The sequence below is a fragment of the Klebsiella sp. BIGb0138 genome, from assembly GCF_004342285.1.
Taxonomy (GTDB): Bacteria; Pseudomonadota; Gammaproteobacteria; order Enterobacterales; family Enterobacteriaceae; genus Klebsiella.
The window spans coordinates 171,630-228,833 of the sequence record NZ_SMCV01000001.1 but is presented as its reverse complement, the minus strand read 5'-3'; the positions used below and the strand labels follow the sequence as shown (position 1 = coordinate 228,833).

Here is a 57,204-nt window from a genome sequence, read left to right as displayed (position 1 = left end):
AAGTCCTCAACATTATTCTCCAATACACTAATGTTATATGTATAGCACATTCAACCGGAGAAAAAATGAAATTAGCGTAAGAAGTACCTGGATCACATTTTTTTTCTCTTTTTTTGACTTAATGTCATAACATAAATACATTTGATTTGAGCTATCGCATTCTTATCGATACGAGAGGAAAAAAATGGACTGGTTAGACACGGCTATCAACGCTTGTACACGTAAGGCACTGTGTAATGCAGAAAAATTTACTGACTTTCCGCATGTGACAGAGCACGGGAAATATGGTTTTACGCCGGATGGCGTATGGACAGGTGGCTTCTGGACGGGCGTGCTGTGGCTGAGTTGGCAACAGACGAAGAATCCGCTGTTGTTAGAACGAGCAACGCATTTCACCCAACGTTTATTACCGCGTGCGCAGGATACCTGTAACCATGACTTAGGATTTATGTTCTATCCCAGTGCTATCACAGGTTGGCGGTTGACGGGGGATGAAGAGTGGAAGCAGGCGGCTATTCAGGCTGCGCACAGCCTTGCAGGTCAGTTTAACTCCCAGGGCGGATTTATTCCTGGTTGGGGGTTCTTCGGTGGTCAAGAGTGGTCTAATAGCGTCCTCATTGACACTCTGATGAACTTGCCGCTATTGGTCTGGGCAGTAAAGCAGGGAGCTGATCCTGAATTGCTGAACGTGGTACGCATTCATACGCAAAAAGCGCTTTCCCACCACCTGCGTGCAAACGGCTCCGTGTATCATGTTTTCCATTTTGATGAGAATGGAAATGGGGTGCGCGGCGATACTTATCAAGGGTTACGCGCAGATACCAGTTGGGCCAGAGGGCAGGGGTGGGCAGTCGCTGGCCTCGCTATGCTCGCGGCTGAACTGGATGATGCTACTTATCTGGCAGCGTCGGAAAAAGTGGCGCATTTCATTATCGGAAACCTGCCTTCCGACCATATTCCACAGTGGGATTATGATGCCGATGCCAATTCACCCAAGGATGCGTCAGCAGGTGCGATTAGTGCATATGGGTTGCTCAGACTGTATAAGCTGACAGGCAAAGAGTTGTATAAGTCGGCGGCGGTTCTGATGTTGCAGGCGCTTAGCGAGCATTGTTTGCTGGAAGAACATGAAGGATTGCTGGCGCATTCGACTGCCGATCTGCCACATGGTCTGGGTATTGATCAGGCTACTGGATATGGGGATTATTATTTCATCAAAGCGTTGTTGGAATTGAAGCGTTTGTAATATTTAAGTCGCGAATATTTAACAGGAAGGCCTGCGAATCAGGCCTTTTTTTGCGGCTGATCCGTCCTGAATAGCATATAGAATATTTTACTCCTCCCTCTTTTGTCTTAACATGCCCAGCCTACCACTTTCTCCTCGACTTACTAATTAGATGCTCGGAAACCGATTCACCGAATCATAAGTCAAAGCCCAGAATTTTAAAGCGGTCGGGAGGTGATGGATGCTAGCTTCGGCGATACGATGACAAAAACGCAGCTGGCAGGCTGGTCATATTAGGTCGTCAGGAGCAGTAGAAATCTAAAACGCCCGACGGAATTCATCGGGCGTTTTAAGGCTGAAAAGCGTCAACGCTTATCAGAACCAGTTAGTCTTACTTTTATACAGAAAGTTGTTTTGCTGAAGCAGTTTTTCCCGTTGCAGGCATACGAATAGACTTACCTAAGATTGCACAGCCAAGCAGACACACCGCCATCAGGATGTAAGAGGTAGTTGTTGAATCAGTTAATGCGTTCAGGTATCCCACCAGATAAGCGCCGAGGAATGCCCCGAGTGAACCGCAGCAGTTAATCAAACCTGTTGCGCCGCCAACCATTGAACCTGGCAGGACATCGGCAATCGAGGCGAAAAACGAGCCAAACGGAATATACATGCAGATGCCAGCAACTGTCAGCAGCGAATAGGAGAGCCAAAAATGTTCGGTACCGGTCACGGACAAAATAGCAAAGCAGGCCGCGGCGACGGCAATCGGCCAGACAATAAACGGTACGCGCTGCTGGTATTTATCGCTCAGCCAGGCTGCAATCAGCATAAAGACAACGGCCAGACCGTATGGTAAGGAGGCCAGCCAACCGGTATGAGACATTGACGTCGACGAGGCGCGGATAATCGACGGTAGCCACATCAGGAAGCCGTAATAGCCAATACTTTGCAGGAATAACCAGCCAGCCAGTTTGATGACGTTTGCCGAGCGGAAAACCATCCCGTAGCCCGTCATCGCTGGTTTTTGCTGCTGCTCAGCCTTTAACGTTTGTTCAATAGCCTGTTTCTCATCCTTATTTAACCATGAGACATCAGCCGGGCGATCGCGAATTAACAGGTACCAGGCTACCGCCCAGGCGATGGCGGGAGCACCCTGTACGATAAACATATGCCGCCAGCCCCAGTTATCAATCAGGTAGCCTGAAAGAATAGACATCCACAGAATAGTTATCGGGTTGCCAAGCAGAAAGATAGTGTTCGCTTTCGAACGCTCTTTTTTGCTAAACCAACGGGCGGTCAGTACCAGCAAAGAAGGCATCACAACAGCTTCCACCACGCCAAGTGCAAAACGAATGGCAATCAGCGCCGGAATACTATGCACCATCCCGGTAGCCGTTGCGCAGATACCCCAGACGATAAGACTAAAGGCTAATAGTTTTCGCACGCTGGTGCGTTCGGCCAGAATTCCGCCTGGAATCTGAAATAAAAAATAACCTAAGAAAAATAAAGCACCAATTAAAGATGACAGACCCTTACTGATACCCAGATCGTCATTAATTCCCGCCGCAGCGGCGAAGCTATAATTTGCTTTATCAAGGAAGGCTAAACTGTATGTAATAAATACCACCGGCATAATAAACCACCAGCGGCGAGGGGACAGCACGGAGCTTTCCATATCAGTACCTCTGAAATAGATGGGTAGATTTTAGTTTTTTAGCCTTCACCCGGCAATGGGTGAAGGTTTAAAGCAATCAGGATTTATTAAAGAAAGCGTTCTGTGCCTCTTTTTGCGCCGCGGCTCCCCACAGGCGGCTAACGCCGCTGGCTTCGATCTGCTGGCCTTGTTCCAGATCGCTGCTATCCGCCGCCTGAAGAACCTCTTTCAGGGTACGCAGCGCGGGCGAATAGTGCTGACACACCGCAGCGACATATTGATTGACGCCATCATCCAGATGTTCGGGAGAAAATAGCTGGTTGATGAGACCTATCTGTAAGGCCCGCTCGGCAGTCACCGGCAGCCCGCTAAACATAATTTCTCTCGCCAGGGATTGCCCTACGAGACGCGGGAGGCGCTGAGTGCCACCCCAGCCAGGATGGTTGCCAAGCTTAATTTCCGGGTTGCCGAAGCTGGCGCGCGTTGAGGCGAAGCGCATATCGCAGGCTAATGCCAGTTCAAGCCCGCCGCCGAGGGCAAAGCCATCAACTACTGCGATCGTTGGCATCGGGAAATATTCGATTTCATCGAAGATCTGTTGTCCCCAGCGCATATGATCGTAGGCCTGCGCAGGAGTGAATCCGGTCTGTTCTTTAATATCGGCACCCGCGCTGAATGCCTTGTCACCAGCACCTCGGATAAGCAATATTTTTAGCTCGGTTTCATCGCGCAGTGTACGTAACGCATCGCGTAATTCCTGAAGTAGGGCTTTACTTAACGCGTTGCGTTTTTCTGGGCGATAGAGCGTCAGCGTAAAGCAGTGGCCTGCTTGTTCAATGTTTAATACGCTCATTTCAGGCCTCCACTGCCGATTTTTCGCGAGTCAGCGATTCAAATAATTGAGGGGGCATTTTGCGCAGCTCAGCGGAGATAAGCGGGCGGAAATCCATCTGCGCCAGAATATCTTTTTCCAGGTCAACACCTGCGGCGATTTCCGTCAGCACAATACCTTTATCGCTAAGCTCGAAAACGCAACGTTCTGTGACGTAGCTCACCGGTTGGTTACGTTTACGCGCGTAAACAGCGCTAAATGAGATTTGCTCAAGAGTATCCACAAACTTGCGTGCGTGGCCTTCCACTTCAATGGTGACGCCATGGGCTCCGAACTGCTGCTGCTGTTTACCTGCTTTAAAGGTACCTACGAACACCACCCGTTTTGCACCCTGGGAAATATTCACAAATCCGCCAATACCCGCGACGCGCCCGCCGAATTTACTGACGTTCACGTTGCCGTCCTGATCCACTTCAGCAAAAGAGAGGATCGCGATATCCAGACCGCCGCCGTCGTACCAGTCGAACTGATAACCTGCATCCAGCATTGCCTGTTGGTTACGCACCATACCGAAGTCAGATCCGGTTGCCGGGATGCCACCAATGTGACCCTGTTCCAGGGTAAAGGTGACTGATTCACCAAGCCCTTGCTCCGCAAGAACCGACGCGACGCCATCCGGCATCCCGTAGCCAAGGTTGACGACGTCGCCAGGACGAAGTTCCTGTGCCGCTCTGCGAGCAATAACCTTCCTGGCGTTCATCGGCAACACCGGCAGGCTACCGCCGGGGATTTTTAACGTGCCGGTCAGGCTGGGGTCGGCCTCGGTGGCGAAAGAGAGGCGTTGGGCATCGTGGACGACGACCGCGTCGATCAGTACCCCAGGCACTTTGACAGTCCGTGGGTCCAGACTTCCGCGTCCGGCCAGGTATTTCACCTGAGCGATAACTATACCGCCGGAGTTTTTCGCCGCCTGCGCGACAGAAAGCGTTTCCGCATACAGTCCTTCATCTTCCATGGTTAGGTTGCCATCTTCATCGGCAACGCTGCCGCGGATAATGGCGACATCAATAGGGAAGGCTTTAAAAAACAAGAAATCCTCGTCTTCGAGTGACATCAGGCGAACATGTTCACCAGTGGCTCGCTGGTTGATCTTACCGCCATCAATTCGCGGATCGACAAATGTACCGAGGCCGACACGGCTAATCAGCCCCGGCCCATTACCAGCAATAACACGCAGCAGGTGGGACATGACGCCTTGTGGGAGGCACCAGGCCTCAATCTCATTGTTGACCGCAAGATCCTGCATCTGACGACACCAGCTCCAGTGCCCGCCGATCACTTTGCGCACCATCTGCGGATTGGCCAGGTAATCGATACCACCACCATGGCCGTCACCCATACCGCTTGGGTGGACGATGGTAAGCTCGCGGGGGGTGTGATTAGTGGCAAAGTGCTGCTTCAATGCCGCAAGAACGTATCCCGGTTCATTGACTCCACCGCCGGAACCATCAACCAGAATGGTGGCTCCGCTAGGGATCCTCGATACAGCCTCTTCGGCCGTGCAAATCTTGGTTTTTGACATAGTCGTCTCCTTTAATGTATCCATGTTATACATATATAACATGGATACATGAAGAGCGTTTTCATGTCAGTTGATGCATCTGTGAAGTACCTCACAATCGTCGGCCAGGGCAAAACGATAAGAAAACACACTAAAGAGGTAAGCGTATGAAGCCTGTCACTCTCATCGTGTGGGATATGGATGGAACCTTACTGACCAGTTAACACGTGATTTCCCATAGGACCTGGAAAAGCATTCAAGCCGCAGTAGAGCGGGGAATTTGTTTTGTCATCGCGTCCGGAAGACCCTGGCCTGGAATCGCTCCTTATTCGGCAAGTCACATACCCGGCAGCTCTTTCTGGCCTTCAATGTTGATACCCAGAGCCAGGAGCACAGATTCGTTGATGACGCGACTGTCCTGCCGGACTTTAACCACGTACAGTTCAGGTAAACAATGGGAGAGACTGCATCCAGTGGGCTATTCTGCCATTTGACAACCTGCGTCATGAAGGCATCGGTGACCTTTGAGACCAGTGCCGGTGAGACATCGGCGTTAAACGCCTCCGCTATTTCGGGTTGTCATGGCTATGGCGTACAACGACAGGATTTGGTTACCCATCCCGGTGATCCTGATCCGAGTCTGGTTTTTCTTCAGAAGTTGCGGTTCGAAGGAGCCGTCACGATCGCGTGGGGTATGCAGTTTCAGCGAGCCTAACAGTCTTTGTGGAATAGCCGTTGCGGGAGTTGTGGATTTAGGATGATTTTTATCGTAACCCTGGTGATGTGTCATTCGGCATCAGTGCTATCTCAACGCTGATTTTTTCAGCTGGCGATCGAACTGGCTGAGATCTTCAGGGGTTTTGAGACTTTTGGCCAGTTCATTAGCCAGCGCCTGCAACTGTTTTTCGTCCATATGCCGTGCGTCAGACAGGGATACATCGGGATAAGCGCCTAAACCAGGGCGGGATTCTTTACCGTTGATACGGTACTTGAGATACCAGAGACGTGAACCGCCTGGATTGACTAAAAGGTACAAGCCGTGTGAATCGGAGATTTTGAAGGATTTATCTGAAGGCTTGAGACTGCGGATTTTTGTGTCGTTGAGAGACATATGGGGGTCACTCCATAATCGAACCAACATGACCCCAAATCTGACCACCAAATTCTCCCGATGCAGAGGGTAAAATCAAAACGCATCGGGAAGACTTTTCACGCTAACTTATTGAATCTGAATCACATAAGGATTCGCAAAGCGGCATGAAAACATGAATTTGGCTCCTCTGACTGGACTCGAACCAGTGACATACGGATTAACAGTCCGCCGTTCTACCGACTGAACTACAGAGGAATCGTGTGAACGAGGCGCATACTACTGGCCTCGCATTTTTGTGTCAACACTAAAATTAAGCCACTGATTCAAATGGCTAAATTTAAGCCAACCCGTTGTTTTAGTGCACAACGTGCGTATCGTCGGCATCCTGCAGGCCATTTTCACGTAATCTCTGTAGCGGGTCCTGGCGGTAGAAGTGGCAAAAACGTTGCCACAGAGCCGGGAAACGCGGGGCAAATAGCTCCGGGGCGCTAAAGAAATATTCCGACAGCACGGCGAAACACTCGGCCGGGTCGGTCGCCGCGTAGGCATCAATACTGGCTGCGCTTTCACCGACCAGATCGATCTCGTCCTGAATATTATTCATCGCGGCATGCAGATCGTGTTCCCAGCCGGCAACTTCGCGCAGCGGAATCAACGGTACGCCGCTGGCGCGATCGCCATTGCGCGTATCCAGTTTGTGCGCGACTTCGTGGACCACGAGATTAAAACCGGAGGCGTCGAACGAGTCCTGAATATCCAGCCAGTTCAGGATGATTGGCCCCTGTTGCCAGCTTTGCCCGGACTGTACAACCCGTTGGTTATGGACCAGACCAATATCATCTTCCCATTCATCATCAACCACAAACGGGCCGGGGTAGATCAGCACCTCGTGGAAACCATCCAGCCACTCGATGCCGAGCTCAAGCACCGGTAAACAGAACAACAGCGCGATACGGGCGCTTTGCAGCGGGGCCAGCTCAAGCCCTTGCAGGGCAACCAGACGTTTTTGTTGCAGAAAGCGTGCCGCCATCGCCACCAGTTCCCGCTGTTCTTGCGCAGAAAGATTGGCTAAAACAGGAATGGCAAGCGCCTGTTCCCAGGGCATTTCTGCGTTGCCGGACTCTTCATCTACTTTCCAGGGCCATTTAAACATCATATTGCTCGCAAAGTCGTCACTTGAACATAATTAAAGAGACAGGAACTATTAAAATGCCAAAGAACCTGGCATTATAGCAACCTCACAGCGGAGAGATGCCGGAGCGGCTGAACGGACCGGTCTCGAAAACCGGAGTAGGGGCAACTCTACCGGGGGTTCAAATCCCCCTCTCTCCGCCACTATTCAAACACTTACGTCAATTCCTTTCAACGACCCCCGTCACACTTGGTATAGCAGTCGCCGTGTACGCCTGCAATCATCATCTTCCTGATTTTTCCCATGCGCAATACTTTACCGGGTACCGTCCTCCGGTTTGTCAGAGATAAAGCGTCGCGTGCAGAGAAGATGAGGATACATGAGCAGAATGACCGCTTCTGCCAGCAGAGATGATGGCTGACCCGCGCTCACGATATTGGTGGCTACCTCCGATCAGTGAAACCGCCGGTTTTGCGCCCCGTCAGGAAGATGATTTGTTGCGGGGGACCCTTAGCGCCCGTCAATATCATCGAAGAGATCTCTCTACGCGATGTCCCGCATTTTATCTATTGCCCGGGCAAAACCTTCCCTTTCAGGGGAGGGGACAAAGAGAGAAAAGCAGGACCGAAGTCCTGCTTTTCAGGCATATCACGAAGGAGGGACTGCTGGTTAGAACTGGTAAACGATACCCACGGCGACGGTATCGTCAGAGTTCACGCCCAACTTGTTGTCGCTATCAATCTGGTTGATTTGATAGTCAACATAGGTGGACATGTTTTTGTTGAAGTAGTAGGTCGCGCCGATATCAATGTAGTTGATGTAATCTTCGTTGCCGACGATTTCAACATTTTTCGCTTTAGATTTGTAGTAAGCGAGGGATGGACGCAGGCCGAAATCGAACTGATACTGCGCAACGACGGAGAAATCCTGAGTTTTGTTGGCAAAGCCACCCGTAATGCGGGTCGCATTGCGGGTTTCGCCGTACAGGGCTGCGAGGTAGATATTGTTCGCATCGTATTTCAGGCCGGTTGCCCACTGCTCGGCTTTATCGCCGTTGCCGCGGGCCAGAGCCTGCTGTCCATCGGTACGGTCCGCCGCGCCGTAAGCGCCGACCACGCCGAAACCATCAACTTCGTAGCTCAGAGAAGCTGCCCAGCCATCGCCGTTAGAACGCGAGTCATCATGTTCATTTTTACCGAGATATTGTACGCCGAAGCTCAGACCGTCAACCAGACCGAAGAAGTTGCTGTTACGGTAGGTCGCCAGTCCGCCGGTACGGCCGGTGAAGAAGTTATCGGCGTTACTGGTGTCACCGCCAAACTCCGGCAGCATATCGGTAATGCCGATGGCGTCATAGACCAGACCATAGTTACGGCCGTAGTCTAAGGACCCCAGATCGCCGAATTTCAGACCGGCGTAGGCCAGGCGGGTCTTGTTACCACTCTGAGCGTCGCTTCCTTCCGTGTTATTACCCTGGAAGTTATATTCCCACTGGCCGTAACCGGTCAGCTGGTCGTTGATCTGGGTTTCCCCTTTAAAACCCAGACGAGCATAGGTTTGGTCGCCGTCATTATCTTTGTTATCAGAGAAATAATGCAGACCTACGGTTTTGCCGTACAGATCGAGCTTGTTGCCGTCTTTGTTGTAAACTTCTGCCGCGTGAGAGGCGCCAGCCATCAGGAATGCCGGAACCAGAATTGCCAGTGTTTTTCTTTTCATTATATATTCCCTCTGAATCATCATTAATATGAATGGTGAAATCTCTTTCTGAAAGCGATTTAATATTATCGATAAGGTTTATTTTTATTTAAATTATAAATGTAAGTAAATCATATCTAATATTACTAAATATTTCCAAATGAATCTTTATATTTTAATTTTATTGTTTCTCAATGATGTATTGGTGATGGTTATTGATTTATATAACAGTGGGTTATTTGATTTTGACAATGATTTTTCCCTGGTGATGAAATTCACTGCCTCAATTGTTTTTTCTTAAGTTATTTGCTGCCGGAATATCATAAATTGACGGCAGGAGATTGCGGTGGATATTTTCAGTGACGTAGCGTTTTTGCCCGTCACGCTGCTCTGCTGTTAGCGCGGATATATTATCCAGGGACGGGGGCATGACGGCAGAGAATATCTCCTCGTCATGAAAAAACATCCTGCGGCGACAGAGGACCAACACCGTCCGGCAAGGGGGGACTGTTTCATCACCTTTTTCACAGCGTAATGTGATATGCGTCACTTTTTTGCGATCAACGCTGGCGTTTCGCCCGACGGTATAAAGAGAGAGGTTAATGGAGGAGAACGCGAAACGAAGCCTGAGGGGGGGGAACTTGCACTCTGGGCCTTTTACACCTTTTGCGGTTACTTTCTGTGGGCAATGATGCGCTACTGGTGGGGCGTAGGCAGAATTCAACGTGTGCCGGGGCGACGGTTGACGGCGATCTGGGCTCAACGACCGGCAAATGGCCTGGCGCGGTCGGAGCCGTGCTGGGGCGATAGCCTGCTACACCCGGCCCGGTAGCCGAATGTATGAACATCATGATTAAAGTTGCTATGCTCAGCGCTTACCTTCTTTCAGAGGAACGCGCATGGAACGGGTTGACTGGCAGCAACGATTTGAAACCTGGCTAACGGAACATCATTCACAGGGCGACTCCGCCCACGATACTGCCCATTTTCGACGCGTGTGGGGTACCGCGCAGCGGTTGGCCGCGGAGAGTGATGTCGATCGCCTCGTTATTCTGACGGCCTGCTATTTTCATGACATTGTCAGTCTGGCGAAAAATCATCCTGAACGTAGCCGTTCTTCGGTGATGGCGGCGGAAAAAACGCTGGAGATTCTTCAGTCGTCTTTTCCTGATTTCCCTGCCGATCGTTATCCTGCCGTTTTCCATGCCATTGAGGCGCACAGCTTTAGCGCCGGTATTCCCGCCCGTACCGAAGAGGCAAAAATTGTTCAGGATGCTGACCGGATGGAAGCCCTCGGCGCGATTGGGCTGGCCCGGGTGTTTGCCGTTTCCGGGGCGCTAAATACTATCCTGTTTGATGCCGATGACCCTTTCGCCGACCGGCGTGAGCTGGATGACAAAAAGTATGCGCTGGACCATTTCCAGTGCAAGCTGCTGCGTTTAGCGGGCACGATGCAGACCGAGAAAGGCAAAGCGCTGGCGGTGCATAATGCGCGTTTTCTCGTCCAGTTTATGGCCAAGCTCAGCGCGGAGCTGCGCGGCGACCCGCTGGCGCTGGATGAAGCGGTTTTACGGCGTTTTGATCCACAGGCCTGAAACTGGCCGCGCTATTTATGGTAATCTCTGCAAAATTGTCCGTGCTGGTTGAGGTTATGCCGCAAAATTTATCGAAGGAAAAGAGTCCGTCTCTGCCCCCGCAACACGCCGGGAAAGAGGCGCAGGCGCTGCTGCGCCAGCTGATGACCATCTACGATGTCAAAACGCTGGTGGCGCAGCTGGTGGCCGTGGGCGACCAGCACTGGAGTCCGGCCATATTAAAACGCGCGGCGACGGTTGTCCGGGCAGCCAACCGTTTAAGCGCGAAAGAGTATGCGCATCTGATGACGCTACTGCCGCCGCCGCCGGCTCATCATCCGCACTATGCGTTTCGCTTCGTCGATCTCTTTGCCGGCATTGGCGGCATCCGCAATGGCTTTGAGGCGATCCGCGGGCAATGTGTTTTCACCAGCGAGTGGAATAAACATGCGCTGCGCACCTATAAAGCGAACTGGTACTGCGACCCGCAACAGCACCGTTTTAATGAGGATATCCGCGATATTACCCTCAGCCATCGCCCGGACGTCAGCGATGACGAGGCCGCGCAGCATATCCGCGATACCATTCCGCAGCATGATGTTCTGCTGGCGGGCTTTCCCTGTCAGCCTTTTTCGCTGGCTGGCGTGTCGAAGAAGAATGCGCTGGGCCGCGCGCACGGTTTTGCCTGCGAGACTCAGGGCACGCTGTTCTTTGATGTGGTCAGAATCATTGCCGCCCGCAGGCCCCCCATCTTTGTGCTGGAGAATGTCAAAAACCTGAAGAGTCATGATAAAGGGCGGACGTTCCGCATTATCATGCAGACGCTTGATGAACTCGGCTATGAAGTCGCCGATGCCGATCACAGCGGGGCGGACGATCCGAAAGTGATCGACGGGCGTCATTTTTTACCCCAGCACCGGGAACGCATTGTGCTGGTGGGGTTCCGCCGCGATCTGCAGCTGCATGATGGTTTTAGCCTGCGTGCTATTTCAACCCTTTACCCGGCCGCCCGTCCGACGTTTGGCGATCTGCTGGAACCGACCGTCGATGCTAAATTTATCCTCACGCCGGTGCTGTGGAAGTATCTCTATCACTACGCGCGCAAGCATCAGGCGCTGGGCAACGGTTTTGGTTACGGGTTAGTTGACCCGCTTAATCCGCACAGCGTGGCGCGGACGCTATCCGCGCGCTACTACAAGGATGGCGCCGAGATCCTTATCGATCGCGGCTGGGACCGGCCGTTGGGGGAAAAACACTTTGACGATCCGCAGAACCAGCAGCGCCGTCCGCGCCGCTTAACGCCGCGCGAGTGTGCGCGGTTGATGGGCTTTGAAAGCCCCCAGGGCTACCGCTTCCGCATCCCGGTTTCAGATACCCAGGCGTATCGTCAGTTTGGCAACTCGGTGGTGGTACCGGTGTTTGCGGCCGTCGCGAAGCTGCTGGAACCCCGTATCGCGCAGGCGGTGGCGCGCCGTGACCGCGAGGATGATGCCGGTGGACGTCCACGATAAGGCTACGCGCAGTAAAAATATGCGGGCCATTGGTACACGCGATACGGCAATTGAAAAGCGGCTCGCCGCGCTGCTCACCCAGGCCGGGTTCGCGTTTACCGTGCAGGACGCCGCGCTGCCGGGGCGCCCGGATTTTGTCGTGGCGCAGTACCGCTGCGTCATCTTTACCCACGGCTGCTTCTGGCATCACCATCACTGCTACTTATTTAAAGTTCCCGCCACGCGTACCGACTTCTGGTTGGATAAAATTGGCAGCAACGTGGCGCGCGACCGCCGGGATATGGCGCTGCTGCAGGAGCGCGGCTGGCGGGTGCTGATCGTCTGGGAATGCGCATTGCGCGGGCGGTTAAAGCTGAGCGATGAGGCGCTGATTGAGCGTCTGGAGGAGTGGATCTGCGGCGGCGGGCTCCGCGCGCAGATCGACACTCAGGGCATCGGCGAGTGGCCGCTTACTTCTCCACCTCGCAAGGCGTGACTTCACTGCGGGCAGGAAACAGGTATTTCCCCAGCGTCACCAGCACGACGGCAAAAATAATCACCCCCAGCGCCAGCCACTCAATCCGCGACAGGCTTTCACCGGCAAACCCGGTTCCCAATAGCACCGCGACGACCGGGTTAACATAGGCATAGCTGGTGGCAACGGCAGGGGTGACGTTACGAATTAAATACATGTAGGCGTTAATGGCGATCACCGAACCGAAAATAGCCAGGTAGGCCACGGCGAAAATGGCGGACCATGACGGCATCGCGGTCAGGGTTTCACCCGTCAGCCATGATGCCACCGCCAGCACGAGCCCGGCCGCGAGCATTTCAATCGCCCCCGCCATCATGCCCGTCGGCAGCGTAATTCGCGAGCCGTAGACTGAGCCGAAAGCCCAGCTTATTGAGCCGATGAGGATCAGCAGCGCGCCCCACGGGTTGCCGCTCAGATTGCCGCCGCTATTGAGCAGAACAATTCCCGCCAGGCCGATTGCAATTCCCAGCCACTCAATCTTGCGGGTGGCGATACCAAAAAAACGGCTAAAACAGAGGGTGAACAGCGGTACGGTCGCCACCATCACCGCCGCAATTCCTGAAGGCACATGCTGGTGCTCGGCCAGGGTGACAAAACCATTGCCGACCGCCAGCAGCAGAACGCCGATCAAGGCGGCGTTGAGCAGCGGTCTGAGCGGCGGCAGACGGTGTCCGGTCGCCAGCAGATAGGCGAGCAGCAGTCCTCCGGCGGAGAGAAAACGGATCCCGGCCATCATCAGCGGCGGCCAGCTGGCAACGCCAATGGCAATGGCAAAGTAGGTGGAGCCCCAGATGATATAGAGCGAAAACAGCGCCCCGATAAGCGGCAGTAGCTGGCGGGTAGACATACGTCCTCACGACGGTACAGAGATAGAAAGGAGGCATATAGTAAACGTGAAAACTACCGCGCTGGCGAGTGCTTTAATTGATCTGTAATTGTTAAATTTTTATTGACTATTTGCTCCTCTGGGCGAGAAAGCACTTTTACCGCATACTCTATGCTTACAACACATCGCATCGTTCAGGTTGCGGCGCTCAGGCCGCGCTGCCGCCAGAGCGATTTTGTTGCTAACCACAAATGAAGGAATGCAATTTTGGCAGGAAGTAGTCTTTTAACGCTGTTGGATGATATTGCCACCTTACTGGATGATATCTCCGTGATGGGGAAACTGGCGGCGAAGAAAACGGCTGGGGTGCTGGGGGACGATCTCTCTCTTAATGCCCAGCAGGTGACGGGCGTACGTGCGAATCGGGAATTACCCGTGGTGTGGGGCGTGGCGAAAGGGTCGTTCATCAATAAGGTGATTCTGGTGCCGTTGGCCTTGTTAATCAGCGCGTTTATCCCGTGGGCGATTACGCCATTGCTGATGCTGGGGGGCGCATTCCTGTGCTATGAAGGCGTTGAAAAAGTGCTGCACAGCGTCCAGGCGCGGAAACACAAAGAGGATCCGCAGGCCCGGCAGCAGCGTCTGGAGGCTCTTGCGGCGCAGGATCCGTTGGCCTTTGAGCGCGATAAAGTAAAAGGGGCGATCCGTACCGATTTTATTCTCTCCGCCGAAATTGTCGCCATTACCCTTGGCATTGTCGCCGATGCTCCGTTGTTAAATCAGATTCTGATTCTTTCCGGTATCGCCATTCTGGTGACCATCGGTGTGTATGGCCTGGTCGGTATTATCGTCAAACTGGATGATATGGGTTACTGGCTGGTGGAAAAAAGCAGCGCTCTGGCGCAGTGGGTTGGTAAAGGGCTATTAGCGGTAGCGCCGCGTCTGATGAAACTGCTTTCCATCGTCGGTACGCTGGCGATGTTTCTGGTTGGCGGCGGAATTATCGTACACGGTATTACGCCGGTACACCACGCGGTGGAGCACCTGGCCAGCCAGCAGTCCGGTATCATCGCTTCGCTGCTGCCGACGGGCGTCAATCTGGTCCTTGGCTTTATCGTCGGCGCCGTGGCGCTGGCCTGCGTGAAGGCGATTAACGGGCTTCGCGCAGCGGCGCAGTAAAATCTGCCGGGGATTATGCAAAATCGCTCAGCTTCGTCTAAGGTGAAACGGATTCTCCCAGATGACGGACTAAAAAATGGTATTGTTGGTCAGTGATGAAGTGAGGCGAAAGAGCGGAGGGCCGCGCATGGTTGTGACGGGCTTCGCGAATGGAATGGTCGAATGTCGTTGGTATGACGGCTATAGCGTGAAGCACGAGGCTTTCCGTGAGGATGAGTTAGTCCGTGGGGAGGGAGGGCAAGATAACGCTTCCTGACCCCCGATAGCGCCCGGCAAAAGTCGGGCGCTTTGTTGTTGCTGTGTCTGACAGGGAGCGTTGATGGTGCGTGTGTCATTGAAAGTACTGCGAGAGAACAATGGATAAACCGTTGTGGGTCAGAAAACTTCGCCGCATTTCTAGCCCGGGACATGTGGTTAACTATTGTTTTGTCGCGGTATTATTCTTTTCTACGCTGTTGATATGGCGTGAAGTGATGGTGCTGGAAGGGGCGTATGTCACCAATCAGCGCAACAATCTGCAAAACGTCGCCCACGAAATGGACGGTCTGCTGCAGTTCAATATCAACCGGATGGTCTTTTTCCGCAACGGGATGCAGTCGGCGCTGGAAACCCCGCTCGATTTCGCGATATTACGCAAGGCAGAGCAGGAGTAGATGAGCAAACGGCATGAGCCGATCTGGTCCGTGGCATTGCATAACCGGCGTACATTACCGGTGTATGGCGTCTCTGATGCCTTTGTCGACGGTCAAAGCACGTTGACGCGCAACGATATCCTCACCGGCAATGAGCTGATGGCGACTCTCGAACTGGGGTATCTGCTGCTGCTGGCCAACAAGAATCGCGGTTTCCACGAGCGTATGCTCTACGTCTCACGCAGCGGTTTTTTTACCAGCACGCAGCCGCCGAATAACGCGACTCAGGCCATTGGCGCCCCGTGGTTTTCCCGCCAGACGCAGCGGAATAACCCGGGCCGTGGCGGCGTCTGGCAAACCGTCCAGCAGGAGGAGGATACCCAGGGTGACGATCCGGTGGTGACCGCCTCCGTTCCGCTCGACTTTCAGCACGACTGGCTCGGCGTGCTGGCGATGAATTTCTCGGTGCGCGAGATGAAAGCGTTTCTCGTCAGCGCGATAAAAGGCGGGCAGGAAGGGGAGTACCAGCTGTATGACAGCAGGCTGAACCTGATCGCCTCGTCATCGCCGGGCCAGGTGCTAACCCTGTTGTCACCTCGCGAGCGGGCGATGCTCAGCTATGCCTTTTTACACGATAACCGGGGCGGGATTCATTTATTCACGCGCTATATCAGCTGGGAGAAGCTCAACAACTTTGATGGAGTTTTGCTGCGAATCCATACGTTGCAGGAAGGGGTACGCGGCGATTTCGGCACCATTACTATCGCGTTGACGCTGATGTGGCTGCTCTTTACCCTGATGCTGATTATCTCGTGGCTGGTGATTTTGCGCATGGTACGCAACATGAGCGTGCTGCAAAAGTCGCTGGAGTGGCAGGCGTGGCACGATGCGCTCACCCGTTTGTTAAACCGGGGCGCGTTGTTTGATCGAGCGATAGCCACCGCCGGCGCCTGCGAGCGAACAAAACGGCCGATCTCGGTGATCCAGCTCGATCTTGACTACTTCAAGAAGGTCAACGATCTGCACGGGCATCAGGCCGGAGACCGGGTCCTGTCGCTGGTCGCCAGCACCATCGTGAGCATCCTCCGCGAAACCGATCTCGCCGGGCGCGTCGGTGGCGAAGAGTTTTGCATCGTCATGCCAGACACCTCATTGCATGCGGCGGCGGCCATCGCCGAGCGCATCCGTATCCGCATTAGCAGCCGCGAAATATTGCTCTGCAACGATACCAGCCTGCGTATCAGCGCTTCGCTGGGGGTCAGCAGCAGCGATGATTGTGCGGAATTTAACTTTGAAAGCCTGCAGTCTGTCGCTGACCATCGTCTGTACCTGGCAAAACAAAACGGGCGCAATTGGGTCTGCTTTAAAGACCCGCCGTGATGCTTTATCTGCCACGCTGGTGAGGTGGGTCAGGGATGCCGATAGTGAAATGAGATTTATCTTAAAAAAGATGCCGGGGCAATGGTCATCGGCGAACGCAACGGGCGCATCAAACCCTTCTGCCGTCTGCATTTTCGACGTGCGGCAACATGTTAACGTCATTTCTCAATTATTTTCGTCATGAATAGCTCTTGTCATGCAAAATAATTGAGGATAATGTTTTCTACGCAACGGATTTCCCGGTGTAACGAATTTTCAAGTGCTTCTTGCATTAGCAAGTTTCATCCCGACTCCTGCGAGTCGGGATTTTTTTCACCTGTGGTTAACGGTTGATTTCGCTGACGCTAAAGTCATGAATATCGAGTTCAAAAGCCTCCGCTAGCTCACGCCAGGTGTGGTAATCGCGACCATCAATGCTCACGTGGTGCGGATCGTCCTGCGTACGCTGAACTTCACTCTCGCTGATTTCATTAATCGCCGCCAGTAGGGCGTCAACATCGACATTTACCCCACCACTCCCCGCATACCCACTATCTTTGGCGGTTTTCATCATGGCTACCTCGTTTGGCTCCGATCGTGCCTGCTTAAGTATAGCCGCAAATGATTCCACCGCCTTTGAAGCCCGATCGAGAACCAGCAAGGACCGGACGGTCTATAAAAGCGCCAGTCACCCGGCAGAGCGCTGCGCAGTGGTCAGTTTTGTTCTACACTGGCACAAAAATAGAGGAGATAAGTTATGCAGGTGAACGATCGTGTCACGGTGAAGACCGACGGTGGCCCACGTCGATCGGGGGTAGTTCTGGCAATAGAGTCGTTTAGTGAAGGGACTATGTATCTGGTTTCGCTGGAAGACTACCCGCTGGGGATCTGGTTTTTCAACGAAACGGGGCATCCGGACGGGATCTTCGTTGAGAGAGATGAGTAGCGCATCATGCGTCGGCGCTGGCGGGCCTGCCGCCAGTTTTCCTGCCGCGCCGCGCTCAGCGCATGTTGACGTAAATACCTGATGTAATGTTTTCTGCCAGACGCACGATGTGATAAATCACCTGTTTATTGTGGGTCTGGATTTTCTTTTTAATATTTCCTTTATGCGAAGAAACCGTCTTCGCCTTAATGTTCATTTGCATCGATATTTGTGAGGTGCCGTGCCCAGCCATCCACATTTGTAACATATTTGATTCGGTGCGGCTTAACGAGAGCGTCGGTATATTTATGCGCGCGGTGTTGTAGTTATCGTATTTCAGACGATTACCCAGAATGTCATCAAGGTCTTTAGGCGTAAGCGACTTAGAGCTAATAAGTAAATTCTTACGCACCAGCAGATAGTGATCAAAATGAACGTTCGCCAGCGACATAAAGATAACAAATAGCGTCCCCGGGTGTTGGGTAATGATTTGCCGGATAAGCTGATTGCTGTGCTGATGATGAATAAAGCAATCTTCATTGATAAACACCACTGCCGGACGCACTAATTCACAGGTTTCTTTCAGGCTTTCCGCTGAATGCACTTCACTGATGTCGCGCTTTTTTATTCCTCGGCTTGTCAGATACCCGGTTAATCCCAGTCGGGTATAGCTACACAAATCCATGATAATCGTTGACATGACCCATCCTCAATCAACACGTAACGATAATTTATCCCTCGCCGACAAGCGCGATGAAGTCCATTTAATTTAAGTTGGTAATAAAACCAGGTTCAGTGTGGGAACCATCAGGTAGTCTAAACTATTCCGTAATATGGCTCATAATTTGCCAGGAATATTCTCAAAGTACAGGGGGCAATGAGTTATGTGAGGGAATTAAAAGCAAAAATTCCCAATCGTAGATATGGTTGGCGTTAAATCATCCCGCTTTTTTCGGAATTTCCTTACGCTGATTGCGCGAATAATGATCTGGCGGCGGCGTTCTTTTATTAACGTTATTAATTTATGGCCGACAGGGCGGGGCTGACGTACCTTTTGTCTGACAGTCGCGCGGGGCGTTTCCGGGCTGCCGTTTGCGATCGGGGCGGTATCGCTTTGCCGGAGGGGTGGCGAGCTTAACGCTTTAATGCCACAATACTTTTTTATCGGTTTGTGGGATGAATGATGAAAAAGATAGTGATTGCTGGCGCGCTGTTTACTCTGGCTGGATGTGTCCAGGTGGATAATTACGACGAGGTTGTCAAAGCGCCAGCGCCCGCCGGGTTAGAGGGATACTGGCAGTCAAAAGGCCCGCAGAGCGAAATGATGAGCCCGGATGCGATTGCCAGCCTGATGGTGACTAAAAATGGCGATACGTTTGATTGTCGCCAGTGGCAGCGGGTGATCGCCCTGCCGGGGAAATTAATGCAGCGTGACGACCAGGTCTACAACGTGACCTCCGGTCTGGACGTCTATCCCGTTGAACGCTCGGGCAATACCTTGCGTTACGATCGTATGACTTTGACCCGCGTCGACCGTTTAACCGCCGAGTGCGAACAGGCGTGGAAGAAGGCCGCGGCGGAAACCAGCGCGCCCTAAGGCACGCGCGGGCTGATACCAGCTTCAGCCCGCGATGTTCTCAGCTCTACAGCACCTCTTCAATCACCCAGACGCTGACGCTACCGCCGTTGCAGGTAAAAGTGCCGCAGCCTTCGTCGTCGGTTTCCACCACCTCCTGGCGATTGCCGAGAAAGTCTTTCCAGCGCTTATTGCCATAGTTGGCTCCCAGCGCCAGCGTTTTCTCGCCCTCATCGCCGTTCGACAATATCACCACGCATCCCGGATCCTCCTCGGTGCCGCTGCGGCTAAAGGCAATGCAGTTAGGGTGGTCGAACCACAGCGTCTGCACGCCGTGGGCAAAACGTTGGCGAGCATCGATCAGCTCATGCAGCTGTTCGATCACCGGCATCTCAATGGCATAGGTCTGGCCATCGCCGCCGGTATCCTGGTAGCTGGCGCCGAAAAGATCGGCATAAAAAACCGAAGGCACGCCATTCTCGCGCAGCAGAATGAGCGCATAGGCCAGCGGTTTAAACCACGGCTCCACCGGTGCTTCCAGCGCCTGCAGCGGCTGGGTATCGTGGTTGGTGACCAGCGTGACGGCATGAAAAGGATCGGCTTCAACCAGTGTGCCGCTAAAAATCTGGCTCATATCGTAATCGCGCCCCTGGCGAGACGCTTCATGGAATTTCATCTGCAAAGGCGCATCAAACAGCATCGTCTGGCCGTCCACCCGATCGATATACTGCTGGAGCTTATCGACTTCATGCGACCAGTACTCCGCGACGATAAACAGCGGTTTGCTCGCCACTTCCTGGACGTGCTCGATCCACTCTTTGTAAAACCAGGCGGGGATATGTTTCACCGCATCAAGACGGAAGCCGTCACAGCCGGTTTGCTCCATGACCCAACGCGCCCAGTACTTCAGCTCCTCGGTGACCGCATGGTTACGAAAATCGATGTTTTCACCCATCAGATAATCAAAGTTGCCCATTTCGTCATCGACCTGGTCGTTCCAGCCCTCGCCGGTATAGTCGTTAACGATCTTAAAAACGCCGTCCTCGTCGGGGTTCTCAATATGATCGATGCCGCTGAAGCACCTGTAGTCCCAGATGAACTGCGAATACTGCCCGGCGCGGGCCGGGAAGGTGTAGCGTGTCCACGCCTCGCACTCGATCACCTCAGCGGCGATTTGCGTGCGATCCTGCTCATCGACGCGCTGTACGCGGATTGCCTCTTTTTCATCCGCGCCCATTTTATGGTTGACCACCACATCGAGCAGAACGGCGATATCGTGCTGTTTCAGGGCGGCGATGGCGGCCAGCAGCTGCGCTTTGTCGCCGTATTTAGTGGCGATAGTGCCTTTTTGGTCGAACTCGCCGAGGTCAAAAAGATCGTAGCTGTCGTAACCGACGGAGTAACCGCCGGAAGCCCCTTTCGAAGCGGGAGGCAGCCAAATCATATTAATGCCGATCTCATTCAGATTTGGCGCCAGGGCTTCGACTTCGCGCCACAACTCGCCGCCGGTGGGGTAATACCAGTGAAAGCACTGCAATAACGTGGGGTTTTTCATCTTCCGTGCTCCAGACGTCATCAAGCTGACCTTTGCAGTATGAGAGATCTCCAGCAAATTCGACCAATTTTGACTGCCTTTTTGCTATACCCTGAACCGCTGCATATATAATAAATTCGCATAAGATGTAGCGTATCGGTGTTGGTGTGCAGGGTTAAACGCCTTACACTACAAGAAAATATCACTATTAGGGGTATCTATGAAATTAGCACTTCTGGGTCGTCAGGCGCTGATGGGCGCCATGGCCGTTGTTTTAATGGCGGGCGTCAGCGCTAAAACCTTCGCCGCAGAAAATCTGCTGGGCCAGATTAAAGATCGCGGTACGCTGCGCGTAGGCCTGGAAGGGACCTATCCGCCGTTCAGCTATCAGGGCGACGACGGTAAGCTGACCGGTTTTGAAGTCGATTTTGCCAATGAACTGGCAAAACATCTGGGCGTGAAGGCCGACCTGAAACCGACCAAATGGGACGGTATGCTGGCTTCCCTCGATTCCAAACGTATTGACGTGGTGATTAACCAGGTCACTATTTCCGACCAGCGTAAGCAAAAATATGACTTCTCGACCCCCTATACGGTCTCCGGTATCCAGGCGCTGGTGAAAAAGGGTAACGAAGGGGTGATCAAAACCGCGGCTGACCTGAAAGGCAAAAAAGTTGGTGTCGGTCTGGGGACCAACTACGAAGAGTGGCTGCGCCAGAACGTCCAGGGTGTGGATATTCGTACCTATGATGATGACCCGACCAAATATCAGGACCTGCGCGTAGGCCGTATCGATGCGATTCTGGTTGACCGCCTGGCGGCGCTGGATCTGGTCAAGAAAACCGGCAACACCCTGGCGGTGACCGGCGAAGCGTTCTCCCGTCAGGAATCTGGCGTGGCGCTGCGCAAAGGCAATGAAGATCTGCTGAAAGCGGTCGATGGGGCGATTGCCGACATGCAGAAAGACGGTAGCCTGAAAGCGCTGTCGGAAAAATGGTTTGGCGCCGACGTGACGAAGTAACGACCGGCGGTGAAAAAAGGCGCTACTGATAGCGCCTTTTTTTATTTCGTCCGCCAGTGCGTGCATAATAAAGAGAACTCAGTCAGGAGGTACCATGTCACTGCAAAATTTAACGCGCTTCCCGCGCCTGGAACTGATTGGCGCGCCGACGCCGCTCGAATATCTGCCGCGCCTGTCCGATCATCTGGGCCGCGAGATTTTTATCAAACGTGACGACGTGACTCCGCTGGCGATGGGCGGTAACAAGCTGCGTAAGCTGGAATTCCTCGCGGCAGATGCGCTGCGCGAAGGGGCGGATACGTTAATCACCGCCGGCGCCATTCAGTCGAACCACGTCCGGCAAACGGCCGCCGTCGCGGCAAAACTGGGTCTGCACTGCGTCGCGCTGCTGGAAAACCCGATTGGCACCCGCGCCGAAAACTATCTCACCAACGGCAACCGTCTGCTGCTGGATCTGTTTAATACCCAGGTCGAGATGTGCGATGCGCTGAGCAACCCCGATGCCCAGCTGGAAGAGCTGGCAACCCGCATTGAAGCGCAGGGCTACCGGCCGTATGTGATCCCGGTGGGCGGCTCCAGCGCCCTTGGGGCGCTGGGCTATGTGGAAAGCGCTCTGGAAATCGCTCAGCAGTGTGAAGGGGCGGTCGCGCTCTCTTCCGTGGTGGTGGCATCCGGCAGCGCCGGGACCCACGCGGGACTCGCGGTAGGCCTGGAGCAGCTGATGCCGCAGACCGAACTGATTGGTGTGACGGTGTCACGCAAGGTCGCCGACCAGTTACCGAAAGTGGTGGCCCTGCAGCAGGCGGTGGCGAACAGTCTCGAGCTGCAGGCTAACGCCGGGATCCAGCTGTGGGATGACTATTTCGCGCCAGGCTACGGCACGCCGAACGATGAAGGGATGGAAGCCGTGAAGCTGCTGGCGCAGCTGGAAGGCATTCTGTTGGATCCGGTTTATACCGGGAAGGCGATGGCCGGTCTGATTGACGGCATTCAGCAGAAGCGCTTTAAGGATGAAGGGCCGATTTTATTCATTCATACCGGCGGAGCGCCGGCGTTGTTTGCCTATCATCCTCATATCTAAAGCAGAACACACAGAATGCAAGAGAGTATCCAACTGGTTATCGATTCCGCGCCTTATTTGCTGAAAGGCGCGGTATTTACGCTACAGCTGAGCATCGGCGGCATGTTCTTTGGCCTGGTGCTGGGCTTTATCCTCGCGTTGATGCGCATGTCGCCCCTCTGGCCGGTGAAATGGCTGGCGAGAATGTACATCTCTATCTTTCGCGGTACGCCGCTGATTGCCCAGCTGTTTATGATCTACTACGGTCTGCCGCAGTTTGGCATTGAGCTGGATCCGATCCCGGCGGCGATGATTGGCCTGTCGCTTAATACCGCGGCCTACGCGGCGGAAACGCTGCGTGCGGCGATTGCCTCGATTGACAAAGGGCAATGGGAAGCGGCGGCCAGTATCGGCATGACGCCGTGGCAAACGCTGCGGCGGGCCATTCTGCCGCAGGCCGCGCGGGTGGCGCTACCGCCGCTCTCCAACAGTTTTATCAGCCTGGTGAAAGATACCTCGCTGGCGGCCACGATTCAGGTTCCTGAACTGTTCCGTCAGGCGCAGCTGATAACCTCGCGAACTCTGGAGGTCTTCACCATGTACCTGGCCGCCTCGCTGATTTACTGGGTGATGGCGACGGTACTGTCCACGCTGCAAAACTATTTTGAAAATCAGCTGAATCGCCAGGAGCGTGATCCAAAATGAGTGCCATTGAAGTCAAAAAGCTGGTGAAAAAATTCCACGGCCAGACGGTGCTGCACGGGATCGACCTTAGCGTGCAGGAGGGGGAGGTCGTGGCGATTATCGGCCCCAGCGGTTCCGGTAAAACGACGCTGCTGCGCAGTATTAATCTGCTCGAACAGCCGGAAAGCGGCACTATTCGGGTGGGCGATGTCACTATCGATGCCTCCCGCAGCCTCAGCCAGCAAAAGGGGATGATCCGCCGCCTGCGCCAGCATGTGGGTTTTGTGTTCCAGAGCTTCAATTTGTTTCCGCACCGCACGGTGATGGAAAACATCATTGAGGGACCGGTTATCGTCAAGGGCGAAGATAAAAACGAATCCATTATCCGCGCCCGGGAGCTGCTGGCGAAAGTGGGGCTGACCGGTAAGGAAAACAGCTATCCGCGCCGGCTGTCCGGTGGCCAGCAGCAGCGTGTGGCGATAGCTCGCGCGCTGGCGATGCGCCCGGACGTGATCCTGTTTGATGAGCCGACATCGGCTCTCGACCCGGAGCTGGTGGGTGAGGTGCTGAACACCATTCGTCAACTGGCGCAGGAGAAGCGCACTATGGTTATTGTGACCCATGAAATGAGCTTCGCCCGCGATGTCGCCGACCGTGCGATCTTTATGGATCAGGGCCGTATCGTCGAGCAGGGCGAGGCAAAAGCGCTGTTTGCCAGTCCGCAGCAGCCGCGCACCCGCCAGTTTCTTGAAAAATTCCTGATGCAATAATCATTACCAGCCAGCTGCGGCCGTCCCCAGCGGCGAGGGCGGCCGCGACCACACCACCGGCGTCCCCGGCAGTTGCAACGGGAAACGCAGGCGCTCGCCGAGGCCGAAGGCTGACCACTCCAGCGCTGGCTGATAATCTGCCGATCGCGGCGCGGCGAAAGGCGCAGCGGGATCCGGCGTTGGCCACTGCATTAAAAAGGCCGCCACCCGCGCCAGTGATAAGCGGGCGCGATAACCTTCGCCGTGAGCGAGGCGCTGATAAAGGCCTTTGAGTACCGCCGCCGCCATTAAATAGCCGGTCCCATGATCTAAGGCCTGAACCGGTAGCGGCACCGGTTTGTCGGCCTGACGCCACGCCTGACCGGCGGCGGTAATGCCGCAGGCCATCTGGACCAGACTGTCAAAGCCGCGGCGGTTACGCCACGGCCCGCTCCAGCCCCAGGCATTGAGCGAGACATCGATCAGGCCCGGTCTGAGACTGACCCGCGTCTGGCTATCGAACCCCAGCGCATCCAGGGCATCGGCGCGATAGCCATGCACAATCACATCGGCTTGACAGAGTAAATCTATTAAACGCTGCTTATCGATTGGCGATTTTATATTCAACCGCGCGCAGCGCTTGCCGAGGGCGATCTCTTCTTCCAGCGTCGGTTCATGCCAGTCTGGCGGATCGATACGCAGCACCTCGGCGCCGAGGCCGGCCAGCAGACGTGTCGCCACCGGGCCGGCAATAATTCGCGTTAAGTCGAGAACCCGCATGCCGAGCAGCGGTCTGCTACCCGGCAAAGGCCAGCTAACCGCCGGGTCCGTAGGGAGAGGCTCCTCGATCAGCAGCGGCTCCTGGCTGACCGCCCGTCCTTGCGGGTGTTCCAGCCAGCGCTGTGCGCTGCGCATGGCCGCCGCGCAGCCTCCTGCCTCCACGATGGCTTGCTCAAGAGCTTCGGCTCGCCACCGGCGGACCTCTGACGCCAACGTCTCGCGGCTTTCATGGTTGCCTAACACCCGAGCCATGGCCCGTCGATGATGGGGCGCATTGGTATGCAAACGGATCCACCCCTCCTGCGTCGGATAATCACCCGCCAGCGGATCCCAAAGCGGACGGGGAAGGCGATTGATCGGCCGCAGACTGTGGTTGAACCAAAAAGCGGCGAGACGCCGATCGATACATGGCGTCCGGGTGCTGCCGATAAGCTGCGCCAGCTGTCCGGCCATCACGCCGAGCGAGGCGGCGGCAAAATCGGTGACCGCAAAACAGGAGGGCAGCGCTCCCTGCTGGGTGAATTCGATAGCCGGAGCAGGGTGGGCGCTAAAGGCGCTCCACAACTGGCAATATATCGGCGGCAACGATAGCGGGGGCGACATACTCTTCTCCTGTCAGCGGTGAATAGCGTCAGTAACGGTCTAATAAGTGCGATGTATACGATATTTTATACATATAAATAAGATTTATGTGTTAGTTTTCTGTATTTCTAATAATGATTATTACTCAGGGGTTATTTGGTCGGTTATGAGGGACAATGATTTTTTCAGCTGGCGGCGGGAAATGCTGCAACAATTTCAGTCAGTCTCGGCAGGAGGAGAGGTTTATAATCTTCTGCAGCAGCAAACGGAAGAACTGGAATATGACTACTTTGCGCTTTGCGTACGCCATCCGGTGCCGTTTACCCGGCCGCGGATAACGCTGCAATCGACCTATCCGCAGGCATGGATGTCGCACTATCAAACTGAGAATTATTTTGCGATCGACCCGGTCTTGCGCGTGGAAAATTTCCTGCGCGGCCACCTGCCGTGGAATGACGGCCTGTTCCGCGATACGCCGGAATTGTGGGCCGGAGCGCGCGATCACGGGCTGTTGAAGGGCGTGACCCAGTGTCTGACCTTACCGAATCATGCTCAGGGCTTTCTCTCCGTTTCCGGTGAGAGCCGCAGCGCGGGCCCCTATCATGAAGATGAACAGGAGATGCGTTTAAGAACGCTGACCGAACTTAGCCTGCTGACTTTATTGCGCCTGGAAGACGCGATGGTGATGCCGCCGGAAATGAAGTTTAGTCGCCGTGAGCTGGAAATATTGAAATGGACGGCGGAAGGGAAGACCTCGGCGGAAGTGGCGATTATTCTCTCTATCTCAGAAAATACCGTTAATTTTCATCAAAAGAATATGCAGCGAAAATTTAATGCGCCGAATAAAACGCAAATCGCCTGTTACGCGGTGGCGACAGGGTTAATTTGAGCGAGTAAAGTGTTCTGCGTGTCAGACGTGGGACCGGCTGTCAGCGACGCTCACAGCCGGTTTACTGTTACTGGCGGTAAGCTTGTTTAATTTGCTTAACCGTGCTGGAGAATACGGCAGCCTGAGCCTCATCTTCCATCTGCGTGATCTGTTTTTCCATTTTAATAATCACCCGACCTGCATCAGCCTGGCCCATTGCCTGGAGCATCAGCGTCAGCAGCGTTTTCAGGCAGGTTACTTCCTGCGCCAGTTCTTGATTATTTTCTGCAGTGGAAAAATCTGGAGTGCTCATCGATATCCTCGTTTGCTATCGGCGCTTTTGCGCAATACTAAATGTTAAGGCGGCGCAGTATACCACAAGCTGCGGAAAAAAAAGGAGCGCGTGATTTCTGTTCTCTCATCAGAGCTGCGGGTGGTTTAATTGACTGAATAATACGTACTCTTCGCCGCCGCGGCCGTTAATTTGTGCCCGGGAGGTTTTCAACGTTAATTATTGTTACATATTTTGTTTCGTATTTATCTTCACGATCGTGCCTGATGGCAAAGACGTTTTTTGTAGGGGAAATGTTAAAATTGAAGCGTAATACAACTCACTGTTATGTATAAGTTTCCACTCACTGTGCAAACAAATTGCCATGCCGCGGGAAGAAACTTTCCGTCGGACATTCTTTTGGCTTTTAAAGTGACGAGAAAACCCGGTAATATGTGTGAGATAAGCTATCAGTAGCGTTATCCCTAATTCTGGAGATTATTCCTTTGATCAACGTCCTTCTTGTTGATGACCACGAGCTAGTGCGCGCAGGGATACGACGCATTCTGGAAGATATAAAAGGGATTAAAGTTGTCGGTGAATCCTGCTGCGGCGAGGATGCCGTGAAATGGTGTCGCGCCAACCCCGTCGACGTTGTCCTGATGGACATGAACATGCCGGGGATCGGCGGTCTGGAGGCCACGCGTAAGATTGCGCGCGCTATCGTCGATACCAAAGTCATTATGCTCACCGTGCATACTGAAAATCCTCTGCCTGCGAAAGTCATGCAGGCGGGTGCCGCCGGCTACCTGAGTAAAGGTGCTGCGCCGCAGGAGGTGGTGAATGCCATTCGCTGCGTTGCGTCCGGTCAGCGCTATATCGCTTCTGACATCGCCCAGCAAATGGCGCTAAGTCAGATTGAACCGGAAAAGACGGAATCGCCGTTTGCCAGTTTGTCTGAACGCGAATTGCAGATTATGCTGATGATCACTAAAGGTCAGAAGGTGAATGAGATCTCAGAGCAGTTAAATCTGAGTCCTAAAACCGTGAACAGCTATCGTTACCGGATGTTCAGTAAATTAAACATCCACGGTGACGTTGAGCTGACCCACCTGGCAATTCGTCATGGTCTGTGCAATGCGGAGTCGTTAGCAAGTCAGTGAGTGATGTTTTTGACGCAAAAGCCTTCCTGAAGACGGTTACCAGCCAGCCGGGCGTTTACCGGATGTATGATGCTGGTGGCACCGTCATCTATGTCGGTAAAGCAAAAGATCTGAAAAAACGGCTGAGCAGCTATTTTCGGAGCAACCTGGCTTCGCGTAAAACGGAAGCGCTGGTGGCGCTGATTGCGCAAATCGACGTGACCGTGACCCATACGGAAACGGAAGCGTTGCTGCTTGAGCACAACTACATCAAGCTGTATCAGCCGCGCTATAACGTGCTGTTGCGCGATGATAAATCCTATCCCTTCATTTTCCTTAGCGGCGATCCTCATCCGCGTCTGGCGACGCATCGCGGGGCGAAACACGCCAGGGGCGAGTATTTCGGTCCTTTCCCCAATGGCTACGCGGTGCGCGAGACGCTCGCTCTGTTGCAAAAAATCTTCCCCATCCGCCAGTGCGAGAACAGCGTATACCGCAACCGTTCGCGTCCGTGCCTGCAGTACCAGATTGGCCGCTGCCTGGGCCCCTGTGTCGCCGGGCTGGTGAGCGAAGAAGAGTATGCGCAGCAGGTGGAATACGTGCGCCTTTTTCTCGCCGGGAAAGACGATCAGGTGCTGACGCAGCTGATTGCGCGGATGGAGAAGGCCAGCCAGGCGCTGGAGTTTGAAGAGGCCGCGCGTATTCGCGATCAGATTCAGGCCGTCCGTCGGGTGACTGAGAAACAGTTTGTCTCCAATACCGGCGATGACCTGGATGTGATTGGCGTGGCGTTCGATTCGGGTATGGCCTGCGTCCACGTGCTGTTTATCCGCCAGGGAAAAGTGTTGGGCAGCCGCAGTTATTTTCCCAGGGTGCCAGGCGGTACCGAGCTGGGTGAAGTGGTGGAAACCTTCGTCGGTCAGTTCTACCTGCAGGGGAGCCAGATGCGCACCTTACCGGGTGAGATTCTGCTCGACTTTAATCTTGGCGATAAAACCCTGCTGGCGGACTCTCTCTCCGGGCTGGCGGGACGGCGGGTGAACGTCCAGACTAAGCCGCGAGGCGATCGCGCCCGCTATCTGAAACTGGCGCGAACCAACGCCGCGACGGCGCTGACCACGAAACTTTCTCAGCAATCGACGATTCATCAACGCCTGCAGGCGCTGGCGACCTTGGTCAAGCTGCCGGCCGTGAAGCGCATGGAATGCTTTGATATCAGCCATACCATGGGCGAACAGACGGTGGCTTCCTGCGTGGTGTTCGACAGCAACGGGCCGCTGCGCGCGGAGTATCGGCGCTACAATATTAGCGGAATTACCCCGGGAGATGATTATGCGGCGATGAACCAGGTTCTGCGCCGCCGCTACGGCAAGGCCATAGAAGAGAACAAGATTCCCGATGTTATCCTGATAGACGGCGGTAAAGGCCAGCTTGGGCAGGCGAAAACCGTCTTTGCCGAGCTGGATGTACCGTGGGACAAACATCATCCTCTCTTATTGGGGGTGGCAAAAGGTAGCGATCGTAAAGCCGGGCTGGAAACGTTATTCTTTGAACCAGAAGGCGAAGGCTTTAACCTGCCGCCGGATTCGCCTGCTCTGCACGTCATTCAGCATATTCGCGATGAGTCGCACGACCATGCCATCGCCGGGCACCGTAAAAAACGGGCTAAAGTGAAAAGCACCAGTACGCTGGAAACTATCGAAGGGGTAGGGCCAAAACGCCGTCAGATGCTGCTGAAGTATATGGGGGGTCTGCAGGGGTTACAGAAGGCCAGCGTCGAGGATATCGCTAAAGTACCGGGTATATCTCACGGTCTGGCAGAAAAGATCTTCTACTCGTTGAAACATTAGGGGCTCTGTAGCAACATAGGGCTAATTTTTACTTCTAACAGATAGTTACCTGTCACTATGCAATTTAATATCCCTACATTGCTTACCCTGTTTCGCGTCATCCTGATACCGTTTTTTGTGCTGGCGTTTTACCTCCCGTTTGTCTGGGCGCCTTTTGCTTGCGCGCTGATCTTTTTTGTCGCCGCCGTGACCGACTGGTTTGACGGGTATCTGGCGCGCCGCTGGAATCAGAGTACGCGTTTCGGCGCTTTTCTCGACCCGGTTGCCGACAAAGTGATGGTGGCGATTGCGATGGTGCTGGTGGTTGAGCACTATCACACCTGGTGGGTGACCTTGCCGGCGGCGACGATGATTGCGCGCGAGATCATTATTTCCGCACTGCGTGAATGGATGGCCGAACTGGGTAAACGCAGCAGCGTGGCGGTATCGTGGATTGGTAAAGTCAAAACCACCGCGCAGATGACGGCGCTGGTGTGGATGCTGTGGCGGCCTAATGCCTGGGTCGAGTGGGCGGGGATCGCGCTGTTCCTCGTCGCAGCGGTGCTGACGCTGTGGTCCATGCTGCAATATTTGAACGCCGCGCGCGGGGATTTGCTTGATCAGTGATCGTTTCGGCGCAAATTTCAGCAAACGACACAAGGATTTAAAAAATATCGTTGACTCATTGCGCCAGGTAAGTAGAATGCAACGCATCGAACGGCGGCACGGCTTGCCAGACGATAACAAAATCAAGTGATTAGCAAATTAGCATTGATAATGCGGGAATAGCTCAGTTGGTAGAGCACGACCTTGCCAAGGTCGGGGTCGCGAGTTCGAGTCTCGTTTCCCGCTCCAGTTTAAAAAACATCGGCAATTGCGGGTGTTCAGGCATTAAGGCGCGTTAGCAAAGCGGTTATGTAGCGGATTGCAAATCCGTCTAGTCCGGTTCGACTCCGGAACGCGCCTCCACTTTACATCCCGAGCCCGGATGGTGGAATCGGTAGACACAAGGGATTTAAAATCCCTCGGCGTTCGCGCTGTGTGGGTTCAAGTCCCACTCCGGGTACCATTGGGATGATGCAGAATAATCAAAGCAATAAGCAGTGTCGTGAAACCACCTACGGGTGGTTTTTTTGTTTTTGTCCTCTTTTTTATTCATTCCCCCAATTTCCTGTATGTGGTCCGATAATCTCAGGCATACCTCCGGTTAACGCTGTTATCATCAGTACGTTAATGACTCAGTAAAAAAGAGGTTCTGATGCCGCATATGGGCCAGCCGGAGAAACGCAAAATCTTCATCGGCGATATCCACGGTCAGTCGGGCAAGCTTGCAGCGCTGCTCGGCCATCTTCGTTCTCAGGAAAATGGCGATCGCAGTACGCTGATCTTTGTGGGCGATCTGATTGATAATCGGCAGGGGGCAGAGATTAACCATCTCTCGGTCCTTGAGCGGGTGAGGGCGGAAGTGGTATCCGGCCGGGCAATTTGCCTGATGGGTAATCATGAATTTAATGCAATTGGCTGGGCGATGCGCCATCCGGAGAGCCGTCAGCCGTTACGTCCGCATTCGGCGAATAACCGGCGTCAGCATCAGGCCTTTCTGGATGACGTCGGCGAAGGGAGTCGACAGCATGCTTTCTGGATTGACTGGTTCAGGTCGCTGCCCCTGTTTGTCGATTATGGCGATATCCGGGCGGTGCATGCCTGCTGGGATGAGGAGGCCATTGCGCATCTGCGTCCATGGCTGGATGAACAGAATCGATTGAAGCCCGAGAGCTGGGTTCATGCCTTTGATCAGCAGCATCAGCTGTTCCGGTCGATCGAGACGATACTGAAAGGGCCTGAGCTGCAACTGCCCGCGGGTTTTAGCTTCGAGGATAAAACCGGCGTTGAGCGTCGTCATATCCGCGTGCGCTGGTGGCTAAATGCGGCAAAAACGTATCGCCAGATCGCCCAGGTGCAGCCGGAGATGGTCAGCAGGATACCGGATTTGCCGCTGGAGCAATCTTATCCGCCGATGGCCGGTATCCCTGTCGTCGTTGGGCATTACACCTTATCGGGCGAACCGCAGCTATTGAGCGATAGCGTGGTTTGCGTTGATTACAACGCGGCAAAAGGCCAGCATCCGTTACGCGCGTGGATCTACGACAGCGCTGCGGCGAGCGTCGCGCAAGGGCGATTTGTCAGCCCGGCTGACTAGTATCTGGTCGCAATCTCCACGCGGTGCCCCTCATTTTCTCAGGCGTACAATCCGCAAACTACGGTAAAATACTCGTCCGGTTCGCCGGAACATTATCCTTTGGGAACGGCATGCCGTTACGGCAATAAAAATAATTTTAATGAGGGATCTTATGGCTACATGGCTTGAAAGCTACGGCAATTGTTTTCGTAAATATGCCACTTTTCGCGGTCGTTCAGCGCGAAGCGAGTATGTTATTTTTACCGTCGCCAACTTTGTACTTTCTATTGTGTTGGGGCTCATTCCGGTGATTGGCGGGCTGTTTGGCTTGATCGTTATTATCCCCGGCATCGCGGTGGCGGTACGCCGCCTGCACGATCTGAATAAATCCGGCTGGTGGCTGTTGGCGCCTTACGCCATCATACTCCTCGGTTTTATGGGGATTATCGGTACCGTTGAGGACGGTACGGCCGCTGCCTGGATATGGGTCACCGCGCTGGGCGGCATTGCGATCCTGGTGATGTCCATCTGGCTGCTGTTTGCCCGCGGTACTGATGGTGTTAACCGTTTTGGTGAGGTTCCGCAGGATAATGAACGCGGCCAGAGCGCGCCGATCTCTTCGGCTGACGACGTAAGAGAACGCCTGACGCAAGCGAAAAAAATGTTTGATGACGGGACGATCAGCGAAAGCGAGTACGCAACAATGCGCGCCAGCATCATTAAGGACATTTAACCCGCGCTGAGTACGGCGCCGGGTGGTTTTCTGCCGCTATTTCCGCTACTGTATGCGCCATTTTTCTACCACGACGAGCCTGTTTATGAAAACCGGACCCCTGAACGAAAGCGAACTGGAATGGCTGGACGATATCCTGTCGAAATACGCCACCGATGGCGCCATCCTCGATGTCTCAGAGCTTGACGGCCTGCTGACGGCAATCCTCTCCGGACCGAAGGAGATTGAACCGGCTCAGTGGCTGCTGGCTATCTGGGGCGGGGCGGACAACGTGCCGCGCTGGGCGAACGATCGCGAGCGTGACCACTTTGTTAACCTCACTCTGCAACATATGAGCGATATCGCCGAGCGTCTTGAGGAGTATCCTGACCAGTTCGAGCCGCTGTTCGGAACGCGCGAAGAAGAAGGTCAGGAGCTGACTATCGTTGAAGAGTGGTGCTTCGGCTATATGCGCGGCGTCGGCCTCAGCGACTGGTCCGCTTTACCGGCGGAGCAGCAGGCGGCGCTGGACAATATTGCCCTGCACGGCACGGAAGCGCAGTTTACGGCGGTTGAAGCGCTATCGGTCGATGAGTTTATCGCCAGCGTGGACAATATCACTCCGGCGGCGCTTTCTTTATACCAGTACTGGGCAGAGCACGCTCAGCCAGAAACGGTGCAGCAGCCTTTCAGAAATGAAGCGAAGGTCGGGCGTAACGATCCGTGCCCGTGCGGTAGCGGCAAGAAGTATAAGCAGTGTTGCCTGGCAAAATAAAAAGCGGCTATCCGGCGAGCGCCGATCGGTGAAGATTCGGTTAACGCCGGCAGTGGGTGTTAAAGGGCGCCATGGCCATCGTGGCGCCCTTTTTAAATGGGACGTTCATCGCCTTCATCATTATCCCTTTAGCACGCCGGGCGATGTCAGGAGCGTGACAGCCCGGGGATAAGCGGTCAGCTCTACGGGCGGCATCCGGCAGCCTGACCTTTTTATCCGACCGCCGGGAGAAGGCCCGCGACGATACTGAACTGAATCGCCACAATCGCCATCCCGCACAGCAGCACCAGCCACAGCGCCGGCGTCCCTCCGGCAACCCGCCAGGCCGCCTTCGGATGCTGCTCACGGCTCTTCATCACCAGCAGCGACGGCAGCATCAGCGCCAGTACCGCCAGCGCGACGCCGGCATAGCCCAGCGCCATCACGAACCCGCGCGGATAGAACAGGGCAAACGCCAGCGGCGGCAGAAAGGTGATGGCGCCACTCTGCAGACGGCCGCCGGGGCTATTTTTGCGCTGGAACAAATCCGCCAGATAATCAAACAGACCCAGCGCCACGCCGAGGAATGAAGTCGCCAGGGCGAGGTCGGCAAACAGGTGTACCGCCAGTTCAACGTGCGGTGACGCCACCACTTCACGCAGCGCCTCTAACAGCCCGTTGAGGCCGGCGTTTTTCGCCAGCAGGGCGGTAAACGCGGGGGAGTCAATGCTGCCGAGGGTCGCCAGCTGCCAGAAAATATAGGCCACCAGCGGGATAAAACTGCCGATGATAAAGACCCGGCGCAGTTTACGAATATCGCCGTTGAGGTAGCTGACGATGCTCGGCACGCTGCCGTGAAAGCCAAATGAGGTGAAGATCACCGGGATGGCCGACAGCGCCAGCCCCTGCTGGAGCGGTAGCGTCAGCAGATTGATCCGGTGGATATGCGGTAGCAGCAGCGCCAGCATTATGGCGAGAAAAATGATCTTGGCGCTAAATAAAAAGCGGTTAAACAGATCGACCAGCGATGTTCCGAGGCAGACCACCGCGCCACCGACGGCGGTAAACAGCAGCACCCCGCCGGCGGGAGGAAGCGACCAGCCCAGCCACTGGTTAAGGCTGGATGCCAGCAGCTCGCCCGCGCCGCTGATATAGGCGGCGGTTAGCGCATACATTAAGAACAACATGCAAAAACCGGTCACCCACTGCCCGTAACGTCCAAGATAGCGTGCCGCCAGCGAGCCGAGTCCCATATCCGCCGGGACGTGCTGGTAGACCTCCAGCAGTAATAATGCGGTGTAGCACATCAGCGCCCACAGCGCGATCAGCAAGCACAAGGTGACGCCGAAACCCACGCCCGCCGATGCCAGAGGCATTGCCAACATCCCTGCGCCAATTGTGGTTCCGGCCACGATTAAAATACTACCAAGAGTGCGGTTCTTCACGTTTCTCTCTATCCATGAAGGAATTAACAATAAAATATGTCGCGCAGAGTATGTGAAATTGTCATTCTCGTCAAATGAGGGTTACAGTGATTGTAATTAAATATTTACAGATTGCGGCGGCGCGCCGGAAGGCTGCGCTGGCGCAAAACGTCAGGTCTGCAGTGGGTCTATGCTGTGGGTTTTACAGGAGGAGCTATGCCATCCATTCATGGCCATGAAGTATTGCAGATGATGATCGCCTCAGGCGAGCCTTACACCACTGCCAGTCTTGAGTCCGCGATAATCGCGCGTTTTGGCGCCGCTGCGCGTTTTCACACCTGTTCGGCAGAGAATTTAACTGCGGCGCAGCTGGTGGCGTTTCTGCAGGAAAAAGGTAAATTTATTGCTGGAGAGGGCGGGTTTAATACCAGCGAAAGGAAAATATGCCGTCATTAACCGGGTGGTGAAGCTGAAGCTTCACCACCCTGATAATTAATTTTGCGTGTCGAGCGTCGCCAGCTCTTTATCAATAAAGTACAGACCTTCTCCGCTTTTACCGACGAGGGTCAGCTTATCAATAACGGATTTAAACAGTTTCTCTTCTTCGTGCTGTTCCGCCACATACCACTGCAGGAAATTAAAGGTCGGGTAGTCCTGATTCGACATTGCGGCATGCGCCAGTTCATTTATTTTCTGCGTAATCAGCTGTTCATGTTCGTAGGTGACGCGGAACAGTTCATCCAGCGAAGCGTACTCCGCGAACGGCGAGGAGATCGCGTTGATGCACGGCAGGTTGCCGGTGTCGGTCAGGTAATCAAACAGGCGCTGCATGTGGGTCATCTCTTCCTGCGCATGACGGCGCAGGAACGCGGCGGCCCCTTCAAAGCTGTGGTAGCTGCACCATGCGCTCATTTGCTGATAAAGCAGAGAAGAATAAAGCTCAAGGTTCATCTGCTCATTCAGTTTATCGATCATTTCTGTTTTCAGCATAGCGTGTGCTCCGAAAAATAAAGGCTAAAGATTATTGTGTCGCCACTATAATTTGTTATTTATTTATTTGCAAAAAGTAAATTAAAAAACTTATTTATTAAAAATGCAAATGGGAATAAAACGCATTGGCAATTTAATATGTAATGAGAATAGTTTTAATTTAATATTTCACTCAGGACTTATTATCGATTAAAAAAAGACAGTAAAAGACCATCCGCAGGTGGCCGGCGTGGGGCTTCCGCTGCGCCGGGGCCTCTGCAGGCGCGGGAGAGCAGAAGGGCGTTTGCAAGGCATATAGGCAAAAGTGTGAAGCGCTACGTAATTTATAAAACAACTTTTCATAAAATTTGAAAGTACGTTTGTTAAGTAGTAAGGTGCATCATAACGCTAACGAACTATCGCGGGAGCACCCGCACAGCATTCAGGAGAGTAAAGCATGAAAATTGCACTGATGATGGAAAACAGCCAGGCGAGCAAAAACGCCATCATCCTCAACGAGCTCAACGCCGTTGCTGATGAAAAAGGCTTCCCGGTTTACAACGTCGGGATGAGCGATGAGCACGACCATCATCTGACCTATATCCACCTGGGGATTATGGCCAGCATTCTGTTGAATTCAAAAGCGGTTGACTTCGTGGTGACCGGTTGCGGCACGGGCCAGGGGGCGCTGATGTCTCTGAACATTCATCCTGGCGTGGTTTGCGGCTACTGTATTGACCCGGCAGATGCTTTCCTGTTCGCCCAGATTAACAACGGTAACGCCCTGTCTCTGCCTTTCGCGAAAGGTTTTGGCTGGGGCGCGGAGCTGAACGTGCGCTTTATCTTTGAAAAAGCCTTCACCGGCCGCAACGGCGAAGGCTATCCGCCGGAACGTAAAGAACCGCAGGTGCGTAACGCCGGGATTCTGAACACGGTGAAAGCTGCGGTCGTAAAAGATAACTACCTGGACACGCTGCGCGCCATCGATCCGGAACTGGTCAAAACCGCGGTCTCCGGCCCGCGTTTCCAGCAGTGCTTCTTTGAGAACTGCCAGGACAAAGAGATTGAAGCGTTCGTGCGCCAGATCGTCGGCTAAGCGCGTCAGCCCGGTGATGAAAAAGGCCAGCATCCGCTGGCCTGTTGTTTATTTCTTTCTGCTCGACACGCTGCTGCCGGCATCTTTGCTTAACTTCAGACTATCCACCATCCCCACGAGGCAAATCAACGCGATAAAGACGAAAGAGAGGCGAAAACTGATCCCCGGCACGCTGGCGAGGTTTAACCACTCGCTGGCTCTTTCGCCGATTCGGATACCAATGGCGCCGAGGGTGATCCCTAAGCCCACCGCCAGCTGTGAAGCGGTACTGAACAGGGTATTGGCATAGCTCATCTGGGCTGACGGGACATCGGCAAAGGCGAGGGTGCTGACCCCGGTAAATTGAATTGAGCGGAACACGCCGCCGAAAAAGAGAATCGCGCAAATTAGCCACACCGGCGTCTGTGGCGTTAAAAAGGCGCAGGCGAGCAGTGACAGGACGTTTAACGCGCCGTTCAGCAGCAGCAGGCGGCGGAAGCCCAGCCAGCGGATCAGCGGCGTGGTGGCCGGTTTAATGGTGAAGTTGCCGACAAATACCGCCAGCACCAGCAGCCCCGAATGGAAAGGATCCATGCCAAATCCGACCTGAAACAGCAGCGGCAGCAGAAAGGGGACGGCGCTGATTGAGGCGCGGAACAGCGAACCACCGTACATTGTGACCCGAAAAGTCGGCACCTGTAGCGCATCCAGACGCACCATCGGCCAGGCCGCGCGGCGGAAATGGCGCAGCGAGAAGAGCATGCAGCCGAGACCGAGGGCCAACAGAAGCAGCGTTGTCCACCCCTGGGGCCGGGTATCTCCGAGCAGCTCCATCGCGCTCACTAGGCTGACCATGGCGACCGAGGTTGCCAGGAAGCCGGGCAGGTCAAAGGGGCGTCGCTCTTCTTCCCGGATGTCAGGAATGATGCGCAGCGACAGGGCAATAGCGATCGCGCCCAGAGGGACATTGATAAAGAATATCCAGTGCCAGCTGGCGTAACGGGTAATAAAGCCTCCCAGCGGCGGGCCGATTATCGGCGCCACCAGCGCGGGCCAGGTCAGGGTGGCAATGGCCTTGATCAGCTGATCCTTCGGCGTGGTACGTAGCACCGCCAGCCGGCCGACGGGGACCATCAGCGCGCCGCCCACCCCTTGCAGGATACGCATGGCGACAAAGGTGTCCACGTTGCTTGAAAAGCCGCAAAAAACCGAAGCCAGGGTAAAAATCGCCAGCGCCAGGGTGAAGATCTTGCGCGCGCCAAAACGATCGGCAATCCAGCCGCTGGCGGGGATTAATACCGCCAGCGTAATGAGGTAGGCGCTGATACCAATATTCAGGTCGACCGCCGCGACGCCAAAATCCCTGGCCATATCCGGTAGGGCGGTGGCGATCACCGTCCCGTCCAGAAACTCCATGAAAAATGCCCCAGCCACCAGCAATGCGGGGGCTGAAAAGGCTCGACCTTCCCGGGAAGTGAGATGTGTACTCATTGTGTCTGCCATAGCAAGGTGAGGGCAGAATCGATGGCGCTGCGCCGGGTTTTTAACCCTTCGATTTTCCTCACTTTTGTTTAATTTTTAAATTATACTTGTGAAATTATTGTGACTTGTCGCATGTTTTTATTGATTTCTGTGACGTAGATCATATTATATGACCCAGAGACAGTAACACCTGCATAACAACAGACGGAGTCACTCCATGAAGCTGCGTAAAATTCTTAAAAGCATGTTCGAGCAGTACTGCAAAACATTCAAAGATGTACCGCCTGCCGGTATGTTCTGATAAAAAAACCTGCTGCGGCAGGTTTTTTTATCTCTGAAGATTTAGGTTACTATTACGCTCCTCGAAAAAGGAGTCATAAATGTCCCAACACCTCACCGAACAAGACGAACTGGTTTCCGACGTTGTTGCCTGCCAGTTAGTTATCAAACAGATTCTTGACGTCATCGATGTCATCGCCCCAGTTGAAGTGCGTGAAAAGATGACCACCCAACTGAAAGCCATCGATTTTGCCAGCCATCCGGCTTCGGCCGACCCGGTCACGCTACGCGCGGTCCAAAAAGCGATTGCCCTGATTGAACTCAAGTTTACGCCGCAAGGTGAAGCGCACTAACCCCTTTCGCCCCGTCATGTGACGACGGGGCGCTGTCCGGGCTAATGAGAGATAGCGGTTCTGGCTGGCGTAGTCTGCGCGTTTTTAAACAGCTCGCTGTGGCCCCAGCACTCCTCATAACGGTGACCGACCAAATCTTCAACGACGGTACGCACCTCCGGCGGGATATCCGCAATTTTACCGCCTGCTTTAATCCGCGCCACTTCCTGTAATACCACCAGGTGCGCTTTGCGATCCAGCTTCATCTGTTTGCTGAAAACGATAGCCGCCAGCGCCAGCAGAACCACGCCGCAGCAGAATACCACCGCAATGGCGGTGACCGCGCTTTCCGGTTGGCTATGCGCTTTCGACTGGAAGCCATAGAAGCTGAGGATGGCCCCCATGGTGAAGACGATGATGGAACGTAAGATTTTTCCGGAGAAGGTCATCGCCCCGGCATAGATCCCTTCGCGACGGCGACCGGTATAGATCTCATCGACATCGGCAAGGAAGGTGTAAACGGTCCACGGAATGTAATACACGCCGCCGGTACCCAGGCCGAACAGCACCGTAATCCCGAACATCAGTATGGTCGCCAGATGCGCCGGCAGGTGGAAGAACCACAGCGAGGTGTAGAGGAAAACCGAGAAAATCACGATCCCCAGCGCCAGAATATAGGGTTTGCTAAACCCTTTTTTCACGCACAGGCCGATAAATAGCGCGGTCGAGACCAGCTGCAAAATCGAGTTCAGGCTGTTCAGCCCGGCGACCATTGCCGGATCGTGCTGCAGGACAAAGATAACAAAGTAGGTAAAGATCGAGGCAAACAGCCATTCGGCGCCGAAGCCGCAGAGATACATGCCGAGATGCTTACGAAATACCCGCAGATAGAACGTTGAGCGCATGTCCTTCGCCAGCATCACCAGGGTAGTGAGCAGACCCCTTTTCCCGTTCACACTGTGCTCTTCTGCGTGCGGACGCTCCCAGCTGCAGAACCACAGGCAGGCGATAGCGATAATCAGAATGGCGCCGTAGGTTAGTCCGGTCAGGAAGAAGGGAGTGGCGGAATCTTTACCGTATAACAGGATGAACTGACCGGGGATAAAGGCGGCGAGGAAGTTGGCCAGCTTGCCGAAAATAGCCTTATAACCGGTGAGTTTTGAGCGTAATGAGAAATCGTCGGTCATTTCGGTGGCCAATGTTTCGTAAGGCACCATGACTGAGGTATAAATAATTTCGAAGATGACGTACGTGCAGAGGTAGTACCAAAAACCGAGGCCCTCGACCCATAAAAGCGGGTAGAACATCATCAGCGGAATGCCGATCAGCAAGAAGAAGCGCCGCCGTCCGAAGCGTTTACCGAGCCGCGTTTTACCGAAGTTATCGGTAAGATAGCCCATCAGAGGGTTACTCATGGCGTCGATGATGCTGGCGACGGAAAAGATAAATGAGGCCTCGATCAGCGTCAGGCCGCAGAAGGTGGTATAAAAATAAAGCAGCCAGGCGCCGCTGATCGCCAGCGCGCCGCTTCCCAGTAAATTACCGCCGCCGTAGGCTAGCTGATGGCGTAACAAAATCGGTCTTCCCTGCAACCCTTGTGAGGCTGAAGCCGCGTATCTTGCCATTAATATAAACCCCATGTTTTAAATTTTTGAAACGGCGTTTTTATATTATTAAATCACATGGTAAAAAGTGATCGCTGTCACTAATCATCCGCTGTACCTTTTCGCAATGCGGTAATGCGACCGGGTTAAAAGTTTTTAATACTTTTCAGGAATAAGAACGGCGCCGAAGCGCCGAAAATTGATGATTCAGGAAGAGGAGGAGTGCGGCGATCGCTGGCGAAGGTGCTGCACATCGGGCAGCTTTCCCTCTTCATCGCCGATCGTTATCCGGGTGCTGCTTCCCGCCCGCCGGAGTATGACCTGAGTACCCTGTGGATGGTGCTGAACGCTGACTTCGGTCAACGGCATCTGGCTGGCGAAATCCCACACTCCGAGGAAACGCGCCTGCGGCTGGTGGCTGCGTAAAACAAGATAGCTGAGTTCCTCTATTGCCGGGTTATCGGGCCCGTAGCCTTGCCAGAGCTCGGCCTCGCCGGCCAGCCACAGCGCAAACGTTTCGTCCCGGCTGGCGAAATGGCGCGGCTGGCAGTTGGCTAACGGGGACACGGTCGCCTCGCGCATCCGCTGCAGCGGCCCGCTCAGAGCAAAGGGCATAGCCGTGCCGCTTTTATCCAACGCCCGCGCCGCCAGGTGCAGCGTCCAGTCCAGCTGTTGGCGATGGGGATTTTCGATCGTCGAAAGGTCGATCAGCACCTCCCCCAGCCATAATAACCGGCGACGGAAGCGGATATCCCGCCAGGCGTTCAGGTCCCACTCGACGCGGGTGTGGCTGTTGAGAACCGGTGGCTCAGCGCGCCAGTCGACCCGGCTATCCAGCCACTGAAAGTCCTCCCCCTGGTGCCAGCCCAGTATCGCGGCGTTAGCCGGCGGCTGATTGCCCTGATTGACGGAGAGCGTGTTGTGCGTGGCGCTCTGTTTATAATAGTCATAGTGCATGCGGGCGCCGTATCCGGTTGTCCCGAGGTCGGGAAGCAGGGCGCGACCATTCTGCCAGATCAGTAAACTCAGGCGATCGTAATGATCGTGCTCGCCGCCGTAAGGGCTATGTTTGATCATCACTACCCGTTTCTGTTCTGGCCGTCGCCAGAGGGTCAATCCGGCGCCGGGGGCGTAAAGGGATTCCTGTGGAATCAGCGCGGGTATGGCGGCTGGAAGCGGCCGGTCGCGCCAGAGCAGGGCGTCAAGCGTCATTTCGCCGCCAACGGTATCGTTGAGCACGGCGGCATAGCGTAAATCTCCCCAGATATGCCACGCAAACTCGTAAATATCGTTATGCTGCAACGTTTCCTGGCCGGCGAGGCAATCATTGAGCAGTGGGAAGGTACCGTCCGGTAGCAGCAGCGCGAGCGGGAAGTTCAGCATCTTCGGATACCAGGGACCGTCAATCAGACTCCAGCGCGTGCCGCGCGCGAGCTTCTCAAAGGCAAAGAACCCCTGCAGCGCGTAATAGTGGTAGTGAATCGAGCCTTCAAACCACAATCCCTCCTCCAGAAGACCGTTTTCTAACTGCCAGCGCAGGCCATACGTTTGGTTTACCGCGATATCCAGTAGCTGGTCATCGCCAAGAATAAACCCCAGCACCGCCAGCGCGGCGTTGATTTTGACTTCATGGTTATGGACTTGCGGGCTACGGTGCGCACGCAAAAAATCGGCTGCGCAGCGCAACAGGCGTTGGCGGATATGCTGCTGCTGTTCAGCTGAAAGGGTTTCTGCGACAAAGTCATAGCCGAGAGCCATATCGAGAATACAGTTCGCTTCGCACAGGGTCTGGGCGTTCATTTTCCCCGGGCCATTATGGGGAATATTGCCATGCACCTCATATTCAGGGTAGGCGTCGGCATAACCGGTCAGTAATTCGGCCACCTTATCGGCGTAGCGACGATTTCCGGTGAGATGCCATAACAGGCCAAGCCGGTAGCAGGCGCTGGCGTTGCGGCCGTTCAGCTCCCGCCACCATGCGCCGTCGTAGGGTTCTCCGCTGAAAATTTCACCGTCCACCGGGCAGCAATGACGGGTGGGGGAGTCGCGTTGCCAGATGAGACGGACGCTGTGCTGCGGACAAAAGTAATAAAGATTCCAGCTGGCGATCCCGCGCTGCGGAATCAGGGCTGGCGTAGCCAGTTCCGCAGCGTGCTCAGCGATCAATGTCGCTAGCAGGGGACTGCTCGCCGCACGCGCGGCAATGGCCGGCCACTGCCCGGAAAATTGCATCATTATTTTGTCACTCCACCCAGGGATTGCAGGGGCAACGGTGCGATCAGGGTAGTAATATCCTGCGGATATTGGCCGCGCAGCCATTCGGCTTTTTGCCTGAATGCGCTATCGTCAGGCCAGGCGTGAGCCGCGGTAGCCATATTGAATAACGCTTTTTTCGCATCCGGCTTATCCAGGTCCCGCCATGGCCAGTTTTGGTCGCTGTGGATAAAACCGGCAATGTACTGATAGCCCTTGCGCAGGCTGTGGTCATCAAGACTAAAGTTCCACAGGTCGACGCCGGCCTTCTCTCCCAGGCGGCCAAGCTGGCTATAGGCGTCCAGGTTGAAGTTGCTGTAATGCCAGGGCCGGGTACGCTCAATCTCCGCCATCTGGCGACCTTCGCTATCGAATTGCCCGGCGATTCTGCGTAACTGCGTAATTAGCAGGCGCTTTTTCGCTTCCTCCGGTTTGCCGCTGAATAGGGCAAAGGTGGCCGCCTGTAGATCGAACCAGGTACCGTGATTGTTGTGCCAGTTATCCTCTTCGAAACCATTTTGGCTGGTGGTCATCCAGTGATAAAAATCGCCAAACCACTGTTGTAGCTGACGGTAATCATCCTCGCTCAGGCGGCCTGACGCGCGCAGCAGCGCGATGGCGTCCACGACGTTGACCAACGCCCGGCTATCAATAATCCCGATACCGCGCCCGTGATTTATCCCGGGAATGGCCTGCGCGTATTCAAGGTTGGGGTTCATCCGCGTCGTGGTCAGCAGGAACCAGTTGCGTATTTGCGCGACGGCTTTCTCGGCGTAGCGGGCATCGTCGGAGAAATACCAGGCCAGCGCCAGGGTATAGACATCATCACTCATCTTCACCAGGCGGTTCTTATCGGTGGCATCACTGTTGGCATCAGGGTTGGTTTGCCCATCTTTACGAATATAAGGAAGCCCATCTTTAGCCTGTGGGTCAGGCCACCAGTAGGGTGGGAAACTGTAGTAATCATGTTTATCGCCGCTAACGGCCAGCAGACTCTTATCCATGACTGAGAATAAAGGATGCTGGAGAGCCGCATTCGCTCGTGCCAGTAGCGCGGCCTGCGCCTGAGTGAATAGCGGGTTGCCATCGTTAACCTGCTGTCGGCTTTGCGCGAGGGCGTTGATATCAAGGATGAGGGGCCCAGGCTGGGCGGCATAAAGCGGTAAGCTGATCCCTGAAAATATAAATGCGAGGTACCACGCACCCCGGCTCGACCATTTTGTCATAGCATTATCCCTTCGGTAGGAAACCAGAAACACTCTCGCCAGCGATGATATTCACGCAGCGCGAAAGGGAATTTAAAATAATGAATCAGTAATGCGTGAAATGATGTTTCATTCACGATGGAAAGCAGTGTAAAAGACAAAGTGATTTTTTTTGTGATGCCTGTCGTACTTAGCGTTTTGCATCCAAAATGTCTGCGTAAATGCGAATCAACTCACTGTTTTAGCCATTTTTCTAACAAAATTGAAAGTGTAAAATATTTTTTGGTTTTTGTAATATGTTGATAAATATATCATTTTAAAAAGTGTCACTTTGGTTGTCACTTTTTGATGTGATCTTCTTCAACTTTTTATCTTTTGAAACGTGATTTCTTTTTTGCCAGGTTGTAATGATAACCCCCTTTCTATTTAATATTGTAAAAGCGATGAAATACCTCGCCGTTATGTCATTAATAAAAATAAGTGCATTTTATTTTCGTAATAAAGGGCGCTGCGTAATAACCGTGTGCGATTTTTTTATTTTTATCTTCTGACCCTACAATAAAGGATATGACACCATGTCTGCGAATAAATTACGTTCCTTGTTACTCATTTCTGCCCTGGGACTGGGGATGGGACAGAGCTATGCCGCCACCACGCTCAATGTCTGGATCCGCGCCAGCAACGATTCCAAAAACATTTATCAGCAGGAGGCGGAGACCTTTGAGAAAAAAACCGGTATCAAAATCGAATATTTCAACGCCACAACCGACTTCGAACAGCGCCTGGCGCGCGCGGCGGCGGGCCAGGCGCTGCCGGATCTGATTTTTAACGATGCGGTTGCGCTTGGCCAGTTCATTCAGCTGGGTATTGCCGAAGAGATTGACCCTCACAGCATCGCCGGAGGCGACCAGCTCTATCCTGTCGCCTGGGAGAGTACCCGCTACGTTGACGGTAAATACTACGGCGTCCCCACTTCCGCGCAAACCTTCGCCCTGTTTGTGCGCAAGGACTGGCGGGAAAAACTGGGCTTGCCGCAGCCGAAAAGCTGGGACGATATTCTGGCGATGGCGAAAGCCTTCACCACTGAGGATCCTGATGGTAACGGCAAGAATGACACTTACGGGTTTCTTGTTCCGGGCTCCAGTACCCGCGGTTATGCCAGCTGGTTTTTGAGTAGTTTTATCTGGCAGGCCGGGGGCGATTTCGTCGCCATGAAGGGCAACACATTCACCGCCACGCTGAATACGCCCCAGGTTGCCAGCGCGCTGACCTTTATCCGCACCATGATGTGTGAAAAAGTCGCCCAGCCCGGCGCCATCAACGCCACAACGGCTGACGTCATCCCATCATTCCGCTCCGGGCAAACCGGAATGTTCTTCAGCGGCCCCTACCACATTGCCCTGTTTGATAAAGATCCCGGCAAAGACAAGATTGAAGTGATCCCGCTGCAGGGGCCGCAAGGGGAGACCACGCTCGCAGAAGGGACGACGGTCTTTCTGATGAAAAGCAGTAAGCAGAAAGAGGCCGCGCGGAAATTTATTGAATTCATGATCTCCCGGGAAGGCCAGGAGATTGGGATGGGGAAAGGCAGTCAGCATATTCCGGTGGTCCGTCTGGCGGTCAATAAAAATGTCGATGTACAAGGGGTCTATCAGGATGGGCGTTGGGCCACCTTTGCCCGCTTGTATAACGAACACGGCCGCTATGTGCCGCAGGTACCTAACTGGACGCCAATCCGCCAGGTGTCGGCAGAGGGCTTCAACCGTATTCTCGCGGATTGTGAGAGCGACGTCGGCGCAGAGCTGAATACGCTGAATGGCAAAGTGAATGCCGAGCTGAAAAAACAAAACGTGCTGGCTGAGTGAGGCATTGACGGATGACCATGCAAGAAACCAAAACATCTCCGGCGACGAGGGTATCGTCGTCGGCAGCCCCCCGCTGGCTGAGCGCAAAGCGGAAACAAAAGCTGATCCCGTGGCTGTTCTTAGCCCCGGCGCTGATTATTTTTACCTGGTTCAAATTTATCCCTATGGTTCAGGGGTTGATCATGAGTTTCTACAAGGTGAATTTCAATCAGCCGGACGAGTGGGTTGGGCTGGCCAATTTTAGCCGCGCGTTCGCCGATGGTGAATTACATGCGGCGGTCATCAATACGCTGCTGTACGTGGTGGTGACGATGGTGGCCGCCGCCATTCTGGCCTTTTTTCTGGCGATGCTGCTGGAAGGGCCGGCCCGCCATCTGCGTGTTATCCGTACCGCCATTTTCCTCCCGGCGGTCACCAGCGCGGCAATTGTCGCCGAGATGTGGCGGATTCTGTTTAACCCTACGCCGAACGGGGTGATGAACCACTTCCTGAGCTGGTTCGGCATTGATGATCAAGGCTTTCTGGCCAGTTCCGATCAGGCGCTGTGGGTGATCATGCTGCTGCATATCTGGAAGGCGGTACCGTACAACATGGTGATCTTTATCGCCGGTCTCGCCGGGATCAGCCGCGATCTCTACGACGCCGCCAATGTCGATGGCGCCAGCTGGTGGAACCGTCTGCGTTACGTCACCTTACCCGGCATGATCCCGGCGCTGTCGGTGGTGCTGATGCTGTCGTTTATTCGCGGCTTCCGGGTCTTTGCGGAAGTGTACGCCACCACCGGCGGCGGGCCATCAAACGCCACCGAGATGATCATGACCCACATTTATAAGCTCGGTTTCGAACAGTTCGATTACGGCTATGCCTCGGCGGTATCGTTCTTGCTGTTTGCTTTCACCGTGGTGCTGACCATCGTCCATCTCACTCTCAAAAAACGCATTGCCCGCTATTAAGGAGTTCTCATGTTAAGTCAACGCTGGGAGAGTGCCGGTCGCTGGTGTATTTACGCGCTACTGCTGGTGGTATTCGTCGGTCCATTTTGGGGGATTGTGGCGACGGCTTTTAGCGGCGCGCCCGTCAAGCCGGGTGAACTGCTGGCCTGGCCACATCAGTTTTCGCTGGATAACTTTCTCTTTGCCTGGCAGGACATTGGCGTCTGGCAGTATCTGCTGAACTCCATGCTGGTGGTGTTTTTTGGCACCATTTTGCAGGTTTCGGTGAGCGCCCTCGCGGCGTATGCGCTGGCGCGAAAGCGGTTTCGCGGCGCGGCGCTGGTGAGCCTCGTGATCCTCTCCACGATGATGCTGCCCGAAGAGGTTATCGCCATTCCGCTCTATATGATTATTAACTGGCGGCTGCCGGTCATCGACGCCTCTTTATATAACAGCTATCTCGGCATGATTTTGCCCGTCGTCGGCTGGGCATTCTCGATCTTCGTCCTCACCGAATTCATGTCCGCCATCCCGAAGGAGCTCGAAGAGGCGGCGCGTATCGACGGTGCGAACGAATGGCAGATTTTCTTCCACGTCATCCTGCCGCTGGTGAAGCCGGCGCTGGGGACCGTCGTCACCTTCGGTTTCATTATGATTTGGGATCAGTATCTGCTGCCGCTGATCGTCGTCAACCAGGACAGCCTGAACACCATTCCGGTGATCCTCGGCACCCTGCGCACCGACGAGAGCATCACGCCGAACATTTTTATCGCAATTACGCTGCTGGCGATGCTGCCGAGCATCATCGTCTACCTCGGTCTACAAAAACATTTCAATCGCGGGATTATGTCCGGTGCGGTCAAAGGATAAGGAGAGTGTGATGGGTGCCGTTGTTCTGAACAATGTCCGGAAGTCTTATGGTGAAGTTCACGTCATTAAAGATGTTTCATTGACCATTCCCGATGGCGAGTTTTGTGTGCTGGTTGGCCCCAGCGGCTGCGGAAAGTCCACGCTGCTGCGGATGATTGCCGGGCTTGAAGAGATTTCCGCCGGGGAAGTGCATATTAATAATAAGAACGTGACCGACGTTGAGCCGAAACTGCGCGATATTGCGATGGTCTTTCAAAGCTACGCGCTCTACCCGCAGATGACCGTGCGGGAAAACATGGGCTTTGCCCTGAAAATGGCCCGGCTGCCGAAGGATGAGGTGCGGCATAAAGTCACCGAGGCCGCAGCGCTGCTCGGTCTGGAACCGTTGCTCGAACGTCTGCCGAAAGATCTCTCCGGCGGCCAGCGCCAGCGCGTGGCGATGGGGAGGGCGATAGTGCGCAAGCCTCAGGTGTTCCTGTTTGATGAGCCGCTCTCTAACCTTGATGCCAAGCTGCGGACGCAGGTCAGAGGGGAAATCCGCGAACTGCACCGGCGCCTGAAAACCACCTCGGTATACGTGACCCACGATCAAATTGAAGCCATGACCATGGGGCAGATGATTGTGGTATTGCGCGACGGTCGGATCGAACAGGCGGGGACGCCGTTAGAGCTGTACGACAAACCGGCGAATCTGTTCGTCGCCGGTTTTATCGGCTCGCCGGAAATCAACCAATTGAAGGGCACCGTGCAGCGGGAGGGGGATAAAGCGAGTCTTTGCCTCAAGGATGGCTCATTGCTCATGCTGCCCCCCGGCCTGCAGGTTCAGCACGGCCAGCAGGTGGTCTACGCCATCCGGCCTGAGCAGGTCAACGTGGTGAAGGAGGCGCGGGAAGATGCTATTGCGGCGACGATTATGGCCATCGAAAACACCGGCTCCGACGTGCAGTTGTTTTGTCAAACCGGCGGCGGCGCTTTTACTTCCGTATTTAAGCAGCGGCTGGATGTTCGTGAAGGTGAGGCGCTGTGGCTGCAGCCGAAGCTTTCCGGCGTCCATCTGTTCGATGCGCAGAGCGGTTTACGCATTGCTGACCAGGGGGAGTCGGCATGAAGCTCTACACCCTGGATGAACGCTGCCTGGAGAATGCCCGGGCCAATTTGCAGCAGCCATTTTCCCCCCTGCAACCGGCGCTAAGCCGCCTGATTGCCGAAGCGGATAAACTGTGCCGCGAGCCCCCTGAAAGCGTAGTGCATAAAAAGCTTCGCCCGGTGAGCGGCGATGCGCATGACTATTATAGCCTTGGGACCTACTGGTGGCCTAACCCGCGGCGTCCTAACGGGCTGCCCTATATTCGTCGCGATGGGCACACCAATCCGCAATGCGAAAATAATGATACCGATACGGCGCGCATTATCCGCATGTGCGAACGCTGTATGACGTTAGGCCTCGCCTGGCATTTCAGCGGTAAACGGCAGTACGCGCAGGCGGCGGCATTACAAATTCGCAGCTGGTTCCTCGAGGCGGATACCCGGATGAACCCGCACCTGAATTACGGTCAGGCGATTCCCGGGATTGTCTCCGGACGGGGGACCGGGCTGATTGATACCCGCTTATTGTGGATGGTGATTGATACCATTGGTCTGGTTGCCGCAGCGAACGTGCTGGAGACCGATGATATTATCGGGCTGCACCAGTGGTTCCGCGATTTTAACCACTGGATGTATTACAGCGAAATCGGCCATTCCGAATATGTCTGGCATAACAACCACGGTACCTGGTATGACGCCCAGCGGGCGGTAAATGCGCTGTTCTACGGGGATAAGGGCCTGGTGGCGCGCATTATTGAGCAAGGGGTCACCCAGCGCATGGCGGCGCAGATCGATCGGGACGGTAAGCAGACCATGGAGCTGGAGCGTACGATGCCGTTCCACTATTCGTTGTTTAATCTGGAAGCGCATCTGCTGCTCAACCGCTACGCGGAACATGTCGATATCGATCGCTGGAATGCGATTCGCGACGGGCGAGGGGTGAAGCAGGGGATTGACTATCTGGTGCCGTTTATTCGCGAACCGGATCTGTGGCCGTACAGCGACTTGCAAGGTATTGTCTGGGATAGCGCGCTGCGGGTGTTATTGCAGTCGATCCGCGGCTATGCCCAGCACGCGGACGACTACAAAGCGGTGTTGCATCAGTTCCCTCAGACTTCATTCTCCCTGAGGGAACGGTTGATGTGGTGCCCGCCGCTGCGCGCTTAATCGCGACGATTAGCCACCAGCTCCAGCAGATGGCGATCGGTTTGTTGCAGGCACACGCCGGCTTTATCGGCGTTACGGACTTCTTCAAGCACGGTTTGCAGCAGGATGCCGTCCTGCCGCTGCTCTTGCTCGAGCAGGGTCAGGAAGCGCCAGGTGGTATCATCGCTTTGCGCTTTGGCTTCTTCGGCGAGCCCGGAAAGCATGCTGCTGCGCCGCTGGTAATCGGCCAGGGTGGTGGCAAACAGATCTTCAAGGGAGGTACATTGATGACTGTAGCTCCCTTCATCTTTGACGATCGGCCAGTTTCCGCCGGTCTTCATATAATCAAACACGCGCATCATCTGCGTGACGCGGGATTGCGCGCGGGAGCGTAAAAAGGTGGCGGTGCCGTTCAGACGATGCTGTTCGCACCATTCGCTGAGATGCAGATATAAATTTGATGCGCGGAACTCAAGGTTCATCTGCATATTGAGCTTCTGCGCTATTCCTGGAACGACCATAAAAATATCCTTATTAGAGTGGAGGTATCATGCGCACGTCGGGAGCCGGCACCGGTAACCCTGCTGAGGGGCGACTCTTTACGCGTAACATTACTGGCAGAATAATGCATTCTGCATTTTCCCTATGTAAGCGGTAATGAATTTCCTGCTACCGATAAATATAGAATACTCTCAGAAGTTGATTAAGAAAACTCGCAAACTATCGTTTTTACGTTTCGTTACAACGTCAGGAATGAGTGGTTTTTATTATGGATACATAAAATATATTTAAATTATCTTGTTGATTTTTATTGTTTTTATTTGTTTTTAAACCGGCTTTAGTGCGGCTTGTTATACGATTTTTTTATTAAATAAGAATTTAATCGTATGTTCATGTTTCTCGCATGACGGCGGTTTTATGCAATCAAAAGAGAAGCGAGAAAATTGTTGTAGATCATTTTTTACTTGATAAGGGAAATAAGCATCTGGGGTGCTATTTAATTTAATCAATAAGCTCAGGACGAGAGACCCCCCGGTAGCCGCTGAATTCGCTAAAGGAAAGTGCGATCCGGGGATGTTGTGGCAAGAAAGAGGGTTTTCCTCGCGACTGCGCGCGGCCCTGGCCACAAGGATAACTCTGCTGGTGATATAGATAATACTGCTATGCTCAGGGCCAATTGTCTGACAATTAGGCCTTTTTTTATGTCATTTTCCGCTGAATCTATGCACGCAATTACTGTAATTCCGCGATGTGATAATGCTCTCGTAGGGAGAATTGATTTCCGGTTATTACTTAATGAACAACGGCAGTGGGCGGTGCGTTTTTTCTAATGCCTTGTTTTACGCCAGATAAAAACATTAAGTCCGATATTTCCCTACAGAAAAGCGAATTAAAGCTGGAGTTTACCATGCACAAATTTACTAAAGCGCTGGCGGCGATCGGTCTCGCTGCGGTTATGTCACAATCAGCTATGGCAGAAACACTTAAACTCGGTTTTCTGGTTAAGCAGCCAGAAGAACCCTGGTTTCAAACCGAATGGAAATTCGCCGATAAGGCCGGCAAGGATTTAGGCTTCGAGGTGATTAAAATTGCGGTGCCGGACGGCGAAAAAACGCTTAACGCAATTGACAGCCTGGCGGCCAGCGGCGCCAAAGGCTTTGTGATTTGTACCCCAGACCCGAAGCTGGGATCGGCGATTGTGGCGAAAGCGCGCGGCTATGATATGAAAGTCATCACCGTTGATGACCAGTTCGTGAATGCGAAAGGTAAACCGATGGACAGCGTGCCGCTGGTGATGATGGCCGCCAGCGAAATCGGCGCCCGTCAGGGCCAGGAGCTGTACAAGGAGATGCAAAAACGCGGCTGGGACGTTAACGATACCGGGGTGATGGCGATTACCGCCGATGAGCTCGATACCGCCCGTCGCCGCACCACCGGCTCGATGGATGCGCTGAAAGCCGCCGGTTTCCCGGAGAAACAGATCTACCGCGTACCCACCAAATCCAACGATATCCCCGGGGCTTTCGATGCCGGTAACTCAATGCTGGTACAGCATCCGCAGGTCAAACACTGGCTGATTGTCGGGATGAACGACAACACGGTGCTGGGCGGCGTACGGGCCACCGAAGGGCAGGGCTTTAAAGCGGCGGACGTGATTGGTATCGGGATTAACGGCGTTGATGCGGTCAATGAACTCTCTAAAGCCCAGGCTACCGGCTTCTACGGTTCGCTGCTGCCGAGCCCGGACATTCACGGTTATAAAACCAGCGAGATGCTCTACAACTGGGTGAGCAAAGGCGTCGAGCCGCCGAAATTTACCGCGGTGACCGATGTGGTGCTGATAACCCGCGACAACTTCAAAGAAGAGCTGGCGAAAAAAGGGCTGTAAGGCCTGGCTGACCGTGCCTCCCGCCGGCGGCGGGAGGCAAAGCGTAGAAGAGCGGAGTCGTTATGCAACAGTCTACCCCTTATCTCTCATTTCGCGGTATCACCATGACTTTTCCCGGCGTTAAAGCGCTGTCCGATATTAGTTTTGACTGCTATAGCGGACAGATTCACGCCCTGATGGGAGAAAACGGCGCCGGGAAATCCACGCTGCTGAAAATTCTCAGCGGCAACTACATTCCGACCGCCGGTAATCTGTTGATTGGCGGGCAGCTGCGGGCGTTTGCCAATGCCGCCGAGGCGCTCAACGCCGGAGTGGCGATTATTTATCAGGAGCTGCACCTGATTCCGGAGATGACCGTGGCGGAGAATATCTATCTTGGTCAGATCCCGCATAAATACGGCGTGGTTAACCGATCGCTGCTCAACGATAAAGCGCGCCTGCAGCTGGAACATCTGGGGCTGGATATCGACCCGGAAACGCCGTTGAAATATCTCTCTATCGGCCAGTGGCAAATGGTGGAGATTGCCAAGGCGCTGACCCGCAACGCCAGGGTGATCGCTTTTGATGAACCCACCAGTTCCCTATCGGCCCGCGAAATCGACAACCTGTTTCGGGTTATTCGCGAGCTCCGTCAGGAAGGGCGCGTCATTATTTATGTCTCTCACCGTATGGAAGAGATCTTTGCCTTAAGCGATGCGATCACCGTATTCAAAGATGGCCGCTACGTACGCACCTTCACTGATAGGCAAATCGTCAGCCATGATGCGCTGGTGCAGGCGATGGTGGGCCGTGAGCTGGGCGATATCTACGGCTGGCAACCGCGTGAATATGGCCCGGAGCGTTTGCGTCTGGAGCAGGTGAAAGCGCCGGGCGTGCGCGCGCCGGTGAGCCTGTCGGTGCGCAGCGGAGAAATTGTCGGCCTCTTTGGGCTGGTGGGGGCCGGTCGCAGCGAACTGATGAAAGGATTATTTGGCGGCACCCGGATCACCGGCGGGCAGGTGTATATCGATGGTCAGGCTATCGATATCCGTAAACCGGCGCAGGCCATTGCGGCCGGCATGATGCTGTGCCCGGAGGATCGCAAGGCGGAGGGGATTATTCCGGTCCACTCGGTGCGCGACAATATCAATATCAGCGCGCGACGCCGGCATATTTACGCCGGCTGCATCATTAATAACGGCTGGGAAGCGCAGAACGCCGACCGGCATATTCAATCCCTCAATATTAAGACCCCGGGGCCTGAGCAGCCGATCGTCAACCTCTCCGGCGGCAACCAGCAGAAAGCGATTCTCGGGCGCTGGCTGTCGGAAGAGATGAAAGTGATTCTGCTCGATGAGCCGACCCGCGGAATTGACGTTGGGGCGAAGCATGAGATTTATCACGTGATCTATGCTCTGGCGGCCTCCGGCGTCGCCGTCGTTTTCGCCTCCAGCGATTTACCTGAAGTGCTCGGCGTGGCGGATCGAATCGTGGTGATGCGCGAGGGGGAAGTGGCGGGTGAACTGCTGCATGAAGCTGCCAATGAACAGCAGGCGTTAAGCCTTGCGATGCCAAAAGTGAGCCAGGCGGTCGCCTGAGTAAGGAGCTTATGATGTCCTCTGTTACCACCTCAACTACCCGCCGACCTGCCTTCAGCTTTGCCCGTATCTGGGATCAGTTTGGCATGTTAGTGGTCTTTGCCGTGCTGTTTATCGGCTGCGTTATTTTTGTGCCGAACTTTGCCTCATTCATCAATATGAAAGGGCTGGGTCTGGCGATTTCGATGTCCGGTATGGTGGCCTGCGGCATGCTGTTTTGCCTGGCGTCCGGCGATTTTGACCTCTCGGTAGCCTCGGTCATCGCCTGTGCCGGCGTGACCACCGCCGTCGTGATCAATCTGACGGAAAGCCTGTGGACGGGAATCGCCGCCGGTCTGCTGCTGGGGGCGATCAGCGGGCTGGTGAACGGCTTCGTGATTGCCCGGCTGAAAATTAACGCCCTGATCACCACCCTGGCGACGATGCAGATCGTACGCGGGCTGGCCTATATTATCTCCGATGGTAAAGCGGTGGGCATCGAAGATGAGCGCTTCTTCACCTTAGGCTACGCCAACTGGTTCGGCCTGCCGGCGCCGATCTGGCTGACCGTCGCCTGCCTGATCGTGTTTGGCCTGCTGCTCAATAAAACCACCTTTGGCCGCAACACCCTGGCGATAGGCGGGAATGAAGAGGCGGCCCGTCTGGCGGGAGTGCCGGTCGTCCGCACCAAAATTATTATTTTCGTGCTTTCCGGGCTGGTCTCCGCGGCGGCGGGGATTATTCTGGCATCGCGAATGACCAGCGGCCAGCCGATGACTTCAATAGGCTATGAATTGATCGTTATTTCGGCCTGCGTGCTGGGCGGCGTATCGTTGAAAGGCGGGATCGGTAAAATCTCCTACGTGGTGGCCGGGATCCTGATCCTTGGCACCGTCGAGAACGCGATGAACCTGCTTAACATTTCGCCGTTCTCGCAATATGTGGTCCGCGGCGTGATTTTGCTGGCGGCGGTGATCTTCGATCGCTACAAGCAAAAAGCCAAACGTGCGGTTTAATGACCTCCAACCTTTCAGTTTAATCCTGGAATGTCGCCAGCGCCCGTTGCGCTGGCGACAACTATCAAAAATGGCGAGCTCGGTCACACTGTCTATACTTACATGGCTAACAATTAGTTAACAACCAGCGTAACGCTGACCATGAAAGGAGGAGAACAGGGTGGCTGACCAGATATCTGTACCGCCTGTGCCAACCGGACATCATGCATTTTTCTTTGACCTCGACGGTACTCTTGCCGATATCAAACCTCATCCCGATCAGGTTGTTATCCCGGTGAACGCGCTTCAGGCGCTGCGGCAGCTCGCGCAGCAACAGGATGGGGCGGTGGCATTGATTTCAGGGCGCTCAATGGTGGAGCTTGATGAGCTTTCCCGTCCTTACCGGCTGCCGCTGGCCGGTGTTCACGGGGCAGAACGCCGCGATATCAATGGTAAAACGCACATTGTCACACTGCCGGAAGCGCTGCTCAACGCGCTGGATGAGCAGTTGACCGCCGCGCTGGACGCGCTGCCGGGCTGTGAACTGGAACACAAGGGGATGGCGTTTGCGCTGCATTATCGCCAGGCGCCGCAGCACCGGGATGCCGCGCTGTCGCTGGCGCAACGGCTGGTCCAACGTTATCCCATTCTGGCGCTCCAGCCTGGCAAATGCGTGGTGGAGATCAAGCCACGCGGAGTCAATAAAGGAGAGGCCATTGCCACTTTTATGCGGGAAGCGCCCTTTCAGGGGCGCGAACCGGTCTTCGTGGGCGATGATTTGACGGATGAAGCCGGCTTTGGCGTGGTGAATCAACTGGGCGGCATGTCGGTAAAAGTAGGGGACGGCGACACCCAGGCGCAGTGGCGTCTGCCGGATGTGGCGGCCGTTCACCATTGGCTAAACAGCATCGTAAATAATGAGCAACTATCAGATGCGCAAAACGACAGGAGGAATGGCTATGGGGCGCTTAGTCGTAATATCTAATCGCATTGCGCCACCGGATGATAAAAAGGCCAGTGCGGGTGGCCTGGCAGTGGGAATTTTAGGCGCGCTGAAGGCCGCCGGAGGATTATGGTTTGGCTGGAGCGGGGAAATCGGCGATGACCAGAAGCCGCTGAATAAAGTGACGCGCGGCAATATCACCTGGGCGTCGTTTACCCTCAACGAACAGGATCATGACGAGTACTACAACCAGTTTTCCAACGCGGTACTGTGGCCGGCGTTCCACTATCGCCTGGACCTCGTGGATTTTCAGCGCCCGGCCTGGGAGGGCTATCTGCGGGTCAATGCGAACCTGGCGCAGAAGCTGCTACCGCTGGTGGAAGCCGACGATATGCTATGGGTTCATGACTATCACCTGCTGCCGTTTGCCAGTGAACTGCGCAAGCAGGGGGTAAACAATCGGATTGGCTTCTTTTTACACATTCCTTTCCCGACGCCAGAAATTTTTAACGCGCTGCCCCCGCATGCCGAATTACTGGAACAGCTCTGCGACTACGACCTGCTGGGTTTCCAGACCGAGAACGATCGGTTGGCGTTTCTTGACTGTATTTCGTTGCAGACCCGGCTGGTGACCCGGGGCGGCAAGAGCCATGAAGCCTGGGGGAAACATTTCCGCACCGAGGTCTACCCAATAGGTATCGATCCTGAGGAGATTGCGCGAAGCGCGAAGGGACCGCTGCCGCCAAAACTTGCCCAGCTGAAAAGCGAGCTTAAGAGCGTGCAAAATATCTTTTCCGTTGAGCGGCTGGATTATTCCAAAGGTCTCCCGGAGCGCTTTCTGGCCTATGAGGCCCTGCTGGAGAACTATCCGCAGCACCACGGGAAGATTCGCTATACGCAGATTGCGCCGACATCGCGCGGCGAGGTGCAGGCCTACCAGGATATTCGCCACCAGCTGGAAACGGCCAGCGGCAGAATCAATGGCCAATACGGCCAGCTGGGCTGGACGCCGCTTTACTATCTGAATCAACATTTTGAACGCAAGCTGTTGATGAAAATCTTCCGCTATTCCGACGTCGGCTTAGTGACGCCGCTGCGCGACGGCATGAACCTGGTGGCGAAAGAGTTTGTTGCCGCGCAGGACCCGCAGAATCCAGGGGTACTGGTACTGTCGCAGTTTGCCGGCGCGGCGAATGAGCTGACCAGCGCGCTTATCGTCAATCCCTACGATCGTGATGAAGTCGCAGCCGCGCTGGATCGCGGCCTGACCATGCCGCTGGCGGAGCGTATCGCGCGCCATTCGGCGATGCTGGCGGTGATTAAGGAAAATGATATCCACCACT

General features: G+C 54.4%; 51 protein-coding genes, 5 tRNA genes and 3 pseudogenes (1 of these 59 cut by a window edge). 39 read left to right on the top strand and 20 right to left on the bottom strand.

Features of this window, described 5'->3' with window-relative positions:
- Positions 1-184 precede the first annotated feature (184 nt).
- A complete protein-coding gene (locus tag EDF73_RS01120; RefSeq protein ID WP_132724859.1) occupies positions 185-1,246 on the top strand; it encodes a glycoside hydrolase family 88 protein in 1,062 nt (353 codons plus the stop codon).
- A 376-nt stretch (positions 1,247-1,622) separates the two neighbouring features.
- On the opposite strand, the gene EDF73_RS01115 is transcribed toward EDF73_RS01120, so the two are convergent.
- The 6 genes and pseudogenes from EDF73_RS01115 to mtfA all read right to left on the bottom strand — a co-directional run bounded on the left by EDF73_RS01115 (position 1,623) and on the right by mtfA (position 7,521).
- Positions 1,623-2,900 (bottom strand): MFS transporter, encoded by a 1,278-nt coding sequence (locus tag EDF73_RS01115; protein ID WP_132724857.1) that lies wholly within the window; start codon positions 2,898-2,900, stop codon positions 1,623-1,625.
- Positions 2,901-2,976: 76 nt separating this feature from the next.
- Positions 2,977-3,732, bottom strand: a complete 756-nt coding sequence (locus EDF73_RS01110; protein WP_132724855.1) for an enoyl-CoA hydratase/isomerase family protein — start codon at positions 3,730-3,732, stop codon at positions 2,977-2,979.
- Position 3,733: 1 nt separating this feature from the next.
- The gene (locus tag EDF73_RS01105) at positions 3,734-5,293 is read right to left on the bottom strand and encodes a CoA-transferase (protein ID WP_132724853.1); all 1,560 of its coding nucleotides are present in this window, start codon (positions 5,291-5,293) and stop codon (positions 3,734-3,736) included.
- 319 nt (positions 5,294-5,612) lie between these two features.
- Positions 5,613-6,383, bottom strand: a pseudogene (locus tag EDF73_RS01100) (transposase); the annotation flags it as partial.
- Between the two features lie 161 nt (positions 6,384-6,544).
- Positions 6,545-6,620 (bottom strand) — tRNA-Asn (locus tag EDF73_RS01090).
- 100 nt (positions 6,621-6,720) lie between these two features.
- Positions 6,721-7,521 (bottom strand): DgsA anti-repressor MtfA, encoded by an 801-nt coding sequence (gene mtfA / locus EDF73_RS01085; RefSeq protein WP_165905614.1) that lies wholly within the window; start codon positions 7,519-7,521, stop codon positions 6,721-6,723.
- A gap of 89 nt (positions 7,522-7,610) precedes the next feature.
- Here mtfA and EDF73_RS01080 point away from each other — a divergent pair.
- A tRNA-Ser gene (locus tag EDF73_RS01080) sits at positions 7,611-7,700 on the top strand.
- A gap of 466 nt (positions 7,701-8,166) precedes the next feature.
- Here EDF73_RS01080 and ompF read toward each other — a convergent pair.
- Positions 8,167-9,219 (bottom strand): porin OmpF, encoded by a 1,053-nt coding sequence (ompF, locus tag EDF73_RS01075; protein ID WP_279387975.1) that lies wholly within the window; start codon positions 9,217-9,219, stop codon positions 8,167-8,169.
- Positions 9,220-9,797: 578 nt separating this feature from the next.
- Here ompF and drpB point away from each other — a divergent pair.
- The 4 genes and pseudogenes from drpB to vsr all read left to right on the top strand — a co-directional run bounded on the left by drpB (position 9,798) and on the right by vsr (position 12,755).
- Positions 9,798-10,052: pseudogene (gene drpB / locus EDF73_RS27585) on the top strand (cell division protein DrpB).
- Positions 10,053-10,094: 42 nt separating this feature from the next.
- Positions 10,095-10,790 (top strand): phosphohydrolase, encoded by a 696-nt coding sequence (locus tag EDF73_RS01065; protein WP_132724849.1) that lies wholly within the window; start codon positions 10,095-10,097, stop codon positions 10,788-10,790.
- A gap of 56 nt (positions 10,791-10,846) precedes the next feature.
- Complete coding sequence (locus tag EDF73_RS01060; RefSeq protein ID WP_279387962.1) at positions 10,847-12,280, top strand: DNA cytosine methyltransferase; 1,434 nt, start codon at positions 10,847-10,849, stop codon at positions 12,278-12,280.
- Positions 12,281-12,299: 19 nt separating this feature from the next.
- A complete protein-coding gene (gene vsr, locus EDF73_RS01055; protein ID WP_243655195.1) occupies positions 12,300-12,755 on the top strand; it encodes a DNA mismatch endonuclease Vsr in 456 nt (151 codons plus the stop codon).
- Here the strand turns inward: vsr and yedA are convergent.
- The gene (yedA, locus tag EDF73_RS01050; RefSeq protein WP_132724845.1) at positions 12,730-13,641 is read right to left on the bottom strand and encodes a drug/metabolite exporter YedA; all 912 of its coding nucleotides are present in this window, start codon (positions 13,639-13,641) and stop codon (positions 12,730-12,732) included. The genes vsr and yedA overlap by 26 nt on opposite strands.
- Positions 13,642-13,887: 246 nt before the next feature.
- Between yedA and EDF73_RS01045 the strand changes: the two genes are divergently transcribed.
- From EDF73_RS01045 to dgcQ, 3 genes and pseudogenes are all read left to right on the top strand, one after another.
- Entirely contained in the window at positions 13,888-14,799 is a 912-nt protein-coding gene (locus EDF73_RS01045) for a DUF808 domain-containing protein (RefSeq protein ID WP_132724843.1), read from the top strand.
- Between the two features lie 76 nt (positions 14,800-14,875).
- Positions 14,876-15,055, top strand: coding sequence for a DUF2158 domain-containing protein (locus EDF73_RS01040; RefSeq protein ID WP_132724842.1), 180 nt, complete (start codon positions 14,876-14,878; stop codon positions 15,053-15,055).
- Between the two features lie 100 nt (positions 15,056-15,155).
- Positions 15,156-16,811 (top strand): annotated as a pseudogene (gene dgcQ, locus EDF73_RS01035) (cellulose biosynthesis regulator diguanylate cyclase DgcQ).
- A gap of 322 nt (positions 16,812-17,133) precedes the next feature.
- On the opposite strand, the gene yodD reads toward dgcQ, so the two are convergent.
- A complete protein-coding gene (yodD, locus tag EDF73_RS01030; RefSeq protein WP_132726228.1) occupies positions 17,134-17,361 on the bottom strand; it encodes a YodD family peroxide/acid resistance protein in 228 nt (75 codons plus the stop codon).
- A 186-nt stretch (positions 17,362-17,547) separates the two neighbouring features.
- Here yodD and dsrB point away from each other — a divergent pair, with 186 nt between their 5' ends.
- Positions 17,548-17,736 carry a protein DsrB gene (dsrB, locus tag EDF73_RS01025; protein WP_132724840.1) on the top strand — a complete coding sequence of 63 codons (189 nt, stop codon included), beginning with the start codon at positions 17,548-17,550 and terminating at the stop codon, positions 17,734-17,736.
- Positions 17,737-17,791: 55 nt separating this feature from the next.
- Here the strand turns inward: dsrB and rcsA are convergent, their stop codons facing one another.
- Positions 17,792-18,415 (bottom strand): transcriptional regulator RcsA, encoded by a 624-nt coding sequence (gene rcsA, locus EDF73_RS01020; protein ID WP_132724838.1) that lies wholly within the window; start codon positions 18,413-18,415, stop codon positions 17,792-17,794.
- Between the two features lie 480 nt (positions 18,416-18,895).
- Between rcsA and yedD the strand changes: the two genes are divergently transcribed.
- Positions 18,896-19,312: a lipoprotein YedD gene (gene yedD / locus EDF73_RS01015; protein ID WP_165905613.1), complete on the top strand. Its 417-nt coding sequence runs from the start codon at positions 18,896-18,898 to the stop codon at positions 19,310-19,312.
- A gap of 46 nt (positions 19,313-19,358) precedes the next feature.
- Here yedD and amyA read toward each other — a convergent pair whose 3' ends face one another.
- On the bottom strand, positions 19,359-20,846 hold the full coding sequence (amyA, locus tag EDF73_RS01010) for an alpha-amylase (protein ID WP_132724836.1): 1,488 nt from the start codon (positions 20,844-20,846) through the stop codon (positions 19,359-19,361).
- A 199-nt stretch (positions 20,847-21,045) separates the two neighbouring features.
- Here amyA and tcyJ point away from each other — a divergent pair, with 199 nt between their 5' ends.
- The 4 genes from tcyJ (at position 21,046) to tcyN (ending at position 24,360) form a co-directional block, all read left to right on the top strand.
- Positions 21,046-21,846 carry a cystine ABC transporter substrate-binding protein gene (tcyJ, locus tag EDF73_RS01005; protein WP_132724834.1) on the top strand — a complete coding sequence of 267 codons (801 nt, stop codon included), beginning with the start codon at positions 21,046-21,048 and terminating at the stop codon, positions 21,844-21,846.
- A 94-nt stretch (positions 21,847-21,940) separates the two neighbouring features.
- Positions 21,941-22,927, top strand: a complete 987-nt coding sequence (gene dcyD / locus EDF73_RS01000) for a D-cysteine desulfhydrase (protein ID WP_132724832.1) — start codon at positions 21,941-21,943, stop codon at positions 22,925-22,927.
- A 15-nt stretch (positions 22,928-22,942) separates the two neighbouring features.
- On the top strand, positions 22,943-23,611 hold the full coding sequence (tcyL, locus tag EDF73_RS00995; protein ID WP_132724830.1) for a cystine ABC transporter permease: 669 nt from the start codon (positions 22,943-22,945) through the stop codon (positions 23,609-23,611).
- Entirely contained in the window at positions 23,608-24,360 is a 753-nt protein-coding gene (gene tcyN / locus EDF73_RS00990) for an L-cystine ABC transporter ATP-binding protein TcyN (RefSeq protein ID WP_132724828.1), read from the top strand. Before tcyL ends, tcyN begins: the two co-directional genes overlap by 4 nt.
- Positions 24,361-24,363: 3 nt before the next feature.
- On the opposite strand, the gene EDF73_RS00985 is transcribed toward tcyN, so the two are convergent.
- A complete protein-coding gene (locus tag EDF73_RS00985) occupies positions 24,364-25,722 on the bottom strand; it encodes a CoA transferase (RefSeq protein WP_132724826.1) in 1,359 nt (452 codons plus the stop codon).
- 145 nt (positions 25,723-25,867) lie between these two features.
- On the opposite strand from EDF73_RS00985, the gene sdiA reads away from it, so the two are divergent.
- A complete protein-coding gene (gene sdiA, locus EDF73_RS00980) occupies positions 25,868-26,590 on the top strand; it encodes a transcriptional regulator SdiA (protein ID WP_132724824.1) in 723 nt (240 codons plus the stop codon).
- A 67-nt stretch (positions 26,591-26,657) separates the two neighbouring features.
- Here the strand turns inward: sdiA and EDF73_RS00975 are convergent, their stop codons facing one another.
- A complete protein-coding gene (locus EDF73_RS00975) occupies positions 26,658-26,882 on the bottom strand; it encodes a DUF2594 family protein (protein ID WP_004864152.1) in 225 nt (74 codons plus the stop codon).
- A gap of 464 nt (positions 26,883-27,346) precedes the next feature.
- On the opposite strand from EDF73_RS00975, the gene uvrY reads away from it, so the two are divergent.
- From uvrY to EDF73_RS00930, 9 genes are all read left to right on the top strand, one after another.
- Positions 27,347-28,003 (top strand): UvrY/SirA/GacA family response regulator transcription factor, encoded by a 657-nt coding sequence (gene uvrY / locus EDF73_RS00970; protein WP_132724822.1) that lies wholly within the window; start codon positions 27,347-27,349, stop codon positions 28,001-28,003.
- Positions 28,000-29,832 carry an excinuclease ABC subunit UvrC gene (gene uvrC / locus EDF73_RS00965; protein ID WP_132724820.1) on the top strand — a complete coding sequence of 611 codons (1,833 nt, stop codon included), beginning with the start codon at positions 28,000-28,002 and terminating at the stop codon, positions 29,830-29,832. The genes uvrY and uvrC overlap by 4 nt, the downstream gene beginning before the upstream one ends.
- A 57-nt stretch (positions 29,833-29,889) precedes the next feature.
- Positions 29,890-30,438 (top strand): CDP-diacylglycerol--glycerol-3-phosphate 3-phosphatidyltransferase, encoded by a 549-nt coding sequence (gene pgsA / locus EDF73_RS00960; RefSeq protein ID WP_004864143.1) that lies wholly within the window; start codon positions 29,890-29,892, stop codon positions 30,436-30,438.
- 152 nt (positions 30,439-30,590) lie between these two features.
- Positions 30,591-30,666: transfer RNA gene (locus EDF73_RS00955), tRNA-Gly, on the top strand.
- A 40-nt stretch (positions 30,667-30,706) separates the two neighbouring features.
- A tRNA-Cys gene (locus EDF73_RS00950) sits at positions 30,707-30,780 on the top strand.
- Between the two features lie 13 nt (positions 30,781-30,793).
- A tRNA-Leu gene (locus EDF73_RS00945) sits at positions 30,794-30,880 on the top strand.
- A gap of 189 nt (positions 30,881-31,069) precedes the next feature.
- Positions 31,070-32,011 (top strand): metallophosphoesterase, encoded by a 942-nt coding sequence (locus tag EDF73_RS00940; protein WP_132724818.1) that lies wholly within the window; start codon positions 31,070-31,072, stop codon positions 32,009-32,011.
- A 151-nt stretch (positions 32,012-32,162) separates the two neighbouring features.
- Positions 32,163-32,723 (top strand): DUF805 domain-containing protein, encoded by a 561-nt coding sequence (locus EDF73_RS00935; RefSeq protein WP_132724816.1) that lies wholly within the window; start codon positions 32,163-32,165, stop codon positions 32,721-32,723.
- Between the two features lie 85 nt (positions 32,724-32,808).
- Positions 32,809-33,477 (top strand): YecA family protein, encoded by a 669-nt coding sequence (locus EDF73_RS00930; protein WP_132724814.1) that lies wholly within the window; start codon positions 32,809-32,811, stop codon positions 33,475-33,477.
- A 212-nt stretch (positions 33,478-33,689) separates the two neighbouring features.
- On the opposite strand, the gene tyrP is transcribed toward EDF73_RS00930, so the two are convergent.
- Entirely contained in the window at positions 33,690-34,901 is a 1,212-nt protein-coding gene (gene tyrP / locus EDF73_RS00925) for a tyrosine transporter TyrP (RefSeq protein ID WP_132724812.1), read from the bottom strand.
- 195 nt (positions 34,902-35,096) lie between these two features.
- Here tyrP and EDF73_RS00920 point away from each other — a divergent pair, with 195 nt between their 5' ends.
- Positions 35,097-35,336: a YecH family metal-binding protein gene (locus EDF73_RS00920; RefSeq protein ID WP_132724810.1), complete on the top strand. Its 240-nt coding sequence runs from the start codon at positions 35,097-35,099 to the stop codon at positions 35,334-35,336.
- A gap of 36 nt (positions 35,337-35,372) precedes the next feature.
- Here EDF73_RS00920 and ftnA read toward each other — a convergent pair whose 3' ends face one another.
- The gene (gene ftnA / locus EDF73_RS00915) at positions 35,373-35,870 is read right to left on the bottom strand and encodes a non-heme ferritin (protein WP_132724808.1); all 498 of its coding nucleotides are present in this window, start codon (positions 35,868-35,870) and stop codon (positions 35,373-35,375) included.
- Between the two features lie 436 nt (positions 35,871-36,306).
- On the opposite strand from ftnA, the gene EDF73_RS00905 reads away from it, so the two are divergent.
- Positions 36,307-36,945 carry an RpiB/LacA/LacB family sugar-phosphate isomerase gene (locus tag EDF73_RS00905; protein WP_004864120.1) on the top strand — a complete coding sequence of 213 codons (639 nt, stop codon included), beginning with the start codon at positions 36,307-36,309 and terminating at the stop codon, positions 36,943-36,945.
- Positions 36,946-36,993: 48 nt separating this feature from the next.
- On the opposite strand, the gene EDF73_RS00900 is transcribed toward EDF73_RS00905, so the two are convergent.
- A complete protein-coding gene (locus EDF73_RS00900; RefSeq protein ID WP_132724806.1) occupies positions 36,994-38,415 on the bottom strand; it encodes an MFS transporter in 1,422 nt (473 codons plus the stop codon).
- Between the two features lie 208 nt (positions 38,416-38,623).
- On the opposite strand from EDF73_RS00900, the gene azuC reads away from it, so the two are divergent.
- Together azuC and EDF73_RS00890 are read left to right on the top strand one after the other, a co-directional pair.
- Positions 38,624-38,707, top strand: coding sequence for a stress response protein AzuC (gene azuC, locus EDF73_RS00895; protein WP_015583995.1), 84 nt, complete (start codon positions 38,624-38,626; stop codon positions 38,705-38,707).
- A gap of 79 nt (positions 38,708-38,786) precedes the next feature.
- The gene (locus tag EDF73_RS00890; RefSeq protein WP_004864113.1) at positions 38,787-39,038 is read left to right on the top strand and encodes a DUF2766 family protein; all 252 of its coding nucleotides are present in this window, start codon (positions 38,787-38,789) and stop codon (positions 39,036-39,038) included.
- 41 nt (positions 39,039-39,079) lie between these two features.
- Here the strand turns inward: EDF73_RS00890 and EDF73_RS00885 are convergent, their stop codons facing one another.
- The 3 genes from EDF73_RS00885 to EDF73_RS00875 all read right to left on the bottom strand — a co-directional run bounded on the left by EDF73_RS00885 (position 39,080) and on the right by EDF73_RS00875 (position 44,100).
- Entirely contained in the window at positions 39,080-40,591 is a 1,512-nt protein-coding gene (locus tag EDF73_RS00885; protein WP_165905635.1) for an MFS transporter, read from the bottom strand.
- 237 nt (positions 40,592-40,828) lie between these two features.
- Positions 40,829-42,856 (bottom strand): heparinase II/III family protein, encoded by a 2,028-nt coding sequence (locus EDF73_RS00880; protein ID WP_132724802.1) that lies wholly within the window; start codon positions 42,854-42,856, stop codon positions 40,829-40,831.
- Positions 42,856-44,100 carry an alginate lyase family protein gene (locus tag EDF73_RS00875; RefSeq protein WP_132724800.1) on the bottom strand — a complete coding sequence of 415 codons (1,245 nt, stop codon included), beginning with the start codon at positions 44,098-44,100 and terminating at the stop codon, positions 42,856-42,858. Before EDF73_RS00875 ends, EDF73_RS00880 begins: the two co-directional genes overlap by 1 nt.
- A gap of 554 nt (positions 44,101-44,654) precedes the next feature.
- Here EDF73_RS00875 and EDF73_RS00870 point away from each other — a divergent pair.
- From EDF73_RS00870 to EDF73_RS00850, 5 genes are read left to right on the top strand one after another with little or no spacing between them, the layout of a single operon-like run.
- Entirely contained in the window at positions 44,655-45,944 is a 1,290-nt protein-coding gene (locus EDF73_RS00870) for a sugar ABC transporter substrate-binding protein (RefSeq protein WP_132724798.1), read from the top strand.
- Positions 45,945-45,961: 17 nt separating this feature from the next.
- Positions 45,962-46,897, top strand: coding sequence for a sugar ABC transporter permease (locus EDF73_RS00865; RefSeq protein WP_243655194.1), 936 nt, complete (start codon positions 45,962-45,964; stop codon positions 46,895-46,897).
- A gap of 9 nt (positions 46,898-46,906) precedes the next feature.
- Positions 46,907-47,746 carry a carbohydrate ABC transporter permease gene (locus EDF73_RS00860; protein WP_132724794.1) on the top strand — a complete coding sequence of 280 codons (840 nt, stop codon included), beginning with the start codon at positions 46,907-46,909 and terminating at the stop codon, positions 47,744-47,746.
- A gap of 10 nt (positions 47,747-47,756) precedes the next feature.
- On the top strand, positions 47,757-48,854 hold the full coding sequence (ugpC, locus tag EDF73_RS00855; RefSeq protein WP_132724792.1) for a sn-glycerol-3-phosphate ABC transporter ATP-binding protein UgpC: 1,098 nt from the start codon (positions 47,757-47,759) through the stop codon (positions 48,852-48,854).
- On the top strand, positions 48,851-49,999 hold the full coding sequence (locus EDF73_RS00850) for an alginate lyase family protein (protein WP_132724790.1): 1,149 nt from the start codon (positions 48,851-48,853) through the stop codon (positions 49,997-49,999). Before ugpC ends, EDF73_RS00850 begins: the two co-directional genes overlap by 4 nt.
- On the opposite strand, the gene EDF73_RS00845 is transcribed toward EDF73_RS00850, so the two are convergent.
- Positions 49,996-50,499, bottom strand: coding sequence for a non-heme ferritin-like protein (locus EDF73_RS00845; protein WP_132724788.1), 504 nt, complete (start codon positions 50,497-50,499; stop codon positions 49,996-49,998). The genes EDF73_RS00850 and EDF73_RS00845 overlap by 4 nt on opposite strands.
- An 887-nt stretch (positions 50,500-51,386) precedes the next feature.
- Between EDF73_RS00845 and EDF73_RS00840 the strand changes: the two genes are divergently transcribed.
- The 5 genes from EDF73_RS00840 to otsA form a co-directional block, all read left to right on the top strand.
- Positions 51,387-52,367 (top strand): arabinose ABC transporter substrate-binding protein, encoded by a 981-nt coding sequence (locus tag EDF73_RS00840; RefSeq protein ID WP_132724786.1) that lies wholly within the window; start codon positions 51,387-51,389, stop codon positions 52,365-52,367.
- A gap of 62 nt (positions 52,368-52,429) precedes the next feature.
- Positions 52,430-53,944, top strand: a complete 1,515-nt coding sequence (araG, locus tag EDF73_RS00835) for an L-arabinose ABC transporter ATP-binding protein AraG (protein WP_132724784.1) — start codon at positions 52,430-52,432, stop codon at positions 53,942-53,944.
- A gap of 14 nt (positions 53,945-53,958) precedes the next feature.
- Positions 53,959-54,939 (top strand): L-arabinose ABC transporter permease AraH, encoded by a 981-nt coding sequence (araH, locus tag EDF73_RS00830; protein WP_132726222.1) that lies wholly within the window; start codon positions 53,959-53,961, stop codon positions 54,937-54,939.
- Between the two features lie 160 nt (positions 54,940-55,099).
- Positions 55,100-55,903 carry a trehalose-phosphatase gene (gene otsB / locus EDF73_RS00825; protein WP_132724782.1) on the top strand — a complete coding sequence of 268 codons (804 nt, stop codon included), beginning with the start codon at positions 55,100-55,102 and terminating at the stop codon, positions 55,901-55,903.
- On the top strand, positions 55,878-57,204 hold the 5' portion of the coding sequence (gene otsA / locus EDF73_RS00820) for an alpha,alpha-trehalose-phosphate synthase (protein ID WP_132724780.1). Its footprint extends 98 nt past the window's final position; only the first 1,327 of its 1,425 coding nucleotides appear in the window; its start codon is at positions 55,878-55,880; its stop codon lies off the right edge, out of view. The genes otsB and otsA overlap by 26 nt, the downstream gene beginning before the upstream one ends.

Bases quoted from the DNA above. Each gene is read 5' to 3' on its own strand.
- EDF73_RS01105 (WP_132724853.1), bottom strand. From the start codon at position 5,293: ATGTCAAAAACCAAGATTTGCACGGCCGAAGAGGCTGTATCGAGGATC.
- yodD (WP_132726228.1), bottom strand. From the start codon at position 17,361: ATGAAAACCGCCAAAGATAGTGGGTATGCGGGGAGTGGTGGGGTAAAT.
- EDF73_RS01040 (WP_132724842.1), top strand. From the start codon at position 14,876: ATGGTATTGTTGGTCAGTGATGAAGTGAGGCGAAAGAGCGGAGGGCCG.
- dsrB (WP_132724840.1), top strand. From the start codon at position 17,548: ATGCAGGTGAACGATCGTGTCACGGTGAAGACCGACGGTGGCCCACGT.
- EDF73_RS01110 (WP_132724855.1), bottom strand. From the start codon at position 3,732: ATGAGCGTATTAAACATTGAACAAGCAGGCCACTGCTTTACGCTGACG.
- EDF73_RS00940 (WP_132724818.1), top strand. From the start codon at position 31,070: ATGCCGCATATGGGCCAGCCGGAGAAACGCAAAATCTTCATCGGCGAT.
- ftnA (WP_132724808.1), bottom strand. From the start codon at position 35,870: ATGCTGAAAACAGAAATGATCGATAAACTGAATGAGCAGATGAACCTT.
- EDF73_RS00935 (WP_132724816.1), top strand. From the start codon at position 32,163: ATGGCTACATGGCTTGAAAGCTACGGCAATTGTTTTCGTAAATATGCC.
- EDF73_RS01115 (WP_132724857.1), bottom strand. From the start codon at position 2,900: ATGGAAAGCTCCGTGCTGTCCCCTCGCCGCTGGTGGTTTATTATGCCG.
- EDF73_RS00920 (WP_132724810.1), top strand. From the start codon at position 35,097: ATGCCATCCATTCATGGCCATGAAGTATTGCAGATGATGATCGCCTCA.
- EDF73_RS00985 (WP_132724826.1), bottom strand. From the start codon at position 25,722: ATGTCGCCCCCGCTATCGTTGCCGCCGATATATTGCCAGTTGTGGAGC.
- dcyD (WP_132724832.1), top strand. From the start codon at position 21,941: ATGTCACTGCAAAATTTAACGCGCTTCCCGCGCCTGGAACTGATTGGC.
- EDF73_RS00905 (WP_004864120.1), top strand. From the start codon at position 36,307: ATGAAAATTGCACTGATGATGGAAAACAGCCAGGCGAGCAAAAACGCC.
- tcyJ (WP_132724834.1), top strand. From the start codon at position 21,046: ATGAAATTAGCACTTCTGGGTCGTCAGGCGCTGATGGGCGCCATGGCC.
- EDF73_RS00860 (WP_132724794.1), top strand. From the start codon at position 46,907: ATGTTAAGTCAACGCTGGGAGAGTGCCGGTCGCTGGTGTATTTACGCG.
- EDF73_RS00870 (WP_132724798.1), top strand. From the start codon at position 44,655: ATGTCTGCGAATAAATTACGTTCCTTGTTACTCATTTCTGCCCTGGGA.
- EDF73_RS00875 (WP_132724800.1), bottom strand. From the start codon at position 44,100: ATGACAAAATGGTCGAGCCGGGGTGCGTGGTACCTCGCATTTATATTT.
- EDF73_RS00880 (WP_132724802.1), bottom strand. From the start codon at position 42,856: ATGATGCAATTTTCCGGGCAGTGGCCGGCCATTGCCGCGCGTGCGGCG.
- araG (WP_132724784.1), top strand. From the start codon at position 52,430: ATGCAACAGTCTACCCCTTATCTCTCATTTCGCGGTATCACCATGACT.
- tcyL (WP_132724830.1), top strand. From the start codon at position 22,943: ATGCAAGAGAGTATCCAACTGGTTATCGATTCCGCGCCTTATTTGCTG.
- EDF73_RS00840 (WP_132724786.1), top strand. From the start codon at position 51,387: ATGCACAAATTTACTAAAGCGCTGGCGGCGATCGGTCTCGCTGCGGTT.
- mtfA (WP_165905614.1), bottom strand. From the start codon at position 7,521: ATGATGTTTAAATGGCCCTGGAAAGTAGATGAAGAGTCCGGCAACGCA.
- EDF73_RS01120 (WP_132724859.1), top strand. From the start codon at position 185: ATGGACTGGTTAGACACGGCTATCAACGCTTGTACACGTAAGGCACTG.
- tcyN (WP_132724828.1), top strand. From the start codon at position 23,608: ATGAGTGCCATTGAAGTCAAAAAGCTGGTGAAAAAATTCCACGGCCAG.
- araH (WP_132726222.1), top strand. From the start codon at position 53,959: ATGTCCTCTGTTACCACCTCAACTACCCGCCGACCTGCCTTCAGCTTT.
- rcsA (WP_132724838.1), bottom strand. From the start codon at position 18,415: ATGTCAACGATTATCATGGATTTGTGTAGCTATACCCGACTGGGATTA.
- azuC (WP_015583995.1), top strand. From the start codon at position 38,624: ATGAAGCTGCGTAAAATTCTTAAAAGCATGTTCGAGCAGTACTGCAAA.
- EDF73_RS00850 (WP_132724790.1), top strand. From the start codon at position 48,851: ATGAAGCTCTACACCCTGGATGAACGCTGCCTGGAGAATGCCCGGGCC.
- sdiA (WP_132724824.1), top strand. From the start codon at position 25,868: ATGAGGGACAATGATTTTTTCAGCTGGCGGCGGGAAATGCTGCAACAA.
- EDF73_RS00890 (WP_004864113.1), top strand. From the start codon at position 38,787: ATGTCCCAACACCTCACCGAACAAGACGAACTGGTTTCCGACGTTGTT.
- ugpC (WP_132724792.1), top strand. From the start codon at position 47,757: ATGGGTGCCGTTGTTCTGAACAATGTCCGGAAGTCTTATGGTGAAGTT.
- pgsA (WP_004864143.1), top strand. From the start codon at position 29,890: ATGCAATTTAATATCCCTACATTGCTTACCCTGTTTCGCGTCATCCTG.
- EDF73_RS00865 (WP_243655194.1), top strand. From the start codon at position 45,962: ATGCAAGAAACCAAAACATCTCCGGCGACGAGGGTATCGTCGTCGGCA.
- EDF73_RS00930 (WP_132724814.1), top strand. From the start codon at position 32,809: ATGAAAACCGGACCCCTGAACGAAAGCGAACTGGAATGGCTGGACGAT.
- EDF73_RS01060 (WP_279387962.1), top strand. From the start codon at position 10,847: ATGCCGCAAAATTTATCGAAGGAAAAGAGTCCGTCTCTGCCCCCGCAA.
- vsr (WP_243655195.1), top strand. From the start codon at position 12,300: ATGCGGGCCATTGGTACACGCGATACGGCAATTGAAAAGCGGCTCGCC.
- EDF73_RS00900 (WP_132724806.1), bottom strand. From the start codon at position 38,415: ATGAGTACACATCTCACTTCCCGGGAAGGTCGAGCCTTTTCAGCCCCC.
- EDF73_RS00975 (WP_004864152.1), bottom strand. From the start codon at position 26,882: ATGAGCACTCCAGATTTTTCCACTGCAGAAAATAATCAAGAACTGGCG.
- yedA (WP_132724845.1), bottom strand. From the start codon at position 13,641: ATGTCTACCCGCCAGCTACTGCCGCTTATCGGGGCGCTGTTTTCGCTC.
- yedD (WP_165905613.1), top strand. From the start codon at position 18,896: ATGATGAAAAAGATAGTGATTGCTGGCGCGCTGTTTACTCTGGCTGGA.
- EDF73_RS00845 (WP_132724788.1), bottom strand. From the start codon at position 50,499: ATGGTCGTTCCAGGAATAGCGCAGAAGCTCAATATGCAGATGAACCTT.
- amyA (WP_132724836.1), bottom strand. From the start codon at position 20,846: ATGAAAAACCCCACGTTATTGCAGTGCTTTCACTGGTATTACCCCACC.
- EDF73_RS01065 (WP_132724849.1), top strand. From the start codon at position 10,095: ATGGAACGGGTTGACTGGCAGCAACGATTTGAAACCTGGCTAACGGAA.